At 54.3% G+C, this 57,671-nt stretch carries 48 protein-coding genes and 6 tRNA genes (1 of these 54 running past the window's edge); 36 read left to right on the forward strand and 18 right to left on the reverse strand.

Going from position 1 to position 57,671, the window contains the following annotated elements:
* Both QK300_RS07500 and QK300_RS07505 read right to left on the reverse strand, forming a co-directional pair.
* A partial coding sequence (locus QK300_RS07500; protein WP_281301084.1) for a tryptophan 7-halogenase occupies window positions 1-659 on the reverse strand: 659 nt, incomplete at its 3' end.
* 98 nt (window positions 660-757) lie between these two features.
* The gene (locus QK300_RS07505; protein ID WP_281301085.1) at window positions 758-3,547 is read right to left on the reverse strand and encodes a TonB-dependent receptor; all 2,790 of its coding nucleotides are present in this window, start codon (window positions 3,545-3,547) and stop codon (window positions 758-760) included.
* Between the two features lie 600 nt (window positions 3,548-4,147).
* On the opposite strand from QK300_RS07505, the gene QK300_RS07510 reads away from it, so the two are divergent.
* Window positions 4,148-5,314, forward strand: a complete 1,167-nt coding sequence (locus tag QK300_RS07510; RefSeq protein WP_348651851.1) for an acyl-CoA dehydrogenase — start codon at window positions 4,148-4,150, stop codon at window positions 5,312-5,314.
* Between the two features lie 24 nt (window positions 5,315-5,338).
* On the opposite strand, the gene QK300_RS07515 is transcribed toward QK300_RS07510, so the two are convergent.
* From QK300_RS07515 to QK300_RS07525, 3 genes are all read right to left on the reverse strand, one after another.
* Window positions 5,339-6,688, reverse strand: coding sequence for an alginate export family protein (locus QK300_RS07515; protein WP_281301087.1), 1,350 nt, complete (start codon window positions 6,686-6,688; stop codon window positions 5,339-5,341).
* A gap of 209 nt (window positions 6,689-6,897) precedes the next feature.
* A complete protein-coding gene (locus QK300_RS07520) occupies window positions 6,898-8,667 on the reverse strand; it encodes a methyl-accepting chemotaxis protein (protein ID WP_281301088.1) in 1,770 nt (589 codons plus the stop codon).
* 196 nt (window positions 8,668-8,863) lie between these two features.
* On the reverse strand, window positions 8,864-10,126 hold the full coding sequence (locus QK300_RS07525; protein ID WP_281301089.1) for a TIGR03862 family flavoprotein: 1,263 nt from the start codon (window positions 10,124-10,126) through the stop codon (window positions 8,864-8,866).
* A gap of 265 nt (window positions 10,127-10,391) precedes the next feature.
* On the opposite strand from QK300_RS07525, the gene deoA reads away from it, so the two are divergent.
* The 9 genes from deoA (at window position 10,392) to QK300_RS07570 (ending at window position 18,814) form a co-directional block, all read left to right on the forward strand.
* On the forward strand, window positions 10,392-11,714 hold the full coding sequence (deoA, locus tag QK300_RS07530; RefSeq protein WP_281301090.1) for a thymidine phosphorylase: 1,323 nt from the start codon (window positions 10,392-10,394) through the stop codon (window positions 11,712-11,714).
* 123 nt (window positions 11,715-11,837) lie between these two features.
* Window positions 11,838-13,067 (forward strand): NupC/NupG family nucleoside CNT transporter, encoded by a 1,230-nt coding sequence (locus QK300_RS07535; protein ID WP_281301091.1) that lies wholly within the window; start codon window positions 11,838-11,840, stop codon window positions 13,065-13,067.
* 9 nt (window positions 13,068-13,076) lie between these two features.
* On the forward strand, window positions 13,077-14,036 hold the full coding sequence (locus tag QK300_RS07540; protein WP_281301092.1) for a nucleoside hydrolase: 960 nt from the start codon (window positions 13,077-13,079) through the stop codon (window positions 14,034-14,036).
* The gene (locus QK300_RS07545; RefSeq protein ID WP_281301093.1) at window positions 14,029-14,922 is read left to right on the forward strand and encodes a ribokinase; all 894 of its coding nucleotides are present in this window, start codon (window positions 14,029-14,031) and stop codon (window positions 14,920-14,922) included. The genes QK300_RS07540 and QK300_RS07545 overlap by 8 nt, the downstream gene beginning before the upstream one ends.
* Window positions 14,923-14,974: 52 nt before the next feature.
* Window positions 14,975-15,682: a TetR family transcriptional regulator C-terminal domain-containing protein gene (locus tag QK300_RS07550; RefSeq protein ID WP_281301094.1), complete on the forward strand. Its 708-nt coding sequence runs from the start codon at window positions 14,975-14,977 to the stop codon at window positions 15,680-15,682.
* Window positions 15,683-15,754: 72 nt separating this feature from the next.
* Complete coding sequence (gene queA, locus QK300_RS07555) at window positions 15,755-16,792, forward strand: tRNA preQ1(34) S-adenosylmethionine ribosyltransferase-isomerase QueA (RefSeq protein WP_281301095.1); 1,038 nt, start codon at window positions 15,755-15,757, stop codon at window positions 16,790-16,792.
* Window positions 16,789-17,925, forward strand: a complete 1,137-nt coding sequence (tgt, locus tag QK300_RS07560; RefSeq protein WP_281301096.1) for a tRNA guanosine(34) transglycosylase Tgt — start codon at window positions 16,789-16,791, stop codon at window positions 17,923-17,925. Before queA ends, tgt begins: the two co-directional genes overlap by 4 nt.
* 28 nt (window positions 17,926-17,953) lie before the next feature.
* Entirely contained in the window at window positions 17,954-18,604 is a 651-nt protein-coding gene (locus QK300_RS07565) for a glutathione S-transferase family protein (protein ID WP_281301097.1), read from the forward strand.
* A gap of 134 nt (window positions 18,605-18,738) precedes the next feature.
* Window positions 18,739-18,814 (forward strand) — tRNA-Lys (locus QK300_RS07570).
* Window positions 18,815-19,241: 427 nt separating this feature from the next.
* Here the strand turns inward: QK300_RS07570 and QK300_RS07575 are convergent.
* Window positions 19,242-21,443 carry a DEAD/DEAH box helicase gene (locus QK300_RS07575; RefSeq protein ID WP_281301098.1) on the reverse strand — a complete coding sequence of 734 codons (2,202 nt, stop codon included), beginning with the start codon at window positions 21,441-21,443 and terminating at the stop codon, window positions 19,242-19,244.
* A gap of 283 nt (window positions 21,444-21,726) precedes the next feature.
* On the opposite strand from QK300_RS07575, the gene QK300_RS07580 reads away from it, so the two are divergent.
* Together QK300_RS07580 and QK300_RS07585 are read left to right on the forward strand one after the other, a co-directional pair.
* Window positions 21,727-22,962, forward strand: coding sequence for an MFS transporter (locus QK300_RS07580; RefSeq protein ID WP_281301099.1), 1,236 nt, complete (start codon window positions 21,727-21,729; stop codon window positions 22,960-22,962).
* 44 nt (window positions 22,963-23,006) lie between these two features.
* Window positions 23,007-24,011: a glycerophosphodiester phosphodiesterase family protein gene (locus QK300_RS07585; RefSeq protein ID WP_281301100.1), complete on the forward strand. Its 1,005-nt coding sequence runs from the start codon at window positions 23,007-23,009 to the stop codon at window positions 24,009-24,011.
* 17 nt (window positions 24,012-24,028) lie between these two features.
* Here QK300_RS07585 and QK300_RS07590 read toward each other — a convergent pair whose 3' ends face one another.
* Window positions 24,029-24,715, reverse strand: coding sequence for a S24 family peptidase (locus QK300_RS07590; RefSeq protein WP_281301101.1), 687 nt, complete (start codon window positions 24,713-24,715; stop codon window positions 24,029-24,031).
* Window positions 24,716-25,001: 286 nt separating this feature from the next.
* On the opposite strand from QK300_RS07590, the gene QK300_RS07595 reads away from it, so the two are divergent.
* Window positions 25,002-25,511 (forward strand): DUF3168 domain-containing protein, encoded by a 510-nt coding sequence (locus QK300_RS07595; RefSeq protein WP_281301102.1) that lies wholly within the window; start codon window positions 25,002-25,004, stop codon window positions 25,509-25,511.
* Window positions 25,512-25,594: 83 nt separating this feature from the next.
* Here the strand turns inward: QK300_RS07595 and QK300_RS07600 are convergent, their stop codons facing one another.
* Window positions 25,595-25,897: a DUF4389 domain-containing protein gene (locus QK300_RS07600; protein WP_281301103.1), complete on the reverse strand. Its 303-nt coding sequence runs from the start codon at window positions 25,895-25,897 to the stop codon at window positions 25,595-25,597.
* Window positions 25,898-26,120: 223 nt separating this feature from the next.
* On the opposite strand from QK300_RS07600, the gene QK300_RS07605 reads away from it, so the two are divergent.
* The gene (locus QK300_RS07605) at window positions 26,121-26,477 is read left to right on the forward strand and encodes a hypothetical protein (protein ID WP_281301104.1); all 357 of its coding nucleotides are present in this window, start codon (window positions 26,121-26,123) and stop codon (window positions 26,475-26,477) included.
* On the opposite strand, the gene QK300_RS07610 is transcribed toward QK300_RS07605, so the two are convergent.
* Complete coding sequence (locus tag QK300_RS07610) at window positions 26,467-28,242, reverse strand: bifunctional diguanylate cyclase/phosphodiesterase (protein WP_281301105.1); 1,776 nt, start codon at window positions 28,240-28,242, stop codon at window positions 26,467-26,469. The genes QK300_RS07605 and QK300_RS07610 overlap by 11 nt on opposite strands.
* A gap of 186 nt (window positions 28,243-28,428) precedes the next feature.
* Window positions 28,429-32,094: a vitamin B12-dependent ribonucleotide reductase gene (locus tag QK300_RS07615; RefSeq protein WP_281301106.1), complete on the reverse strand. Its 3,666-nt coding sequence runs from the start codon at window positions 32,092-32,094 to the stop codon at window positions 28,429-28,431.
* Window positions 32,095-32,487: 393 nt separating this feature from the next.
* Between QK300_RS07615 and QK300_RS07620 the strand changes: the two genes are divergently transcribed.
* From QK300_RS07620 to QK300_RS07630, 3 genes are all read left to right on the forward strand, one after another.
* Window positions 32,488-32,868, forward strand: coding sequence for an NADH:ubiquinone oxidoreductase subunit NDUFA12 (locus QK300_RS07620; RefSeq protein ID WP_281301107.1), 381 nt, complete (start codon window positions 32,488-32,490; stop codon window positions 32,866-32,868).
* A gap of 63 nt (window positions 32,869-32,931) precedes the next feature.
* Window positions 32,932-33,393: an outer membrane lipid asymmetry maintenance protein MlaD gene (gene mlaD / locus QK300_RS07625; RefSeq protein ID WP_281301108.1), complete on the forward strand. Its 462-nt coding sequence runs from the start codon at window positions 32,932-32,934 to the stop codon at window positions 33,391-33,393.
* 16 nt (window positions 33,394-33,409) lie between these two features.
* On the forward strand, window positions 33,410-33,889 hold the full coding sequence (locus tag QK300_RS07630) for a DUF2155 domain-containing protein (RefSeq protein WP_281301109.1): 480 nt from the start codon (window positions 33,410-33,412) through the stop codon (window positions 33,887-33,889).
* Here QK300_RS07630 and aat read toward each other — a convergent pair.
* Genes aat through aroQ form a run of 4 tightly spaced genes read right to left on the reverse strand, consistent with a single transcriptional unit; the run spans window position 33,826 to window position 36,829 of the window.
* The gene (gene aat, locus QK300_RS07635; protein WP_281301110.1) at window positions 33,826-34,476 is read right to left on the reverse strand and encodes a leucyl/phenylalanyl-tRNA--protein transferase; all 651 of its coding nucleotides are present in this window, start codon (window positions 34,474-34,476) and stop codon (window positions 33,826-33,828) included. The two genes, QK300_RS07630 and aat, sit on opposite strands and share 64 nt — an antisense overlap.
* 21 nt (window positions 34,477-34,497) lie before the next feature.
* The gene (gene accC / locus QK300_RS07640; RefSeq protein WP_281301111.1) at window positions 34,498-35,856 is read right to left on the reverse strand and encodes an acetyl-CoA carboxylase biotin carboxylase subunit; all 1,359 of its coding nucleotides are present in this window, start codon (window positions 35,854-35,856) and stop codon (window positions 34,498-34,500) included.
* A gap of 15 nt (window positions 35,857-35,871) precedes the next feature.
* Window positions 35,872-36,372, reverse strand: a complete 501-nt coding sequence (gene accB / locus QK300_RS07645) for an acetyl-CoA carboxylase biotin carboxyl carrier protein (RefSeq protein ID WP_281301112.1) — start codon at window positions 36,370-36,372, stop codon at window positions 35,872-35,874.
* A 7-nt stretch (window positions 36,373-36,379) separates the two neighbouring features.
* Window positions 36,380-36,829 carry a type II 3-dehydroquinate dehydratase gene (aroQ, locus tag QK300_RS07650; protein WP_281301113.1) on the reverse strand — a complete coding sequence of 150 codons (450 nt, stop codon included), beginning with the start codon at window positions 36,827-36,829 and terminating at the stop codon, window positions 36,380-36,382.
* Window positions 36,830-37,143: 314 nt separating this feature from the next.
* Between aroQ and thiS the strand changes: the two genes are divergently transcribed.
* Complete coding sequence (gene thiS, locus QK300_RS07655) at window positions 37,144-38,127, forward strand: sulfur carrier protein ThiS (RefSeq protein ID WP_348651852.1); 984 nt, start codon at window positions 37,144-37,146, stop codon at window positions 38,125-38,127.
* Between the two features lie 27 nt (window positions 38,128-38,154).
* On the opposite strand, the gene parE is transcribed toward thiS, so the two are convergent.
* Together parE and QK300_RS07665 are read right to left on the reverse strand one after the other, a co-directional pair.
* Window positions 38,155-40,140, reverse strand: coding sequence for a DNA topoisomerase IV subunit B (gene parE / locus QK300_RS07660; RefSeq protein WP_281301115.1), 1,986 nt, complete (start codon window positions 40,138-40,140; stop codon window positions 38,155-38,157).
* A gap of 106 nt (window positions 40,141-40,246) precedes the next feature.
* Entirely contained in the window at window positions 40,247-40,822 is a 576-nt protein-coding gene (locus tag QK300_RS07665; protein ID WP_281301116.1) for a hypothetical protein, read from the reverse strand.
* 131 nt (window positions 40,823-40,953) lie between these two features.
* On the opposite strand from QK300_RS07665, the gene QK300_RS07670 reads away from it, so the two are divergent.
* The gene (locus tag QK300_RS07670; RefSeq protein WP_281301117.1) at window positions 40,954-41,190 is read left to right on the forward strand and encodes a hypothetical protein; all 237 of its coding nucleotides are present in this window, start codon (window positions 40,954-40,956) and stop codon (window positions 41,188-41,190) included.
* 175 nt (window positions 41,191-41,365) lie between these two features.
* Here QK300_RS07670 and glnA read toward each other — a convergent pair whose 3' ends face one another.
* Window positions 41,366-42,790, reverse strand: a complete 1,425-nt coding sequence (gene glnA / locus QK300_RS07675; protein WP_348651850.1) for a type I glutamate--ammonia ligase — start codon at window positions 42,788-42,790, stop codon at window positions 41,366-41,368.
* 56 nt (window positions 42,791-42,846) lie between these two features.
* Window positions 42,847-43,185, reverse strand: a complete 339-nt coding sequence (locus tag QK300_RS07680) for a P-II family nitrogen regulator (protein ID WP_042084494.1) — start codon at window positions 43,183-43,185, stop codon at window positions 42,847-42,849.
* Between the two features lie 364 nt (window positions 43,186-43,549).
* Here QK300_RS07680 and QK300_RS07685 point away from each other — a divergent pair.
* The 17 genes from QK300_RS07685 to nuoE all read left to right on the forward strand — a co-directional run.
* Window positions 43,550-43,626 (forward strand) — tRNA-His (locus QK300_RS07685).
* A gap of 73 nt (window positions 43,627-43,699) precedes the next feature.
* A complete protein-coding gene (locus QK300_RS07690) occupies window positions 43,700-45,346 on the forward strand; it encodes an NAD(P)H-hydrate dehydratase (RefSeq protein ID WP_281301118.1) in 1,647 nt (548 codons plus the stop codon).
* Window positions 45,347-45,584: 238 nt separating this feature from the next.
* Window positions 45,585-45,671, forward strand: a tRNA-Leu gene (locus QK300_RS07695).
* A 42-nt stretch (window positions 45,672-45,713) separates the two neighbouring features.
* A complete protein-coding gene (gene tig, locus QK300_RS07700) occupies window positions 45,714-47,261 on the forward strand; it encodes a trigger factor (RefSeq protein WP_281301119.1) in 1,548 nt (515 codons plus the stop codon).
* Window positions 47,262-47,390: 129 nt separating this feature from the next.
* Complete coding sequence (gene clpP, locus QK300_RS07705; RefSeq protein WP_281301120.1) at window positions 47,391-48,017, forward strand: ATP-dependent Clp endopeptidase proteolytic subunit ClpP; 627 nt, start codon at window positions 47,391-47,393, stop codon at window positions 48,015-48,017.
* Between the two features lie 242 nt (window positions 48,018-48,259).
* Window positions 48,260-49,525 carry an ATP-dependent Clp protease ATP-binding subunit ClpX gene (clpX, locus tag QK300_RS07710; RefSeq protein WP_281301121.1) on the forward strand — a complete coding sequence of 422 codons (1,266 nt, stop codon included), beginning with the start codon at window positions 48,260-48,262 and terminating at the stop codon, window positions 49,523-49,525.
* A 152-nt stretch (window positions 49,526-49,677) separates the two neighbouring features.
* Entirely contained in the window at window positions 49,678-52,086 is a 2,409-nt protein-coding gene (gene lon / locus QK300_RS07715; protein WP_042084480.1) for an endopeptidase La, read from the forward strand.
* Window positions 52,087-52,243: 157 nt separating this feature from the next.
* Entirely contained in the window at window positions 52,244-52,516 is a 273-nt protein-coding gene (locus tag QK300_RS07720) for an HU family DNA-binding protein (RefSeq protein WP_042084475.1), read from the forward strand.
* Between the two features lie 144 nt (window positions 52,517-52,660).
* Window positions 52,661-52,736: transfer RNA gene (locus QK300_RS07725), tRNA-Val, on the forward strand.
* A 149-nt stretch (window positions 52,737-52,885) separates the two neighbouring features.
* Window positions 52,886-53,347 (forward strand): hypothetical protein, encoded by a 462-nt coding sequence (locus tag QK300_RS07730; protein WP_281301122.1) that lies wholly within the window; start codon window positions 52,886-52,888, stop codon window positions 53,345-53,347.
* 472 nt (window positions 53,348-53,819) lie between these two features.
* Window positions 53,820-53,896: transfer RNA gene (locus QK300_RS07735), tRNA-Asp, on the forward strand.
* 58 nt (window positions 53,897-53,954) lie between these two features.
* A tRNA-Asp gene (locus tag QK300_RS07740) sits at window positions 53,955-54,031 on the forward strand.
* Window positions 54,032-54,319: 288 nt separating this feature from the next.
* Window positions 54,320-54,685 carry an NADH-quinone oxidoreductase subunit A gene (locus tag QK300_RS07745; RefSeq protein ID WP_042084471.1) on the forward strand — a complete coding sequence of 122 codons (366 nt, stop codon included), beginning with the start codon at window positions 54,320-54,322 and terminating at the stop codon, window positions 54,683-54,685.
* The gene (locus QK300_RS07750) at window positions 54,676-55,227 is read left to right on the forward strand and encodes an NADH-quinone oxidoreductase subunit B (protein WP_281301123.1); all 552 of its coding nucleotides are present in this window, start codon (window positions 54,676-54,678) and stop codon (window positions 55,225-55,227) included. Before QK300_RS07745 ends, QK300_RS07750 begins: the two co-directional genes overlap by 10 nt.
* Before the next feature lie 83 nt (window positions 55,228-55,310).
* A complete protein-coding gene (locus QK300_RS07755) occupies window positions 55,311-55,934 on the forward strand; it encodes an NADH-quinone oxidoreductase subunit C (protein WP_281320833.1) in 624 nt (207 codons plus the stop codon).
* Complete coding sequence (locus tag QK300_RS07760) at window positions 55,934-57,115, forward strand: NADH-quinone oxidoreductase subunit D (RefSeq protein WP_348651853.1); 1,182 nt, start codon at window positions 55,934-55,936, stop codon at window positions 57,113-57,115. The genes QK300_RS07755 and QK300_RS07760 overlap by 1 nt, the downstream gene beginning before the upstream one ends.
* A gap of 15 nt (window positions 57,116-57,130) precedes the next feature.
* A protein-coding gene (gene nuoE, locus QK300_RS07765; RefSeq protein WP_281301126.1) for an NADH-quinone oxidoreductase subunit NuoE crosses the window boundary here: on the forward strand, window positions 57,131-57,671 show its 5' portion. It continues 71 nt past the right edge of the window; the window shows 541 of its 612 coding nt (coding positions 1-541); it begins with the start codon at window positions 57,131-57,133; its stop codon lies beyond the right edge, outside the window.

Consider the following 57,671-nt stretch of genomic DNA (forward strand, 5'->3'; position numbering starts at 1 on the left):
TTTTCCAATGAAACCGATTGAATGAAGCCATCCTCCCCACGCAGCTTCACATCCACCACACGGCCTTCAAGGCGCTCAACCCCCCGCGCCTCGCTATAGCCCCGCAGCATCGCCGCATAAAGCCCCGCATCAAAATGAAAAGCATAGCGAAGGCCGGTGAGCCGACTATCGCCGAGCCTTTCCAAGGGGCCAAAGCGGTTTTGGATGGCGGCCTGCTGGTTCAGGGAATACGCCCATAAGCTGTGCGGGTGGCCGGATTGGGCTGCCCGCAGCCAATAATGATGAAAAGGCGACAGGCCCAAGGCTTGGCCGATATCGCCAAAGGCATGCATATAGCGATCACCGATCCGGCCCCAATCGCTGAATTCGATCCCCAATTTAAAGCTGCCCTTGGTTTGGCGGATCATCTCATGCTCATCGAGCCCCAGATAGTGATTGAGATTGCGGATCTGGGGGATGGTGGCCTCACCCACGCCAATGATGCCGATGGCATCGGATTCGATGAGCCTGATGCGGATCTGTTGGCCCAAAGCTTTGGCGAGCACCGCTGCCGCGATCCATCCTGCCGTCCCCCCTCCGATAATGGCGATGGTGCGGATAGCCCGATCCGTGCCCGGATGATGAAGCGGCTGATGGGCGGGCCTATCACTGCTGTTCATAAAGGCTTGGCTCCGATTAGCTGGGCAGCAAAGGAGGGGGGCAACCGCGTGTTGGCAGCCGCTCCCCTCACATCACCCTTATAGTATAAACCCGACCGTCAGAATTTATAGGATAACCCAACCAGATAGGTGCGGCCAAATTTCTGCTGATCGATCACCCGGCGACCATCATCGCCTTCAAAGGTCACGAACGGTTCATCCGTAAGATTGCGGGCCTGGAATGTGACATTCAGGCCTTCAAGGGGGCCGGTTTCAAAGGCATAGCCAATCTGGGCATCGAAAATGGACTCGCTTTTCGATGATCGCAAAATGCGGGTGGCACTGATCCCCGAGACCTCGCCCAGAAACGAGCCGCGATAGCGATGACTGATGCGGGCGCTGAAGCCGTATTTTTCATAATAGGCGGTTGAATTCACGACCCATTTTGAAAGCCCGGGAACAGAAATGGGATCGGGATTATCGCCCAATATGACCCGGCTATCGGTCCATGATGCACTGCTGATCACGCCAAAGCCATCCAGCGCCATGCTGATGAAATCAAGGGGCAGGGACAGCGTGAATTCCACCCCGCCGATATTGCCACGGCCATTATTGGTTGGCCCGGAAATGGTCCCCAATGTGGTCCCAAGCTCGGCCACTTGTTCAGGCGAAAGGGTGCTATCGACGAAATCGGTAAAATCAAACAGAAAGGCATCATTGGGATTCACGAAATCCTGCAGATCCTTATAGAAAAAGGCTAGGGCCACATAGCCAGCCTGCGAGAAATATTTTTCAAAGGACAGATCAACCGAATTGGCAATGAAGGGTTTTAATTCCGCATTGCCGCCCGATGCGCTGAAAAAGGCCTGATTGGGATCGGTGGACCGCAATTGCGTATCATTGGTGCTGAGGGATAGGCTGGAATTCAACTGATCCATCCGCGAGCGCGCCAATGTGCGGGCGGCGCCAAAGCGCATCACCGTTTCATGGCCAAGGTCGAAGCTTAAATTCATGCTGGGCAAAAAGCGGGTATATTTGTCGCCTTCCTGAGTGGGGACCAGCATGGGTTCGCTGACACCGGAGCCCAGATCCACGGATTCGATGCGCGATCCGGTCGATTCCTGATCGGTGAAAACAATCTGCGTACCGAAATTCCCGGTCACCGGGATGGAGAGGATGTCTGTTTCGACATCGAATTTGACATAGGCAATCGCCACATCTTCGCGCACCTTCCAATCCTGCGGCACATCAAACGACGATAGGCTGGTGGGCACGCGCTCTAAAAAGCCATTGTCGATGAGAAACAGCGGATCAAGGCTTAAATGCCCATCGATGCCGATGAATTCGAGGGAGGTGCTTTTATCGAGGATCGCCTCTTGCGGCACCGGCAGGGCGGTTGCACCGCCCGCAGGCACAAGGAATGTCTGGCTGATGGCGCGTTCTTTATCGCGGCGGCTGAGATCGACACCAAAGGTGATGGCGCTGATCGGGCCAATATAACCGGCGCGTTCGGCGCTGAAGCGCAGATGGGTCAGTTCGTCCTCGGTCTTGGGGGCGTTGATGAAGCCTGCCTGCGTCAGGGGATTGGGTTGGGCCCCGGCTCCCCAGCCTTGGGGATCGGTGAGAAAGAAAAGGCTGGGATCGCTATAATCGATGGATGAGTCGAATCTAACGACGCCATTATCCTGAATACGAAAGCCCAAAGTATCGGTGATGCCTTCGCCCGCAGGGCCCGTGCCGGTGATCGTTTCAATCAGGCTGTCTTTCCTGTCGGCGCGGGAATAGCTGATATCGGATTCCACGCTCCAATGATCGGTGACCTTGGCCCGCACATTCCAACCTGCGCCAAAAAGATCGGCATTGCGATCATTGCGATCATTGCGCATCACCCCTTTCACATCGGTAAACACACCTTCGGTGATCAGGCCATCAACCTCGGTGAAGCCGGGCTGAAGCTGAGCTGCCGACCAGAAAAGCGGCAATTCGATGCCGCGCAGGGATTGGGTTTCATCAAAATGGGAATAATTGAAATCGAGCGAGGTGCTAAAGCTGTCGGATGGCTGATATTGAATGGTGCCAATGACCCCAAAGCGATTGAGATCATTGGATTGGGCAAAAGGTTTTGCCCCACCAATAACAAAGGGCGTTGTACCATTCACATCGAGATCGCCCTCAACAGTGGGGAAGCCCCATGCGTTGAAACGTTCGCTTTGGGTGGGGGTGGATTGATGGGCGATCCCAAGGGAAAAGCCCAAAGTGTTATCAAGAAATTTATCCGCATAAATTGCCGAGGCGCGAAAGCCCGCGCGCGGCTGATCGGGATTGAGCGATGAATTCTCGTTGAATTCATAAAAGCCATTGACCGATAAAATCCGCTCTTTGATATCAAGGGGGCGGATGGTGCGCAGATCAACGGTGCCGGTCAGCCCTTGTCCGATGAGGGTAGCATCGGGGGTTTTGTAAACCACGGCGGCAGATAAAAGCTCTGCCGGATATTGATCAAATTCAACCCCGCGATTATCGCTTGTTGAAACCTGTTCGCGCCCATTGAGCAGAGCGGTCGAAAAATCCGGGCCCAAGCCACGAATCGATAAAACCTGCCCACGGCCATCTACCCGCTGTGTGGTCAATCCGGGAAGGCGGGCAAGGGATTCAGCAATCGAGACATCGGGCAATTTGCCGATGTCTTCTGCCGAAATGGCCTCGACGATCGAACTGTTGCCGCGCTTGGCGGCGATGGAATTTTCAATGCTGCTGCGAAAGCCCTGGACAACGATTTCTTCAAGGGCCGTTTCGTCTTCATGATCGTCGGGATCGACCTGCTGAGCAAAAACAGGGTTGATGGCCAAAGCCAATGCCATGGCCGATGATGTGCCACACAGCATCCTGATGCGTTTGAATGTCGTCATATTCCTCCCCTTTTTCTGCATTTTTGCAGGCATTTTGCGCTGGTCTCTTGCACCTACAGCAAAGTCCGATGGCCTTTAGGCTCTTGGTTTTGGGCGAATGCGTCATCTTCCCTGTGAAGGTTTATTTGCAATTCACTTTATAAGGATGCGCAAAAAAATCATTTTTTGCAAATGTTTTTGTAACTCTCTGAGAGATAACCCCGGATTTTTTAGCTGCTATGCGATAATATCATTGATAAATAAGCGCTTATATATCAATTTAAACCATATATTTTTGCAAAGCCTGAAGGCAATAATGATGTTTTTGGGTTATGTTTGTGATCTGAATGACCCGAATCTAATAAATTTAGAGACTATCCATGCGTATCCTCAGAGTTTTTGCAAAAAATATTGCATCGCCGATAAGCTCTGAACGCTTCCAGTCGGGGAAAGCCTCTTGCCTTAAATGATGGGATGGCAGAGCATGACACATGAAAGGCCTGTTGCGTCTGATCTCTTCTAGGAAATGTTATCTCCATGTCTGATCATCCCCATCCATCTTATGAAAATGCCCATGAAAAGGCCGATCATCAAAAGCCCGGGCCCACGCGCTGGCCTGTCATGGATTGGCTCGATCCTTTGTTGATCGATGGGCTTTTGAGCGAAGAAGAACGGATGGTGCGCCAATCCGCCCGGCAATTTGCTCAATCGGCACTGATGCCCCGGATTCTGAAAGCCAATCGGGATGAAACATTTGATCAAGCAATCATGCGTGAAATGGGGGCTGCGGGGCTTTTGGGATCAACGATCACCGGCTATGGCTGCGCCGGGGTTTCGGCTGTGTCTTATGGTTTGATCGCCCGTGAAATCGAGCATGTGGATTCCGGCTATCGTTCGGCGATGAGTGTGCAATCGTCTTTGGTGATGTATCCCATCTGGGCTTATGGCACCGAGGAACAGCGCGAAAAATGGCTGCCCGGCCTTGCCAGCGGTGAATTGATCGGTTGTTTTGGCCTCACTGAACCGGATGCGGGCTCTGATCCTTCGTCGATGAAAAGCACGGCAAAGGCGGTGGCGGGGGGCTATCGGCTCAATGGTGCCAAAATGTGGATCACCAATTCACCGATTGCGGATATCTGTATCATCTGGGCGAAAAGCGATGCCCATGAAGAGCGTATCAAGGGCTTTGTGCTGGAGCGCGGCATGAAGGGGCTTTCCACCCCCAAAATCGAGGGTAAGATGAGTCTGCGCGCCTCGGTCACCGGCGAAGTGGTGATGGAGGATGTTTTTGTGCCCGAAGCCAATCTGTTGCCCCATATCAGCGGCCTTGCCGGACCTTTCGGGTGCCTGAATAATGCCCGCTATGGCATTGCCTGGGGGGCTTTGGGGGCGGCAGAATTTTGTTTTCATGCGGCACGCAGCTATGCTTTGGATCGCCAGATTTTCAAGAAACCGCTGGCCGCCACGCAGCTCGTTCAGAAAAAACTGGCCGATATGCTCACCGAAATCACACTGGGGCTGGTTTGTTGTGTGCAGGCCGGGCGATTAAAGGATCAGGGCCAGCTTTCACCCGAAGCCATTTCCCTGCTCAAACGCAATAGCTGTGGCAAGGCTTTGGATATTGCCCGCATGGCGCGCGATATTCATGGCGGTAATGGTATTTCCGATGAATATCATGTGATCCGCCATATGGTGAATTTGGAAACCGTCAATACCTATGAAGGTACCCATGATATTCATGCGCTGATTTTGGGCCGCGCCATCACCGGGCTTCAGGCTTTTTCCTGAAACCCGGGGAGGGGGATGCAATCATCAGAATTTGATGGTGGATTGCAGGAAAAAGAAATCGGCATCACCGCTGATACCTGTTCCATTGGTTTCACGGATGAAGCGCCCGGCCCAGAAACGGGCATAGCCCAGTTGCAGGCTATACCAGCGGGATGGAGAATAGCTGATCACGGCATCCAGCTCATTGCCCACATCCGATCCCGCAGCGCCTGTGGCATCCCGGCGGATAGCACCACCCCCGGCATTAAAAAGGGCATCTGTGGCATCGGCGAGATTGAAATCATGAAAGGCGAGGGATGCGGTGATGAGCCGATGGGGCTTGATGGCCAATCTGGCGGAATAGGCTTCGATATTTTGCCGCGCCACCAGATCCATCACCCCCAGATAAGCGTGGGCCAGTGGGAAAAGCTGATTGAACGTGCCGTTTTTCCCATCATTATCATCGCCATCGCCACTTGCCCGATCATAATAAAGCCACAGGCTGGGGGCGCCTGGCAGGATGTTGGCCAGATCAAGGCCTGCGCCCGCAGTCAGCATCCATGCTGAAATCTTATCTGCTCCCTGATCGCCGGTTTGATGAGCGGCTTCCAGTTCCCAGCGCACAATAGTGCGACCGCCGGCCAACCGCCCGCCGATGGTCCAAAAGGCGCTATCGGCTGACAAAAGCGCATCCTCATCCAGATTGAGCAGATAGACTTCAAGGACTTGCCCACTTTGCCCCAGAATTTTGCCAAGTCCGGTCCATTGTGCATAAACCCCGGAAAAATCGGTTCTGCTATCGCGCTGGCTGGATCGATCGCTGATGACGCGGGGATTGGTGAACCAGCCATGGATATTGAACTCATTGGTTTCATAGCTTGCCCGCACGCCATCAAAGCTGCGCCGGGTATTGCCCCAATCAAGGGGAGAGATCAATCTTTGCGCCCCAAACAACAATTCCTGCCGCCCGGCTCGGAGATAAGCCCGGCCCGAGGCAATGGGTGCGCCAAATTCGGCAAAGCCGTTTAAAACATCGCCGCGCACCACCTCGATGGATCGCGGTGGCAGGCTGCCCCCTGATTTGCGGGCATCGATCACCTCGACAAAGCCGCGAAAATAATCGCTGATGCGGATATCGGCATAGGCCCGCACGCGGGTGAGGGTGAAGCTGTCATCAAGACCCGCAAGGCGAGAGCCGCCCATTTCATCTTCACTTTGAAAGCGCAAGCGCATTTCCCCGCCCAAAGAAAGGGAGACATGGCGGGAAAGCGGGATCAGCTTTAATCGGTCGGTTGTTTTTTCAACCAATCCACGGCTATCGTCCGGGGCAAGGCAGGGGGCATTTAAATAGCTGAAATCATTGCTGTAAAAAACCCCTTTATAGGCCTGGTTCACCCCTTTTGCAGGCGCGCACTGCGCTTCATGGTTGGAATCATTGGAAGTCTGGACAGGGGAAGACTGGACAGGGGAAGACTGGGCAGAGGAAGAAACCGGGCCGAGCAGGCCAAGGGCGAGCGCCAAGGCCGAAAGATGAGAGACGCAAGAAGGCACCTTGCGCCGATAACATGGCCCAAGATGCCTTTGCTTGGCGTTCTGCATTTTAATCACGCAGATTTCACCCCACTGATGAAACTATCGATTTCCTGCTTCAGGGTCTCGGTCATTTCCGACAGGGATTTCGCCGAAGCCTTCATCTGGGTAGACGCAGAGCCGGTTTCGGCGGCGCCTTCGGCAACGCCTGAGATTTCCTCGGCGACCCGCACCGTGCCTTCGGAGGCCTGTTGCATATTCTGAGCAATTTCAATAGTCGCCCCATTTTGCTGTTCTACAGCCGAGGCAATGGTGGCATTGGCTTCGCTCACCTTGGAAATGGCCTCATTCATGCGGCCCATGGTTGTAGCGGCTTCGGACCCGGCATTTTGAATTTCGCCGACAAGGCCGCCGATTTCCTCGATCGCCTTACGGGTTTGCGAGGCGAGGGATTTCACCTCACTGGCCACAACGGCAAAACCCTTACCCGCTTCACCAGCGCGGGCGGCCTCGATGGTAGCATTGAGCGCCAGAAGATTGGTTTGTTCGGCAATATCATTAATCAGCCGAACCACCTCGCCCACACGCGATGCCGATGAGGCCAGAGCTTCAACATTTTTGGCGCTGGAATTCACTTCTTTCACGGCTTCTCTGGTGATGGAATGCGCACCCGCCACCTGACGGCTGATCTCGGATATGGCTGCGGTCAGTTCTTCGGCGGCTCCGGCGGCGGTGGTCACATTGCGCGATGCTTCCTCGCCCGCCTCGCGCACCACACCCGATTGCCGGGCTGTGCTATCGGCCACATTATCAAGGCTTTCTGCGGCGGATGAGAGCTCAAGTGAGGCCGAAGACAAGGCGCTGGTAATTTCCGTTGCCTGCTTTTCAAAGCGCTGCACCAGTTCATCCAAGGCCCTGGCGCGTTGGGCGCTGGCGCGCGCTTCTTCCCGCTCTTTTTCCTGATTGATTTTTTCCAGCCTGCGCGCTTCTTCTTCTTGGGTGCGGACATCTTCGGCAGCCTTGCGAGCTTTCTCTTCGGCGGCTTCTTTTGCAATGGCATTCTGGCGGAAAACATCGACCGTGCACGCCATCGCGCCGATTTCATCGCGCTTATCCTGAAATGGGATGTCCAGTTTGTGATTGCCGCCTGCCAGATCCTCCATGACCAATCGCAGATGATCCAGGGGTTTTGTAACACTGCGTCCGGCAATGATGGCGATGATGACGGCGAGAATGACCGAGATCAGCAAAATAATACCTATAGCCCATAAGACAAATATGCGGGTTTTATTGGCTTCTATAATGAATTCATCACCCTTTCCTGATGCAAAGGCAATCAGTTCATCGATTTGTTTGAATAAAAGGTCGACATGTTGCTTTCCGCGTTCGGATGTGATGGCCGCGGCGCTCGCCCGATCGCCCGCTTCAATGAGGGCGATCATATCATTGCGAATAGGGTGCCAATCCTGAAAGCTTTTATAAGCCTGACGAATCAGGGCCTGATCCCCCAGAAAGCGCTCTTCCACGAGCCTGAATTCCGCTTCCACTTCTTTTTCGAAAGCCCCGATGGATAGAATGCCCGCATTGACTGCGCCCTGATCATCAGTCAGGGCGATATCTTTCATATCCCGATGAATGGCAAGAATATTGCCACGAATATCCCGCACTGCATTTGATACGGTATAAGGATGGCGGTGTAAGCGGCTGGTCAGATCAGACAGAATGAACGACTGCCAGATCGAAAGCAGGCCGGTGATGATCAGCAAAAGACAAAGAATTCCGTAACCGATGGCAATGCGATTGCCGATTTTCTGATCCTGCCACAGTTTTTGTATTGCGCTCACAGCAAACAACCCTTGATTGTTTATACAAGAAAAGTTATCGTTAGAATTGAATGCACAATCTTATTCTAAAAAAAATTAACAAAATATTTATAGTAGCTAAAAGTTTGTCACTATCACGAAATATTTATTAAAAATACGATTTTTAATGTATTTCCGGAATGAATGGCCCACGTATAATTATTAATTTAATCATATTTTATTCAATATTTATCAATATCTTATTCGCGGCCCACTGGGCGCTGGAAAAACAGGCCTGCAAAAGATAGCCCCCCGTTGGGGCCTCCCAATCCAGCATTTCACCGGCGCAGATCACCCCTTGGGGGGCGGCTGAGATAAAGCCATTTTCGTTGAAATTCATAAATTGAACGCCACCATATGTTGAAATAGCTTTATCGATGGGGCGCGGGCGATCAAGGGGCAAGGTCAGGTTTTTAAGGAAGGTTGCAAGGGCATGGGGATCATTTTTAAAAGTATCTGACCATGCAGGGCTTTCCCGCAGCAAAGATAGAGCCTGGGGCGAAAGGCTGGCGGCCTTGCGCAGGCGATTCGACAGGCTGTTGGATCGCCTTGTGCGGCGGATTTTCTGATAGAGGTCTTCCAATTCCAGATCGGGGCAAAGATCGAGTTTTAAAAGCGCGGTGCCTTTTTCCGCGATCATCTGTCGAAGTGCGGGCCCCAAGCCATAGATGGCCCCGCCCTCAAGCCCCTGTACGGTGATCATCGCTTCGCCCTTAATGCTGTGATCCCCGATGCTGAAAAGGCAGGGTTTTAAGGGATGGCCCGCAAATTTATCACGAAAAAATGGGCTCCAATCCCGTTCGAATCCGCAATTGGCAGGGCCAAGCGGGCTAAGCGTGATCTGCTGCTTTTCTATCCATGTGGCCCAGGCCCCATCCGATCCTAATCTTGGCCAGCTTGCCCCGCCCATCGCCAAAAGGGTGGCCCGGGGCCTGTGGGCATGGATGGCCGCAGGGGTGGATGCGGTTAAATCCTCGATTAAAAGAGCCCCCGTTTCATCCCATCCCAAACAGCGGTGCCGGGTTTTGATCGCCACCCCCTGCTGCGACAGCCGCACCAACCACGCCCGTAATAGCGGTGAGGCCTTCATGGCCTTGGGAAACACCCGCCCGCTGCTGCCGATAAAGGTTTCAGCCCCCAAATCATCGGCCCAGGCCCGCAGATCATCGGGGGTAAAGGCGCGGATCATCGGCTCGATAAAGGGCCGTGCCGGGCCATAATGGCGCAGGAAATCGTCAAGCGGCTCGCTATGGGTCAGATTAAGCCCACCCCGACCGGCCATCAGAAATTTGCGCCCCACTGTGGGCATCTGCTCATAAAGGGTGACGGCGCAGCCCGCCGCACTCAGCCTTTCTGCGGCCATCAGCCCCGCCGGGCCGCCGCCGATGATGATGATCTGATCGGCATCTTTTGCGTCATTGGCTTTTCGGGGATTGATCATGGGGGGCTTTCAGATGGGATAAAATATGAGAGGGGGCTTTTGCAAGGGCACATCTTTAACGAACAAGCCGATCAGATGCGAGCCAAAGCGCCTTTTGTTGGGCCGTGAATTGCTGCGGGCTTGCGTAAAGCTGCTTTCAGCTTTTAGACTTTGATATAAAATTTGACGATTTGATAAAAAATATGGTTTGTTTGGTCACATAACAAGATCATCTGCGCTTTTTTGCAAACAGATGAGACCCTTTGGTGCTGAGGAGGAGGCAAGAATGCTGTTTAAGGATATTATCCGTAAAAAGCGCGATGGCGGCGAGCTTTCGGCTGCTGAGATCGATCTGTTCGTATCCGGTCTTGCTGATGGAAGCTTGCCATCGGAGCAGGCATCGGCTTTGGCGATGGCGATTTTTCTGCGCTCCATGACGTTTGACGAGGCGGGGACGCTGACCCTGGCCATGGCCCATTCGGGGCGGATGCTCGATTGGCAAAAAGAAGGGCTGGATGGCCCCGTGGTGGATAAACATTCCACCGGCGGCGTGGGTGATAAGGTGAGCTTCATGCTGGCCCCCATCGTTGCTGCCTGCGGCTGCTATGTGCCGATGATTTCCGGCCGTGGGCTGGGCCATACCGGGGGCACATTGGATAAGATTTCCAGCATTCCCGGCTATGATCCCACCCCGGGTCTTGATATTTTCCGTAAAGTGACCCGCGAGGTGGGCTGCGCGATCATCGGCCAGACCAGCGATCTGGCCCCGGCTGACCGACGGCTTTATGCGATTCGCGATGTTACCGGCACGGTGGAATCCATCCCCCTCATCACAGCTTCGATCCTGTCGAAGAAAATCGCGGCGGGCAATCGCTCGTTGGTCATGGATGTAAAGGTGGGCACCGGGGCGTTCATGCAAAGCATTGATGAAGCTCGGGCTTTGGCCAAAAGCATTATCGGCACCGCCTTGGCGGCAGATCTGAAAACCCATGCCCTGATCACCGATATGAATGCGGTTTTGGGCGATAGTGCGGGCAATGCCTTGGAGATCGAAGAAACGGTGCTGTATCTGACGAATAGCCGGCGCGAGCCGCGTTTGGATGAAGTGGTGATGGCTTTGGCCGCTGAAATGCTGATCGCGTCCGGGATCACCGCTGATCATGAGGATGCTTTGGCCCGGGCCAATCAAGCGCTGGTATCGGGCCGGGCGGCAGAGATTTTTGGCCGGATGGTCTCGGCCCTGGGCGGACCGGCCGATTTCATGGAACGCTATGCCCATTATCTGCCCAAAGCGCCGGTGGTGCTGCCGGTTCATGCTGAAAGGCAAGGCTATCTGGCGGCGGTGGATGCCCGCGCTATTGGCAATGCCATCATCGAATTGGGCGGGGGGCGCCGATCGGTTGAGGATCGGCTCGATCTGAGCGTAGGGTTCGGGGCCGTGGCCCCGGTGGGCAGCAGGATGGATGGATCGCAGCCATTGGCCATGGTTCATGCCGCTGATCAAGACGCGGCGGAAAAAGCCGCTTTGGCCTTGCGCCGGGCTTGTGTGATCGCCGATGCTGCGCCAAAAGCGGGGCCGGTGATCCATGAACGATTGACCAAGGCATAGGCCTTCGTTGCAATGCCGGTAACCTACGCGTTTTTCCGGCCATCCGAACCAGGCCATGACAAGCCATGAAGGCCATGACCGCCGCGCCCGGCAGCAAAAGGGCAACATAAAGGGAGAGAGATTTTGGGGAACTTTGTGAGCCTGATCGGGATTGCGGTCATTTTATCGATTGCTATCGCCCTCTCCACCAATCGACGGGCGATCAAGCCCCGAATCGTTCTCAGCGCCTTTGCCCTGCAGGCGGCGATTGCGGCCTTCGTTTTGTATTTTCCGGCCGGAAAGGCGATGATCGGCGGGCTTTCGGCAGGGGTGCAATCGATCCTCGATTTTTCCAATGTCGGCATCAATATGGTGTTTGGCGGCTTGGCCACACAGGAAGGGTTGTTCAGCTTCGCGATCAATGTTTTGCCGATCATCATCTTTTTTTCTGCATTGATGTCGGTGCTTTATCATCTTCATATCATGCAATGGGTGGTGAAGATTCTGGGCACGATCCTGCATAAGCTGATCGGCACGCAAAATGTTGAATCCCTTAATGCCGCAGCGAATATGTTTGTGGGCCAAACCGAAGCGCCTTTGGTCATTCGTCCTTATCTGGGCAAGCTTACCGATGCACAGCTTTTTACGGTGATGGTGTCGGGTTTGGCATCGGTTGCGGGCACGGTTCTGGCGGCCTATGCCCAGATGGGGATCAGGCTTGATTATCTGTTGGCAGCCAGCTTCATGGCGGCCCCCGGCGGCTTGCTGATGGCCAAGCTTTTGATGCCCGATGATGAAAAAAACGGGCAGGAACCGCATGAAATCGAACCCATCGCGGAAGCTGAGGAAAAACCCCATGCCAATGTGATTCTGGCAGCGGCCGTGGGGGCGCAGGATGGGGTGAAGCTGGCGGTGAATATCGGCGCCATGCTTTTGGCCTTTGTGGCGCTGATCGCCATGTTCAACGGCATTGTGGGCTGGGTGGGAGGCTGGTTTGGGCTGGAATCCCTGACCTTGGAACAGATTCTTGGCTATCTTTTTGCGCCGGTGATGTATTTGCTGTCTATCCCCTGGTCCGAAGCGCAGATTGCCGGGGCGCTTTTTGGGGAAAAGCTGATCCTGAATGAATTCGTTGCCTTTTTGCATCTGGGTGAAATTCTGGGCGAGATCAGCCCCCGCACCGAAGCGGTGATCACATTTTCTCTGTGCGGATTTGCCAATGTCTCCTCGATTGCCATTCTGCTCGGCGGTTTGGGCAGCCTCATCCCGTCAAAGCGCGATCTGATTGCCAAATATGGCCTGCGGGCGGTGGCAGCGGGATCGCTTTCCAATCTGATGAGCGCGGCCATGGCCAGTATGCTGTTGCAATTCTAGGGGATTTTCATGCTGAAGACGATCATCGATTGCGATCCCGGGCAGGATGATGCGGTCAATCTTCTGATGGCGATGGCCTCACGCGATGTGTTCGATATTCTGGGGATCACCACGGTTGCGGGGAATGTGCCCTTGGCGCTGACCCAGCGGAATTGCCGGATGATCTGTGATCTGGCGGGTTGTTTTGACATCGGGGTTTATGCGGGCTGTGATCGCCCGATCCTGCGCGATCTGGTTTCGGCGGAAATCGTTCATGGGCAAACGGGGATTGATGGCATCACGGTTTTTGAGCCGAAAACCCCTTTGCAAACGCGCCATGGCGTTGATTTTATTGTTGAAACCCTGCTGGCGGCAGAAGATGACAGCATCACCCTGGTGCCCACCGGGCCTTTGACCAATATCGCCATGGCCATAGCCCGGGCCCCCGCCATCATCGGGAAAATTCATCAGATCGTGATGATGGGTGGGGCCATGCGGGAAGGGGGCAATTTTTCCCCTTCGGCTGAGTTCAATATTCTGGTGGATCCCGAAGCCGCGCATATCGTGCTGGGATGCGGGCGGCCCGTGGTGATGGCCGGGCTGGATGTAAGCCATAAGCTTTTGGCGAGCCCCGATCGTTTGGCAAGGATTGCCGCCATGTCTGGCGCGGTGCCCGAAGCGGTTTATCATATGCTCAATTTCTTCAATCGCTTTGATACGGAAAAATATGGCACCGAGGGGGCCCCCCTCCATGATCCCTGCACCATTGCGTGGCTTTTGCAGCCTGAATTGTTCCAAAGCAAATTGTGCAATGTTTCGGTGGAAACAGCCTCGCCCCTGACTTTAGGCCATACGGCTGTGGATTTTTGGCATGTCACGGATAAACCAAAATCGGTGCACTGGCTTTATGATGTGGATGTGGAAGGCTTTTTTGACCTTTTAACGCGCAAGATCGCGTTTTTTGCCACAAGGGATGGATGCCATGGCTGAAAATGGGGGTTCGGTAGGGGTTGGCTCTTTGAGCCAAAAACGGCTGGTGGTTTTAGGGTCGGTCAATCTTGATATCGTGGCCCATGCCCCGCATTTGCCGCGCCCGGGGGAAACGGTTTCCGGTGCTGCATTAAGCCGCTATCCCGGCGGCAAGGGGGCCAATCAGGCCTTGGCGGCCAAGCGGCTGGGGGCCGATGTTTCGCTATGCGCCCGCACCGGGCAGGATGCCGATGCCGATGCTGCCCTCGCGCTTTTAAAGGCCGATGGGGTCGATCTCAGCCAATGTCTTGCTTTGCCCAATGCCCAAACCGGGGTGGCCCTGATCATTGTGGATGAAAAGGGTGAAAACCAGATCACCGTGGCATCGGGGGCCAATCATTCTTTTCAAGCCGATCCGCTCCATCTGCCGCCCCATGATGCGCTTTTATGCCAATTGGAAGTGCCCATCGCGGTGATCAGACAAGCCTCAACCAAGGCTTCGGGGCTATTTTGCCTCAATGCCGCGCCGGTGAAGCCGGTACCGCCGGATATTTTGTCGCGGACCGATCTTTTGATCGTCAATGAAAGCGAGGCCGAGGCTTTAGAGGAAAATCTGCGCGATTATCACGGCATTTTGGCGATCACCCTGGGGGCGCGAGGGGCGATTTTGATGCAGGATGGCACGATCCTTGCACGCGCGGCCCCGCCATCCGTTGAGGCGATTGATACCGTGGGGGCGGGCGATGCCTTTTGCGCGGCACTGGTGATTGCCTTTTTAGAGGGTAAAGGCTATCAGGAAGCAGTGGAATTTGCCTGTAGGGTGGGGGCCTTTGCCACCACCCGCAAAGGGGCGCAACCGGCTATGCCTTATCGCGCAGATCTTGACAGTCTGTTCAATCTCCAATGATATGGGGGAATAAGAAATAGCCGTGATCAAGAAACGATAGGATCTCAGCTTTATGGGGAAGGGGGGCTTTGCCCCGAAATGCCATATGGAATACGCCGCCCGGATCAATAAAATCGGCCAACCGAAAACGGATGATGGCCGAAAAACCCGCATCCAGACCCGGAATGAAAAGCGTATTCTTGATGCAGCACAAGAAGTGTTTGCGGCTTATGGCTTTCATGGGGCCACAATCGACAAAGTGGCGGAAAAAGCCGAAATGTCGAAGCCCAATCTGCATTATTATTTCAAACGTAAGCCTGATCTGTACATCGCTGTTTTGCGCCGCACCCTTGAAACATGGCTCGCGCCCCTGAGCCATCTGGACCCTGAAGGCGATCCTGCGGCGGAATTGAGCAGATATATCCGCGAGAAAGTGGAAATGTCGCGGCGCTCGCCGGTGTCATCGCGGGTTTTTGCCAATGAGATTTTGCAGGGCGCGCCTTTTTTGCAGGATTATCTGGAAAGCGATCTGCGCAATCTGGTGGAACGCAAAACTGCGGTGATCCGGGGCTGGATCGATGAAGGGCGGTTGCGCCCGATTGATCCCTATCATCTGCTGTTTCTGATCTGGGCGGCGACCCAGCATTATGCTGATTTCCAGCCCCAGATCAAAGCCGTGATGGATACGCCGCGTTTGACCAAGGATTATTTCGCCGATGTGTCGGAAAGCCTGTGCCAGATCATTTTGCACGGCATTTTGCCCGATCCTGCCGGGCATTGATCATAGCGCTTATTAAACAGATGACGAATAAGCATTGCAGCCCCTTTGCCTGCTGCATTAAAAGCCTGTGCCATGGATATTTCATTGTTCGATTTCAATCTGCCCAAAGAGCAGATCGCCCTGAGGCCTGCCAATCCGCGCGATAGTGCGCGCTTGCTGCGGGTGGATGATGCGGGCCTTTTTGATCATCGGGTTTTTGAGCTTGATCAATTGCTGCGGCCCGGTGATGTGCTGGTCAGCAATGATACAAGGGTGATCCCGGCGCGGCTTTTCGGGCGGAAAGGCGAAGCTAAAATCGAGGTCACCCTTCATCGTCGGTTGGATGAGCAAAGCTGGATCGCCTTTGCGCGCCCGGCCAAAAAATGCAAAATCGGCGATCAGATCGATTTCGATGGCCTGATCGCCGAGGTGCAAGCCCGTGATGGGGCGGAAGTGACCTTGCATTTTCCTGTTGATGATCTGGATGCGGCGCTCGAACGCCATGGGGTGATGCCCTTGCCCCCCTATATTGCGGCGCAGCGCCCCGTGGATGCCCGCGATCTGGATGATTATCAAACGATTTTTAATCGCAAGGCGGGAGCGGTGGCGGCCCCCACGGCAGGGCTGCATTTCACCCCCGGCCTTTTGGCCGCTCTGGAGGCACGCGGGATTTTGGCGGAAACCATCACCCTTCATGTGGGGGCGGGTACCTTTCTGCCGGTAAAGGTAGAGGATAGCGATGATCACAAGATGCATTCCGAATGGGGCGAAATCACCGCCGAAACGGCGCAAAAGCTGAATGCGGCGCGGGCTGCCGGGGGGCGCATCATTGCGGTGGGCACCACATCCTTGCGGCTATTGGAAAGCGCTGCGGATAGGGCGGGGATCATCCATCCCTATTGTTCGGATACGGATATTTTCATCACCCCGGGCTATCGCTTTCGTGCCGTGGATGTTTTGCTGACCAATTTTCATCTGCCCAAATCAACTTTGTTCATGCTGGTTTCGGCCTTCAGCGGGCTGGATCGCATGAAAGCCGCCTATGATCATGCCATCCGTTCGGGCTATCGCTTTTATTCCTATGGCGATGCCTGCCTGCTTTTCCCCCAAACAATGAATGCGCCTCAATGACCCGTTTTACTTTTGAACGCATCGCCCATGATGGCAAGGCGCGCCGGGGCACCATCCACATGCAGCGGGGTGAAATCCGCACCCCGGCCTTCATGCCGGTGGGAACGGCCGCCACCGTGAAGGCCATGCTGCCCGAAAATGTGCGCGCCACCGGCGCCGATATCATTTTGGGCAATACCTATCATCTGATGCTGCGCCCCGGAGCCGAGCGGATCGCGGCTTTGGGCGGATTGCATCGCTTCATGAACTGGGATCGCCCGATTCTCACCGACTCAGGGGGGTTTCAGGTGATGTCGCTGGCGAAATTGCGCAAGCTCAGCGAGGAGGGGGTCGCCTTTCAATCGCATATCGATGGCAGCCGTCATCTGCTCAGCCCCGAACGATCCATCGAAATTCAACGCGATCTGGGTTCGGATATCGTGATGTGTTTTGATGAATGCACCCCTTATCCGGCGAGCCACGAGGTGGCGCAAAATTCGATGGAGCTTTCCATGCGCTGGGCCCGGCGTTCGCGCACGGCTTTTGATGGCCATGATGCGCAGGCACAGAATGCCGCGCTTTTTGGCATTCAGCAGGGCAGCATTTATGAAGATTTGCGGGCGCAATCCTCAAAAGCGCTCATTGATATCGGCTTTGATGGCTATGCCGTGGGGGGCTTGGCCGTGGGCGAGGGGCAGGAGGCGATGTTTTCCACCCTTGATTTTTGCACCGATATGCTGCCCCAAAATAAGCCGCGCTATCTGATGGGGGTGGGGAAACCCGATGATATTGTGGGGGCCGTGCTGCGCGGCATCGATATGTTTGATTGCGTGATGCCCACCCGTTCGGGGCGCACCGCGCAGGCCTTTACATGGCGGGGGCCGATCAATCTGCGCAATGCCCGGCACAAGGATGATCCGCGCCCCCTTGATCCCGCAATCCAAAGCCCGGCGGCCCAATATTCCCGCGCCTATCTGCATCATCTGGTGCGCTGTGAAGAAATTTTGGCCCCGATGCTGATCACCTGGCATAATATTGCTTTCTACCAAGCCTTGATGCAGGCTTTGCGCGATGCCATCGAGGCCGGAAGATGCGCCGCCTTTGCCGCAGACTTTCTGGAAAATTATCGCCGGGGCGATATCGATCCATTATGATGATTTGCTTTGATAGGGGATGAGGGTGATGGCTGACCTGACATTGGTGATCGGCAATAAAAACTATTCAAGCTGGTCTTTGCGTCCCTGGCTTGCGATGAAGGCGAATGGGCTTGATTTCGATGAAAAGCTGATCGTTCTCGATACCGAGTATTTCAAGGATGAACTGGCGCGCTTTGGCGGTGCCGGGCGGGTGCCTTTGCTGGTGGATGGCGATCTGGTGATCTGGGATAGTTTGGCGATCTGCGATCATCTGGCCGAGCGCTTTCCCAAAGGCCGGCATTGGTGGCCCCGGGCGGAATTCTTACGTGCCCATGCCCGCTCGGCGGTGGCGGAAATGCATTCCGGTTTTCCAGCTGTCAGGTCTGAAATGCCGATGAACCTGAAGCGCCCGCCAAAAGCTGTTGCTTTAAGCGATCAGGCGCAAAAGGAAGTGGCCCGAATTTCCACCCTTTGGCGCGATGCCCTCACCTTATCGGGCGGGCCCTTTCTCTATGGCGATTTCAGCATTGCCGATGCTTTTTTCGCCCCGGTGGCCACCCGGCTGCGATCTTATGATGTGACGGTGGAGCCATTGGTGGCCAGCTATATCAACCATATCCATGATTGGCCGGATTTCCAGCTTTGGCATAAGGATGCCGTGCAAGAAATCTGGGTTCATAAAAGCGATCAACTGTAAAAAAATCAGGCAAATGCATCTTTGTGCGACATTTTTTCATGAAGGTGCGTCAAAGGCTTGACCGGGGCGGCTCCGCCACTTATGGTCCGCCGCACTTCATCAGGGCGCAGCCTTCAATTTGCGCCGCTTCATGGGGGCCCATAGCTCAGCTGGTAGAGCAACTGACTTTTAATCAGTAGGTCACAGGTTCGAATCCTGTTGGGCTCACCAAGAAGAATGAACCAGCCAAAGAATTTCCAATCAGACTGGCTCTGATCTTGTGGCAAGCCTATTGGCCCGATTGCATTGCACCGGGCTGGAAAGGCCGTGATGCGCCGTTGCAGGCTCATTGAGATAGGGATTGGAAGGGGGCAGGATTGATCCTGTCGCGATCCATCAGCTTCGGGTAAGACATATCATTTCGGCCGCGGCTGATTTCACGATGAACACCGTCTTTGCCAGATCCGCAAAATGAAACCCTCCGCGAGCGTTTCCTCCCATACGGATCACACGATCACAGATATATAGGTTTTCGTGATCTTTATGCAATGCCAAAAAATCTGTGGGACGCAGATGCGAGCGGCGGGCATCAAGCCGAAATGGCATCGGCAAGAGGCATGATGAGGCCCCTTGCCGATCATGGAGAACTTTTCTTCGATCAGCTTTTTTGCGGGCCTTTATAAGGGGCATTGCCCCCCGGACGGGCTTTTTTGAAGCCTTTGCTGGCGGCCTTGCGCGCAGCAACGGCCGGTCGTTTGCCGCCTGCCTTTTGGCCTGCTTTTTCGCCTGCCTTTTTGGGGCCTTTACTTGCTATCTTGCGCCCGGGCCTGCCATCCGTTGCGGCGAAATCCTTGTCAAAGGATTTGGAGAAGGGCCGTTTGGTCGCGAGCTCGCCCGGTCCATCGCCGGTCGCGCGATTGGGCATCCCACCCGATAAGCCGAGAGATTTGCGCGGCGCTTTCGGGGCGGGCGCGTCTTCTTTCGGACGCTCTGGTCTATAGTCGGATCTCGGCTCGGCCCGCTTCTCATAGCGCTTCTCGTAGGGCTTTTCAGGCCGCTTTTCATAAGATTTTTCAGAAGACTTTTCAGAAGATTTTTCTGGGCGATCTTCGGCCCGCTTTTGAAAGCGTGGGGCAGGGTGATCAGCAGCCCGGCCCTCTGATCTGGCCGCAGGGCGGCTTTCCGGTCTTGCCGCAACGCGCCCTTCTGATCTTGCATTATTGCGCGGCCCGCGCGGCTTTCCGCCGCGTTCGCTGTCGCTGGGGGCGTCAATCTCGGTGATCGTGATACCTTTTTCGCTGATCCCTTTGGCTATGGCTTCCCGGAAGCGATCGGCGGCTTCGGCCGAGATTTCAAAGCGCGTATCCCGTTCCAATATACGGATCGCCCCCACATCCCCTTTGGTGACATGACCGGCGCGGCAGATCAAAGGCAGAATCCAGCGCGGGTCCGCATTATCCTTGCGCCCGGTGCTCAGCCGGAACCATGCCCCGGTCTTGAAGCTGCCCCGGTTGGCCCGGCTTTCAGCGCGCTCGGGCTCGGGCGATTGTTCAAGCAATTCTTCGGGCGCGGGAAAGCGGGCTTTTTGCATCCGCAGATAGGCCGCAGCCACTTTTTCAGCCCCGTGCATTTCCAGAAGTTCGGTGACCAGATCCATTTCGCTTTCATCGGGTGCAGCGGCAAGGGCCGGATCATGCAACATCCGTTCATGATCACGGGCAATGATATCATTGGCCGAGGGCGGCGGACCCCATTGGGCATCGACCTTTGCCGACATCAGCAATCGTTCAGCGGCGCGGCGTCGATTATAGGCAATGATCAGGGCACAAGCACCCTTGCGTCCGGCGCGGCCGGTGCGCCCCGAACGATGGAGAAAGGTATCGGCGGCCTTCGGAAGATCGGCATGGATCACCAGATCAAGGCTGGGCAGATCGATACCGCGCGCCGCCACATCGGTGGCGATGCACAGCCGCGCCCGGCCATCGCGCATGGATTGCAGGGCATGGCTGCGCTCTCTTTGGCTCAATTCTCCCGAAAGGGTGACGACCGAAAGGCCGCGATTGGCCAGCCGCGCCGATAAATGGCTGACTTCGGCGCGCGTGGAGCAGAAAATCAAAGTGCTGGGTGCATCATGATAACGCAAAAGATTGATGATCGCATTTTCCCGGTCATTGGGGGCCACGGGATGGGCAAAATAGCTGATATCGCTATGCTGCTTTTTCTCGCCCGCCGTGGAAATGCGGATGGCATCACGCTGATATTGCTTGGCCAGCGCGGCAATGGGCTTTGGCACAGTGGCTGAAAACATCAAGGTGCGGCGTGATCGCGGGGCGGCATCGAGAATAAATTCCAGGTCCTCGCGAAAGCCCATATCAAGCATTTCATCGGCTTCATCCAGAACCACTGCCCGGATCTGGGTGAGATCCAATGAGCCCCGTTCGATATGATCGCGCAGGCGGCCCGGCGTGCCCACGATGATATGCGGGCCTTTCTCAAGCCCGCGCCGTTCGCTGCGGATATCCATGCCGCCAACGCAAGACAAGGTAACGCCGCCCGCCGGGGCATAAAGCCAATCCAATTCGCGGGAAACCTGCTGGGCCAATTCCCGCGTGGGGGCCACGATCAGGGCCATGGGCGCTAAAACCATGGCGGGCAGGCGTTCGGCCTCACCCAATAAGGTGGGGGCAATGGCGAGGCCAAAGGCAATGGTTTTGCCCGAACCCGTTTGCGCCGAAACCAGAAGATCCTGGCCATCGCGCGCAATGGTCAGAACCTGTTCCTGAACCGGCGTGAGATCGGTATAGCCTCGCTTTTCCAGCGCGCTCAAAAGCGCCGGGGCAATCATATCGTTCAGTGTCATCAAGGCGTGCTTTCAGAGATTGATAAACCCTTCCCAAACTGCTTATCAAACACGACAAGCGCAGGCGACCATCATGATCACATGCCGGAAGGACGGCATTGGGCCGCTTTGCGCCCTTACATACGCCCCTTGAGGCAGCGAGAAAAGCAGAAAGTCATCTTCTTGTCTTTATCCATTGAAAGGTGGGTTTTTCAGTCTTGCCTGTCTTGCCTAATAAGTCTGTGAGGGGCATGGTGCAATGCATCATCACCACGGCCCTGCGCCATTGGATATCCTGCCTGCCATGACATATCTGAGGTTTATCAAAAATCACCCCCGCCGCCTGCTGATGGGCTTCAGCCTCACCCTTTTTGCGTCTTTTGGGCAAACCTATTTCATCGCATTGTTCAGTGGTGAATTGCGCGAGGCCTTTGATTTGTCGGTAGCCGGTTTTGGCACGGTTTATTCCATGGCAACACTGCTCAGCGGCTTTTCTGTGCTGTATTTTGGCGGTTTGATCGATCGTATTGCGCTGCCTCTTTATCTTTTTGTCATCGTTTCGGTTCTGGCGCTGGCTAGCCTTGCTTTGGCCTTGCTGCCTTTTCAATCGGTTGCGTTTTTATTCGTCATCATCTATTTGTTCCGTTTGTGCGGACAGGGGTTGATGGGCCATGCCGCATCCACCACAATGGCGCGCGATTTCATTGAAAATCGGGGGAAAGCGATTTCCTTTGCCTCCATGGGCCATGCTGCGGGGGAGGCGGTTTTTCCCATTCTGGCAGTGGCGATCATGGCCAGTTTTGGCTGGCAGATGACCTGGCTCAGCATTGCTGTTCTCTTGTTTTTATATCTGCCGGTGCTGGTTTGGCTGGCCAGCACCCGCAAAAGCGCTGGGGCAAAGCCCGATGAGTCGGTGGCGAAAAGCGATCTCGGCACAAGCTGGACACGGGGTGAAGCCATCCGGGATCGGGCTTTTTATCTGCTTTTGGTGGCGATGATTGCCCCACCTTTCATCAATACCGGCGTTTTCTTTCTGCAAATTCCGCTGATCGAGGCGAAAGGCTGGAGTCTGCCGCTTTTTGCTGCGGCCTTCAGCCTTTATGCCCTCACCACCGTTTTCGGTATTCTGCTGGCGGGCAGATTAGTGGATCGCACCAGTGCTTTTGATGTGCTGGTTTATGCCATGCTGCCTTATGGATTGGGGCTGTTTGTGATTGCCCTATCCGATCATATGAGTGTGATTTATATCTTCATGGCCATGGCCGGCTTGACCACGGGCCTGTTTTATCCCTGTGCCACTGCTGTGTGGGCAGAGCTTTATGGCCTGGGGCATCTGGGCTCCATTCGGGCGCTGACCAGCAGCCTGATGGTTTTTTCCACCTCATTGTCGCCAGCTTTAATGGGGTTTTTGCTCGATCTCGGGATAAGCTTTTCTCTGTTGTTTTTGGGATGCGCAGTGTGGGCACTGATCAGTGTTCCCGCTGTTTTAAAAGCACGGCAGATCAATCGTGAAAGACATCGGATAGAGTTGGGATCATAGTTGGATTGCACCCGGTTTCCTGATCGGGGCATAAGGAGAGATTGATGTTCAGGCTTATTGTCATGGGGATTTTTCTGATGAGCGCATCGCCCGCTTTATCCTGGCCCTATCCCACCTTATCGGGGGAACGCCCGGTCGTCATCGCCCATCGCGGCGCTTCGGGCTATTTGCCTGAACATACGCTGGAAGGCTATAAGCTGGCGATGGAGATGGGGGCCGATTTCATCGAGCCGGATCTGGTTTTGACCAAAGATGGCGTTTTGATCGCCCGCCATGATTATTATCTCTCTGGCTCCACCGATATTGCCGATCACCCCGAATTTGCCGACCGGCGGAAAACCCTTGATGGCCGCGCGGATTGGTATGTTGAGGATTTTACCCTCGCCGAGATCAAGACCTTGCGGGCGCGACAGGCTTTTCCGGGGCGATCAAAGGCATTTGATGATCGGTTTGAAATCCCCACCTTTGATGAAATCCTCACCCTTGTGGCGGATCATGAAGCGGCAGGGGGCAAGCAGATCGGGGTATATCCTGAAACCAAGCACCCGGAGCATTTCAAATCCATCGGCCTTGATTTCATTGCGCCCCTTTTGCAAAGCCTGACACGGCACGGCTATGTGGATGAAAGCGCGCCGGTGTTCATCCAATCCTTTGAGCCGGGCATTTTACGCGATTTGAAAAACCAAAGCACCCTGCGCCGGATCATGCTGGTGTTCCCGAAATCCGAGATCGACCCAGAAGCCGATAGCCTGACACCGTCTGTTTCTTTGGCCCAAGCGGCGGACTTTGCCCATGGAGTGGGGCCATCCAAGACTTTGCTGATCGATGCTGATGGCAAGGATACAGGCTTTGTGCAGCGCGCCCATCAATTGGGGCTGTTGGTGCATCCATGGACCCTGCGCGATGATCAGCTTTTGCCGCTTTTTGAAAGCCCGGCGCAGGAATATGAAGCGATTCTAGGGCTGGGGGTGGATGGGTTTTTCACCGATTTTGCCAATCGAGGGGTTTTGATGCGGGGTTTATTGGGGTTGGAAAAAACTCAGCCCTGAAGGGGCAGGCAGATGGTTTATAGCCTGCGCCCAACCCAAACCACCCGACCCAGAATATCGGTGCGGCGGGGATCGCAATCGGGCCAGCTTTCATAAAGCGGATTATCGCTTTTGATGGTCAGCCGCCCGGTGATGGGATTGACCGAAACCCGCTTCACCTGAAGCGCATCTTCAAGCCGCAGCACATAAATGGCATCGCGATGGGGATGCCGTTCATCCTGATCCACCAGAATATCATCGCCATCGGCCAAGGTGGGATACATTGAATCCCCCTTCACCGACAGGACCGACAGGCGATCATGGGGGGTTGGGGTGAGGGTTTTGAGATGATCGGCCTGAAAAGGCACCTCGCCATTGGATAATTCCTGATCCACCAAAGACCCATGCCCGGCGCTGGCCCGCACATCATAGCGGCGGACAAAAATCAGATTTGAGGGCTCGGCCTCGAAAAACCCGGGGGGGTGATCGCGTTCTTCGCGCGGGCCACCCAATTCATATTCTGCAACATTGAAATGATCGGCGATTTTGCGGCGATCGGCTTCCTGCAATCGCCGAGGCTGGGCGCGCCGGATATATTGCTGGATATAGGAATGATTGCGACCGATCAGCGCCGAAACCGAGGCATAGCTTTCCCCCGGTGCCTGAGCGATCAGGGCATCCAGCCTTTGTCGGGCGGTGAGGTCTTCATAATCATCATTTATCATGGAGGAAGCCTATAGGTTGGTCTGTGTCTTGGCAATAGGAAAAATCCTTTTTTATGACGGATTATTCCGCTTTATCATATGACCCATATATTGGCTGGTTTCTTTACAGCTTTCGGATCATTGGCGGTATAACCTAAATCTCGATGTGAACATAAAAGATTAACTTATTATAATATAAAGATTTTATTTTGATATCATGCTTAATGTGACCACAGGAATAAAGCATTTCCGTTTAGCAACTGAAGGCTGTATGGCGTATTTATTGCGAATTGAATAATCCAAAAGCTTGACAACTAACAGAATAAATGTACCAATATGGATAAATCCGGATAGTGGATTTCCGCCGATGCGACACTGCATCGGCTTTTTTTATGTGCATAAGCAAGGAGCAGGCTGGATGAAAGCGGACGCATCATGGGGACTCCATCGTGCATTAGTGAAAGCACTGGAGGGGGATCAGAAGATCAAAACACTGGCAGATATCATAGGCCCGGACAGGGGCGCGACAAAGTCCGCCTCGATTGCTATGGGGGCTGGCACGTCGCATGCCTGGCATTCCGCCACATTTGATGGAGAAGAACACAGGCTGGTTTTAGAGCTTGAGGCGGATGAGCAGCAGCTATCAATACGGGCGCTTGCGGCTTTGGTGATCGAAAGGCTGCATGATGCAGATTTTCCCATTCCGGGACATGCATTGATCGAATTGCAATTTGAATGTTCGGAAACTTATGCCGCTGATAAAAACGGGATCACCCGCTGCCGTATGTTTTTCAAGGCGCTGACCGTGAGCGATTGAGGACGCATCAGCGCATGAAACGGGAGGCTATAGTACCTCTCGTCATGGCTGGCTTTTCATGCCTTATTCTGGACTGAAAGGTTTTAACCTTGAGATTGATCGCTATCAGCCTCGGATTTCATGGGCAAATCGCTGAACGGGAAAGGCAGATCAGTGGCCTTGGTGTCGCCGCCAAGATAGCCCAGGATTTGGGACAGATAGGCATTGAGATGCTGCATCAGATTTGAAAGCGGCTGATTTTTCTCGCCTCTGATGATGATGACCCCATATTGCACGGCGGCCAGAACCCAGGCCAAAACCAGCAGAATATAGGATATGAACCCAAAAGAGAGCACGGCCAAAGCCCGCCACAGCCAATCGAGATGAAAGGTCTTTTCATGATCCATATGAGGCTGGCTGTGCCTTTGCTCGTCATTTTGGGGGCTATCTGCGGCCGCAGGGCCATGATTGGCTGCCCCATGATTGGCTGCCCCATCATTGGCTGTCTGAGGATTGGCGGTTTTTGGCGGGCTTTGGGTTTGAACTGCTGCGGTTTTCGGAGCCGCTTTTGCAGCAGATGCCGATTTTGCTGCGGGTTTCTTTGTTGTGGTGGAGCGGGACGCCGGCTTTTTGGGCGTTTTCGCCTTGGTGGATGGTTTAGCCTTTGAGCTTGCAGTTTTGGCCGGACGTGTCGGGCTCGTCGTTTTTTTCGCGGGCGAAGCGGGGGCTGACGCCGTTTCTTTAGCTTGTGCCGTCGGCGTTGGCTCGCCAGATGTCTCAGACGTCTCAGATGTCTTTGGGGCGGGGCCGGAGGCGGGCTTTGGCGCGTTGGGATCTTCTGTCGCTGATGAGATATCTTTTGGATTTTGGTCCTGGGCCACGGCACATCTCCTTGAGACTATCGGCGGTCAACTCAAGGTCCATTATGTCGGTCATCGCGGCAAGGGTTCAAGCCCTTGCCACAACAAATTGTTTCTTATGGTTTGAATTGCTTTCGCAAATGAGCTGTCGCGTCCTTCTTGGGCAGAGGGCGTGAAAACAGATAGCCCTGGCCATAGCGGCACCCCAAAGAGCGCATCATCATATGCTGTTCGCTGGTTTCTATGCCTTCGGCAACCACCGACATGCGCAGGGTATCGGCCAGCATGGTGATGATGCGAATGATTTTCGATGATTGTTCATCGCGATCAACCTGACCCACGAAAGATCGATCGATCTTGATACAATCAATTGGAAAGCTATTGAGATAATTGAGCGATGAATATCCCGTACCAAAATCATCCAGGGCAAGGGTGGGGCCGAGTTCCTTGATTTCATGAAGGCATCGAGCCGCAAATTCGGGATTGGCCACAAGGGCGCTTTCGGTGATTTCAAGGCGTAAATTCCGACCTTCCAAGCCAGATTGCGCTAAGCAATGCGCCACGGTGCGGGAAATCTCATCTTCCAAAAGCTGGACCGCAGACATATTCACATTAACATAGATATTCTGCGTATTCTTGATGCTTTTTTGCCATGTAGCCAATTGCTGGCAGGCTTCCATCATAGCCCAGCGGCCCAGGGGCAGGATAAGCCCGCTATCTTCGGCGATCGGAATGAACCGAGCCGGAGACACAGGGCCGTGGATGGGATGATGCCAGCGGGTGAGGGCCTCAAAAGCGATGCTATTGCCATTTTCCAGATCGATGATCGGCTGATAATAAAGCTCGAGATCGCCATTTTCGATCGCATGGCGCAGGTCTGTTTCAAGCTGAATCTGGCCGGTCCGAACGGTATTGCTCTCAGCAGCAAAGACAAATGTTCTGGAAGGCCCGCGTTTTTTCGCCCGATGCATGGAGATATCCGCATCCCGGATCATATCTTCGGCATGTTTATGGCTGATTTCGCTGGTTGTCACCCCGATACCCACCGACATATAGGCATCGACACCGGCAATCTTGCGCGGCGCTTTCATCATCTCGTGAATGCGTTTTGCAAGGCCGGTCGCATCCTCAAGGCCTTCGATATCATCGATGAGAATAGCAAATTCATCGCCATTGAAGCGGGCCAAAAGATCGGAATTGCGTAGGCAGGCCCTAAGGGAATTGGCCATTTCGATCAGAAATTCATCCCCGATGGGGTGCCCAAATCCTTCATTGATGAGTTGAAAGCGATCCACATTGAGCATGAGCACGGCACAGGCACGACCTTCCTCATTTTTACAACGCGCCACTTCATCCTCAAGACGATTGAGAAAGTGGCTGCGATTGGGCAGGCCGGTGAGATGATCATGCAAGGCGTGATGGAGAAGATTGGCCTGTGCTCTTTTTTCCGTGGTTTTGTCGGTGAGGGTGCATAAAATTCTGGGCTTAACCGCACCGCCTTGATCCAAAGGGGTGATAGTGCAGCTATAGACCTTGGTGCTTTCAACCGATTCGATCTTCCACTCATAATGAACGGGTCGCTGAAGACGCAGGGCGCGATGAAATTCGCTCAAGAGCGGCTCGCCAAATTCCAGAACCGGAATATCATCAAGAGTCATTTTTTCCGCAAGCACCGCAGACCCGGCATCGCCTCGGTTCACAAGGCGTGGATCGATCAGGATCAGATCCTGCGCGCTTTTATTGGCGGTCAGGATGAGGCAGCCATGGTCGGCATCAATCTCGCAAACCAAAACCCCAAGGTTCAGATGATCGAGAAGGGCGAGTGGGTCGATCTCTATGGCTTCTGCCGTTTTCAGGCGGTCGCTTTCGATCCCCAGCATATGTCCATCCATTATTTGCAGATCCCGTTTTCTGGGCTGGCCCTCAAATATTTTCTTCATGAGGCGAGCGGGGATCAGCTTCCATCTTCGCCCCTAAAGATTTCTTAAAGATAGGAATTAATTTTTCCCAAATCAGATCAAAAAAAAGAGAGACCCGAAGATCTCTCCTTGTTTTGTTTCAGATTGAAACAATTGGGGTCAGGAACAGCCGCTGGTGCCGCCGCAGGTATTACATTTCAGGCAGGTGCCATTGCGCACAAGGGTGAAATTGCCACATTCCCCGCAGGCATCGCCTTCATAGCCCTTCATCCGGGCTTCGGCGCGGCGAGTATAGGTTGTCGTTTCCGTTTTCACTTCCCTTGAAATGTCTTCCGTTACCGCCATCAGTCCAACAGATGAAGGCTGCGTTGGGCTTTTAGCCGGGGCTGTGCTGCTGTTTTTAGGTGTATTCAGCACATAAAGATTAGAGCGCACATAGCCGTTTGAAGCCAGCCCCAGCACTTTATCAAGAGCTTCGGAAGCCTGATAGGCAGCCAAAGTGCCAGCTTCGGGGAGCTTTTCATTGATGCCATCGCCCAGGGTATCATGGCGCATATCATCAGGCTCCACATGGGCCAGATCATTGCGGCCAAGATAGGAAACGGCGAGTTCGCGGAAGATATAATCAAGGATCGATGTTGACATCTTGATGGCATCATTGCCTTCCACGCGGCCGAAAGGCTCGAATCGCGTGAAGGTGAAGGCATCGACGAATTCTTCCAAAGGCACGCCATATTGCAGGCCAATGGAAATAGCGATGGCAAAATTATTCATCAAAGAGCGGAAGGCTGCCCCTTCCTTGTGCATATCGATGAAAATTTCGCCAACTTCGCCATCATCATATTCGCCGGTCCGCAAATAAACCTTATGGCCACCCACAACAGCTTTTTGGGTATAGCCCTTGCGGCGATGCGGCAGCTTGCGGCGGGTTTTCGGCGCTTCACGTTCAATAATCCGCTCCACGATGCGTTCCGCCACCTTATGGGCTTTTTCGCCTAAGGGCACCTGATCATCGAGCAGATCCTCCAGATCCTCTTCATTGAGGAGGGAACCCGACAAAGGCTGGGACAATTTCGAGCCATCGCGATAAAGGGCATTGGCTTTGAGGCCCAAAGACCAGCTCAACTCATAGGCTCGCTTGCAATCTTCGACCGAGGCGAGATTGGGCATATTGATGGTTTTGGAAATCGCCCCCGAAACAAAAGGCTGGGCCACGGCCATCATGCGGATATGGCTTTCCCATGATAAGGAACGCTTGCCAATCCGTCCGCAGGGGCTTGCGCAATCGAAAACCGGCAGATGTTCCTTGCGCAGATGTGGGGCGCCTTCAAGGGTCATGGCGCCGCAAACATAAAGATTGCACTCATCCACCTCTGCCCGGCTGAACCCCAGTTCGCGGAGCATATCAAAGCTGATATCGGCAAGCTGTGCATCGCTAAAGCCCAGCACGTCCTTGCAAAAGGCATCGCCCAAAGTCCAGCGATTAAAGACGAAGCGGATATCGAAACAGCTTTTCAGCCCCTCTTCGATGGCATCGATCTGCACTTGCGCGAAATGCCGCTCTTTCAGGCGGTCATGATTGATATGCGGGGCCTGGGCGAGGGTGCCATGGCCCACCGCATAATTGATGATGTCGCGAACTTCATCGGCTTCATAACCCAAAACATCAAGTGCCTGGGGTACGATCCGGTTGATGATCTTGAAATAGCCGCCGCCCGCCAGCTTTTTGAATTTGACGAGGGCAAAATCCGGCTCGATCCCGGTGGTATCGCAATCCATCACCAGTCCGATGGTGCCGGTAGGGGCGATCACCGTTGATTGGGCGTTGCGATAGCCATGCATTTCGCCCAGTTCCAGCGCCCGATCCCAGGCCGCCCCGGCAGCCACCGCCAAAGCCTGATCCTGGCAGCATTCGATATCCAAAGGCACCGGACGTGTTTTCAGGCCTTCATAGCCATCATCTTCGCCCCAGGCCGCCCGCCGATGATTGCGGATCACCCGCAGCATATGATCGGCATTATCCGCATAGCCGGGGAAGGGGCCAAGCTCGGAGGCGATTTCCGCCGAGGTGGCGTAAGATGTGCCGGTCATCAGAGCGGTGATGGCACCGCATAAGGCGCGGCCTTCATCGCTGTCATAAGGCAGGCCCAATGACATCAAAAGCCCGCCGATATTGGCATAGCCCAGCCCAAGGGTGCGATAGCGATAGCTGAGCTCGGCGATTTTTTCCGATGGGAATTGAGCCATCAGCACCGAGATTTCGAGCACCAATGTCCACATGCGAACAGCATGTTCAAAATTCTCGACATCGAAATCGCCGCCTTCGAGACGGAATTGCATGAGATTGAGCGAGGCCAGATTGCACGCCGTATCATCAAGGAACATATATTCCGAACAGGGATTGGACGCCCGGATATCCCCCGATGCGGGGCAGGTGTGCCAATCATTGATCGTGCTGTGAAATTGAATGCCGGGATCAGCGCAAGACCATGCAGCATAGGCCACCTGATCCCATAAGTCTGCGGCATTGAGGGTTTTGGCCACCGATCCATCGGTGCGTTTGATCAGATCCCAATCGCTGCCCGCTTTCACGGCTCGCATGAAGGCATCGGTAACACGGATGGAATTATTGGAATTCTGGCCCGATACGGTCACATAGGCTTCGGAATCCCAATCGGTATTATAGGTGTGGAAATCAAGGCGGCGATAGCCCTGGCGTGCAAACTGAATCACCCGCTGCACATAGTTTTCCGGGATCATGGCCTTGCGACTGGCGAGGATTTCGCGCTTCAGGTCCTGATTCTTCTTGGGCTCGAAGGCTTCATCGCCCAAGGCATCGCGAGCCGCATGGCAGGCCTCGATGATCCGGTTGAGATGCATCTCACATAATTTAGAGCCGGAAACCAGCGCCGCAACCTTTTGTTCTTCAATCACTTTCCAGCTAATGAAGGCTTCGATATCGGGGTGATCGGCATCCACCACCACCATTTTCGCCGCCCGGCGGGTGGTGCCGCCCGATTTGATTGCTCCTGCGGCCCGATCGCCGATTTTCAAAAAGCTCATCAAACCTGAGGATTGGCCGCCGCCCGAAAGCGATTCCTTCTCACCGCGAATATGGGAAAAATTCGATCCGGTCCCGGAACCATATTTGAAAAGCCTGGCTTCCCGCGTCCATAAATCCATGATGCCGCCTTCATTGACGAGATCATCAGACACGCTTTGGATGAAACAGGCATGGGGTTGGGGATGCTCATAGGCGCTTTTTGAGCGCACCAGCGTTTCGGTTTCGGGGTCGATATAAAAATGGCCCTGGCTGGGGCCATCGATTCCATAGGCCCAATGCAGGCCGGTATTGAACCATTGCGGGGAATTGGGGGCGGCCATCTGGCGAGCAAGCATCAGGCGCATTTCATCATAAAAGACCCGCGCATCGTCCTCGGCGTGGAAATAGCCGCCTTTCCAGCCCCAATAGGTCCAGGCACCGGCCATCCGATCAAAAACCTGCCGGGCACTGGTTTCCGCACCATAGCGCTTGTCTTTGGGCAGAGCTTTGAGGGCCTCTTCATCCGCCACGCGTCGCCATAGCCATGAGGGGACGGCTTTTTCTTCAACCGGCTTTAAAACCGCCGGAATCCCGGCCTTGCGGAAATATTTCTGCGCAATGATGTCGGTGGCCACCTGCGACCATGCCGCTGGCACATCCACCGCATTCATCTGAAAAACGATGGTCCCATCGGGATTGCGAATCTCACTCACGGCCTGACGAAATACGAGCCCATCATAAGGCGATTGCCCATCTTTCGTGAATCGACGCTCAAAACGCATGTCTTCCCCCTGGCCTTATTGTAACGTTTATAAAATCTGTGCTTTTGGTCCTGTCCGACATGCAAAAACATGCGGCTATCAGCAAGCCGATGACCATAGATATGGGCATGTCCATCCAAGCAGACACCAAGTTTAGTCTGAATCATGGGAGTCGCAAGCGATCTTTCTGCAAAAGTTTTATTGACAGGGGTGCGTAGAAGCCCCCCATTTTGCCGACTCCCAAACCCACTCGCGCAGCTTTGATCGCCATTCATGAGGAATGGGATTATGCTGCATGGCCAAGGATGATCTATCGCTGGACCTTTTGGCCTGAACTTGCCATAGTCCCGGCGTTTTTCGGGTCGATGCTTTGCAGCCGATCCATAGCGATGACACAAGGGACGAGATCGCAAGATGACTGTGTTTCAAAAGCTATTCACCTGGTGGAATGGGGCAACCATCGGCACCGCGCTTTTTACCGCCCGCAAAGGCGAGCGTGTGGGCGAAGATCAGGATGGCAATATCTATTACAAGGCGCGGCAAGGGGATCGCCGCTGGGTCATTTATAAAGGTGAGGTCGAAGCCTCGCGCGTGCCGCCGGAATGGCACCGCTGGCTGCACCGCACCACCAATGATCTGCCCGATCAAAGCCACTATGTGCCAAAGCCCTGGGAAAAGCCCCATCGTCCCAATCTCACGGGATCGGATGCGGCTTATGCGCCCCCGGGCAGCCTGAAAAAAAGCACCGGACGTGATCGGGCCACGGGCGATTATGAGCCTTGGCGGCCCAATTGATGCTTCATGCGAGAATGAAGCAGACTATGGTTTTTACGGCTGAATATGGGATGGGAGACTGGCGTGGGTGGTAATCTCGTTGAATCCATGATTGGGGCTGTGGTTCTGGCGGTTGCCGGGGCGTTTTTATATATTGCCTATACCACAACGAATGTGGGCAGTGCCTCGGGCTATGAACTGCAGGCCCGTTTTGATCGGGTCGGTGGTTTGACGCTGGGGGCGGATGTGCGGATTTCCGGGATCAAGATCGGCACCGTGACCGGGCAGCGCCTTGATCCTCAAAGCTATCAGGCCGTGGTGCGCTTCACGGTTGATAAATCTCTTGAAATTTCGACCGACAGCTTTGCCAAAATCACCTCTGATGGGCTTTTGGGCGATACCTATGTTGAATTGCAGCCGGGCGGCCTTGATGAATATCTGTCTGCAGGCGAAGAAGTCTATGATACTCAAGGGCCGATTGATCTGTTTGGCCTGATTTCCAAGGCGGTTTATAGTGGCGATCCGGCAAGCAGCAGCGAGGAATAAAGGGCTTGGTTCCCTGATGATGAGTGGCCGCATCTTGCCCGTATCCCTTGTGGTTTTGGGTGGTATTTTGTTGATCCCGCCATTATCGGCGCAGGCCATAGTGGGGCAGGGCGCGATAGGGCAAAGCCATCAGCCCTTATCTGGGCAGGATAGAGATCAGCCAGAGGACGGGGTGAAAACCATCACTATTGCCCGCGCCATGGATAAGGTGACCGCGCGCATCACCGAGCTTGAGCTTCCCAAAAATCAGCCGGTGGAATTTGGCAGCCTGATTATTACATCCCGCCATTGCCAATCCCGACCACCTGAAGAACAGCCTGAAACCTTTGCCTTTCTGGAAATCGATGAAATGATCGACGACAGCAGGAATCGCCTGTTCACCGGATGGATGATGGCCTCAAGCCCCGGCCTTCATGCGCTGGAGCATCCGGTTTATGATGTGTGGGTGATGGCGTGCAAAACCCTTTCACCCGATAATCCTTCTGGTAGTGAATAAAAATCCCCTTGAACGCGCAAGGCTGATTTGAGCAGCTCGTGATAGGCATCCCGGTTGATTTCCCGGGCCCCGAATTGTTGCAGATGCTCGGTCACAAATTGGGTATCAAGCAATTGATAGCCGCCATATTTAAGCCGGGCAACCAGATGCACCATGGCAACCTTGCTGGCATCTGTCACCCGGTGAAACATGCTTTCACCAAAAAAGGCCCCCGCCAGATCCACCCCATAAAGGCCGCCCACCAAGCGGCCATCCTGCCAGCATTCCACACTGTGGGCGGCACCCATTTCATGAAGACGGCAATAATGGGCAAGGATCTGATCATTGATCCAGGTATCGGCCCGATCAGGGGCCGGGCTGGCGCAGCCGATCATCACATCGCGAAAGGCGGTATTGATCCGCACATCAAACAGATCCTTGCGCACCACCCGTTTCAGGCTGCGCGATATATGAAAGGATGAGAGCGGCAAAATTCCGCGATTTTCAGGATCAACCCAGAAAATATCGCTGGCTGTCTGGCTTTCTGCCATAGGGAAAAGCCCGCAGGCATAAGCGCGTAGCAATAATTCCGGGGTTAGCCGCGCCATGGGTTTATCATCCGATGCCTTTTATGAAAGCCCCTGATCCGCCCGTGATTTCAGAAATTTTTCCAGCCAGTGGATATTATAGTCTCCACTTTGAAAATCCGGATTATCAACCAGCAATTTATGCAGCGGGATCGATGTTTTAACCCCGGCGATCACATATTCCTCGAGGGCGCGGCGCAGGCGCATCAGGCAATCTTCACGATTTTCCCCGCGCACAATCAGCTTGGCGATCAGGCTATCATAATAAGGGGGGATGCGATAACCCGCATAAAGGGCCGAATCCACCCGAACATCCAAACCGCCAGGGGCATGATAATCGGTAACGGTGCCGGGGGAAGGTGCAAAATTGGCGGGGTCCTCGGCATTGATCCGGCATTCGATGGCATGGCCGCGCAGGGTGATGTCTTTCTGGGCAAAGCGCAGATCTTCGCCCGCTGCCACCCGGATCTGTTCGCGGACCAGATCGATCCCGGTGACCATTTCCGTGACCGGGTGTTCGACCTGCAGGCGCGTATTCATTTCGATGAAAAAGAATTCGCCATCTTCATAGAGAAATTCGATGGTCCCGGCACCGCGATATTTGATATCCGCAAGGGCTTTGGCGCAGCGCTCTCCAATGGCATTTCTTTGGGCAAGGCTGATCACGGGCGAGGGGGATTCTTCGAGAATTTTTTGATGACGGCGCTGCAAAGAACAATCGCGCTCGCCTAAATGCAGCACCTGTCCGCGCCCATCGCCTAAAACCTGAATTTCGATATGGCGCGGATGGCCAAGATATTTTTCGATATAAACGGCATCATCGCCAAAAGCCGCCCGGGCTTCGGTGCGCGCAGCGGTCAGGGCACCCGACAGGGCTGATCGTGATTGCGCGACCTTCATCCCGCGTCCGCCACCGCCCGCAGCAGCCTTGACGATGACCGGATAGCCGATGCTATCGGAAATTCTAAAGGCGGTTTCATCATCGGTGATCCCCCCATCCGAGCCGGGAACCACAGGAACCCCCAAGCGCTTCATGGTCTCCTTGGCGGCGATCTTGTCGCCCATGGTGCGGATATGCTCGGCAGTGGGGCCGATGAAGGTGAGATTATGCTCTTCAACGATATCGGCAAAACGGGCATTTTCCGATAAAAACCCATAGCCCGGATGAATGGCGTCCGCCCCCGTGATCTCGGCAGCGGCAATGATGGCCGGAATATTGAGATAGCTATCCGTTGAGGATGGCGGGCCGATACACACGGATTCGTCGGCCAGGCGCACATGCATGGCGCTGGCATCAGCGGTGGAATGAATGGCCACCGTTTTGATGCCCATTTCCTGACAGGCGCGATGGATGCGAAGGGCGATTTCGCCGCGATTGGCGATCAGAATTTTTTGGAACATTGCAAATGCCACCCTTTATTCGAGAATCAAAAGTGGCTCGCCATATTCAACCGGTTGGGAATCAGAGACCAGAATATGGAGAATTTTTCCCGAACGCGGAGCCGAGATGGGGTTCATCACCTTCATTGCTTCCACGATCAGCAGGGTATCCCCTTCATTAACGCTATCGCCAACCTTGAAAAAGGCAGGTGCCCCCGGTTCGGGCGACAGATAAACCGTGCCAACCATGGGCGAAGGCACCATGCCCGGGTGAGTTTCTAGGCTCGGTGCGGCGGCTGCAGATCCTGATCCAGACCCTTGTGCAGATGCAGCGGATGCGGGTTCGGATGTTGCCGGGGCCTGAGACAGGCTATAAGAGGGCGGAACGGCCGCCTGCATCACAGTTTGGGTTGGCAATTGACGCCCCACCCGGATGCGGATGTCTTCGTCTTCCACCTCGATTTCACTTAGGTTTGATGACTGAAGGAGATCCGCCAATTCCCGGATCAAATCCCTGGCATCTTTCAGCTTTGACATGAATGTCTCATCCTTTTTCAGTGCGGGATAAAAGGGCGGCAAGCGCATGGGCTGCCATCAGATAGCCTGTGGTGCCAAAGCCGGTCAAGATGCCGGTGGCAACGGCACTGATCGTGGAATGGGCGCGAAAGCTTTCACGGGCGAAGATATTGCTTAAATGAACCTCGACCACCGGGATGGCAATCGCTGCCACGGCATCGGCCAGAGAAATCGAACTATGGGTCAGGCCCCCGGGATTGATGATAACCCCATCGGCTTTCGTGCGGGCTTCATGCAGCCAATCGATCAATTGGCCTTCATGATTGCTTTGCCGCAGGGTGAAGCTGATATCATGCTCTTTGCCGTAGGCGGCCAGCTTTTGTTCAACATCATCCAGCGTTTCCGCCCCATAGATATGCGGTTCGCGTGTGCCGAGAAGATTGAGATTAGGGCCGTTTAAAACATGGATATGGAGCATGGAAGGGCAATTCCGGTCTTTGGTTCGCAGGTCTTTCATACGACGTGATGGGCGGTGGCATTCTGAGGCAAGGCGTGAGCCTCAATATAAGGCATCCTATCTTATCCCCTTTGTTTTAGGCGTATAAACCGACAAAAGCATGCAGAAAAGCGCTTTGGGCTTCTTTTCCTTATGATTAGCCTTTGAAATAGAGCGGGCCTTGCATTATTTCAGGGATAAGGGTTGAAGCGTTGTTCATTTCGGTTTGCTCGCGTGTTTAATTCAGAGCCACCAGGATGAACCGGCGCGTTTTTTCAAATACGGGTGTATCTGTGATTATTGTTTCGATCAATGGCGAAGAGCGGTCTTTTGAAGGGCCGATGACGGCGCAAACACTTTTGCAAAGCTTATCTTTAGACCCTCAGAAAGTGGCTTTGGAACGCAACCGCCAGATCGTGCCCCGATCCACCTATGGCGCAGTTGATATTGCCCATGGCGACAGGCTTGAAATCGTGCATTTCGTAGGTGGCGGGGAGGATCAGAGCGTCATTGATGAGCCGCTGGTCATTGCCGGTGTGCGTTATCGCTCGCGGCTGATCGTGGGCACCGGAAAATATCGTGATTTTGCCCAAACGGCTGAGGCGGTAAAGGCATCGGGGGCGGAAATCGTCACTGTGGCCGTGCGCCGGGTCAATCTGTCGGATCCCTCGCAACCGATGCTGACCGATTATCTCGATCCCAAAAGCATCACCTATCTGCCCAATACCGCAGGCTGTTTTACGGCGGATGATGCGGTGCGCACCTTGCGGCTGGCGCGTGAAGCCGGGGGCTGGGATCTGGTGAAGCTCGAGGTTTTAGGCGATAAAGCCACCCTTTATCCCGATATGCGTGAAACCCTTGCAGCAGCAAGGGTGCTGATCGATGAGGGTTTCAAGGTGATGGTTTATACCAGCGATGATCCCCTTTTTGCGCGCGAACTGGATGCCATGGGCTGTGTGGCGATCATGCCATTGGGGGCGCCCATCGGCTCGGGTTTGGGCATCCAGAACCCGGTCAATATCCGCCTGATTGTTGAGCAATCCCGCGTGCCGGTTCTGGTGGATGCGGGGGTGGGCACGGCATCGGATGCGGCCATTGCCATGGAATTGGGCTGTGATGGGGTTTTGATGAATACTGCCATCGCCGAAGCCAAAGATCCGATCCGCATGGCGCGGGCCATGCGCCATGCCGTGATAGCCGGGCGCGATGCCTATCTGGCCGGGCGAATGCCGAAAAAACGCTATGCCGATCCCTCAAGCCCTTTATCCGGCCTGATCTGATCGCGAGCGGGTTTGCAGCGCCGGATGTCACACATCCAGCGCATTTTTATCCACAAATTCAGCATGATCCTGAATGAAGGCAAAGCGATCTTCGGGCCGTTTGCCCATCAATCGGCCCACCAGATCGGCAATCACCCGATAGCCTTCGCCCGGCTGGGGCAAAGTGACCCGCAAAAGCGTGCGACTGGCACGCGCCATCGTGGTATCGCGCAATTGGGCGGGGGGCATTTCGCCCAAGCCCTTGAATCGCGACACCTCGACCTTCGTTTTTCCGGCGAAAACCGAGGCCATCAGCGCATCTTTATGGGCATCATCGCGGGCATAATGCACGATCCCGCCTTTCGCCAGCCGATAAAGCGGCGGCTGGGCCAGATAAAGCCTGCCATCCCGCACCAATTGCGGCATTTCCTGAAAGAAGAAGGTCATCAACAGGGTGGCGATATGGGCCCCATCCACATCGGCATCGCACATGATGATGACCTTTTCATAGCGCAGGGCATCGCCATTATAATGATCGCGCACCCCACAACCCAAGGCCAGGGTCAGGTCCTGCACTTCCTGATTCGCGGCGATTTTCTGGGCGGTGGCACTGGCCACATTCAGGATTTTCCCCCGGATGGGCAAAACGGCCTGAGTTTTACGATCCCGGGCCTGCTTTGCCGAGCCTCCGGCGCTATCGCCTTCAACGATATAGATTTCTGTGCCCTCGGCTTTATCCTGCGAACAATCTGTCAGCTTGCCGGGCAGGCGCAGGCGGCGTTTGGAGGTATAAGACGCGCGCTTCACTTCGCGTTCAGCACGGCGGCGCAGGCGTTCATCCATGCGTTCGATGGACCAGCTCAAAAGCGCCTGACCGCGCTCGGGCTGTTCGGCCAGCCAGTGATCGAAACTGTCGCGCACGGCATTATCCACCAATCGCGTGGCTTCGGGGCTTGAGAGCTTTTCCTTGGTCTGGCCCTGGAATTGCGGATTTTTGATGAAAACCGACAGCATCGCCGCAGCATTCGTAAAAACATCATCGGCCACAAGCTGGGCGGCACGTTTATTGCCGGTCATCTCGCCATAGGCGCGCACGGATTTTAGCACCGCCATCCGCAGCCCGGCTTCATGGGATCCACCCTGGGGGGTGGGCACGGTATTGCAATAGGTGGAAAGCTGACCATCGCCAAATTCCGGCCAGCCTATCGCCCATTCCACTTTGCCGGCCTGATCGGGAAATTGCGCGATCCCGGCAAAAAGCGTTTCTGTGGCCATTGTCCGGCCTTTCAGGCTTTCGCCCAGAAAATCGGCCAGCCCACCGGGGAAATGCAAAGTATCTTCGCGCGGCGTGGCATCGCCTTTTTCGATCAGGGCTTCAGTGCAGCGCCAGCGGATTTCCACACCACGAAACAGATAAGCTTTCGAGCGCACCAGCTTATAAACACGGGCGGCCTTGAGCGCGGCTTTTTCACCAAAAATATCGGGATCGGGGATGAAGCACACCCGCGTGCCCCGGCGATTTTGCACCGGGCCAAGGCATTCCAGCGGACCAAGGGCCTTTCCCCGGGCATAGCTCTGGCGATAAAGGGTGCGTTCGCGGGCCACTTCGATCTCAAGATGCGCAGACAGGGCATTCACCACCGAAATGCCCACGCCATGCAGCCCGCCCGATGTGGCATAGGCCCCTTCCTTGAACTTGCCGCCGGAATGCAAGGTGGTGAGAATCACTTCTAAAGCCGATTTGGGGGCAAATTTCGGATGTTCATCCACCGGGATGCCCCGCCCATTATCGCCAATGATGATGCTGCCATCGTCTTTCATCTCGACATCGATGCGATTGGCATGACCGGCCACCGCTTCATCCATCGAATTATCGATGACTTCTGCCACCAGATGGTGCAGGGCGCGTTCATCGGTTCCGCCGATATACATCCCCGGGCGCTGGCGCACCGGCTCCAGACCTTCAAGAACTTCGATATCCTGAGCCGAATAATTGGAAGAGGTTTGCGATACGTCTTGAAACAGATCAGCCATGGGGCCGTTTACTCTCAACTGAAAACGCGAATGATGAAGCCCACTATATAGGCGGGATCAGGGGGGGGATGGCAACCACATCTTATGAACGCGTGGAAATTCGCGCCTAATCGAACAGGGCATCGATATCCGCCTGGCTGGCGGCGGTGCTTTCGATTGGATCGCCTTCATCCTCTTGTGCAGGGCTGCAACTGGGCTGTTCGGTCTTGCCGTGGATCACCCCATTGAGAGCGGATAACAGCTCCTGCGCCTCTTTCAAGGGTTCTTCCAGATGGCGGGCAATGGCCTGTGCATCATCACCCAGCATCACCACATCACCCACCGTTTGCAGCAAAAGGGCATCGAGCTTCAGGCGCAGCGTATCGAAAAGCAGACGGCAGGCGCCGGGCGCATGGTCATAGGCTTCGATCGCCAAAGCCTTGTCGGCAAAACCGCTATCGGCGAAATGCTGCTGGTAGCTTTTGGGGGTCCAATCGGCGGCATCTTCGAGCATGTCCGGCATATCAGGTGCCATCTCAAGAAGCATCACCACCTCATTGTAATGATTAAGATAATCCGTTGCCAAAAAAGATCGCTCATCAATATTGGCCGCCGCCAGATGCGGCTTTAAGGCCGCTTGCTGGGCGGTCAGCGGCGCAGGCTGGGATGCAGCCGGATTGATTGATGAAATGGGGCTGGGCATGCTGTGGTCTTCATGGGTCATTCTAAGCATGATTTTAGGCTTTGCGCCTTTCGCATTTCTTAATATTGGATGTCCTCGATGGCTTTTTATGCGCCTGCAACATATTGGGTTTAAAAAGGCGAATGTGCTGAGTGGATCGAGGCAAAGGGCGTGGTTTTTCAACCATGATTCAGGCCAAAAAGCACGTTTTTGAAATGCATATCATGATGCCGCTTTGGGAAATTTTCTTATTTATAAACAGTCTATTAAATCTGGTAGGAAAATTATTTTTTGATCAACTGCATTTTTGCGTTGCAAAAGTGATTATTGCGATGCAATATAACTTCAGCCTCTTCGTGAGGCGATCCTCCCCAAAGGATCCGACTTGAGCCGGGGGTCTTTATAGACTTCCGGCTTTTTTTTATCCTTTTTTTGCTGATGGCTCGCGTGAATTTTCCAGCCAATTCCTGGCCAGCTTTATAAGCAGGCCAGATCCCAAAAAAAACCCTGCGGCAAGGGGTCTGAGCCCAGCCGCAGGGTGCTTTTCAGGGTCAGAACCCTTAATCAGGCGCTGTAATACATATCGAATTCGATGGGATGCGGCGCCAATTCAAAGCGCGTGACCTCTTCAAATTTCAGATGGATATAGGCATCGATCTGATCCTGAGTAAACACATCGCCCTTTCGCAGGAAATCGCTATCCGATTGCAGGGATTCCAGTGCTTCACGCAAAGAACGGGCCACGGTGGGCACATTGGTCAGCTCTTCGGGGGGCAGGGCATAAAGATCCTTGTCCATGGCATCGCCGGGATGGATTTTGTTTTCGATTCCATCGATCCCCGCCATCAGCATGGCTGAAAAGGCGAGATAGGGATTGGCCGTGGGATCGGGGAAGCGCACTTCCACACGCTTTGCCTTGGGGCTTGATCCAAAGGGAATACGGCAGGATGCTGATCGGTTGCGCGCCGAATAGGCAAGCAGAACCGGCGCTTCAAAGCCGGGTGTCAGGCGCTTGTAGCTATTGGTCGATGGATTGGTGAAGGCATTGATGGCCTTGGCATGTTTGATGATGCCGCCAATATAATAAAGGGCCATATCCGAAAGATCGGCATAGCCGGAACCGGCAAAAAGCGGCTTGCCATCTTTCCAGATCGATTGATGGGTATGCATCCCCGAGCCATTATCATCTTTCACCGGCTTGGGCATGAAGGTGGCGGTTTTGCCATAAGAATGCGCGACCTGACGCACAACATATTTATAAAGCTGAATTTTATCGGCAATTTCGGTGAGCTTGCCAAAGGTCATGCCCAGTTCATGCTGGCTGGCGGCCACTTCATGATGGTGTTTATCCATGCTCACGCCCAGTTCGCGCAGGATGGTAACCATTTCGCCACGCATATCAAAGGCAGAATCGACCGGACCAGCGGGGAAATAGCCGCCTTTCACCCGGGGGCGATGGCCCTGATTGCCTTCAGGATAGACCTTGGCGGAATTATAGGGGCCTTCGATATCATCAAGCTGATACATGGCGCCGGAATAATCGACCTTGAACCGCACATCATCGAACACGAAGAATTCCGGCTCGGGGCCGATGAAAACGGTATCGCCAATGCCGGTGAATTTCAGATATTCCTCTGCACGTTTGGCGGTGGAGCGGGGATCGCGTTCATAAGATTGGCCGGTGCCGGGTTCTAAAATGTCGCAATAAACGATGGCGGTGCCCTGCGCGGTGAAGGGATCGGTGGTCACATGGCTTAGATCGGGCTTTAAAACCATGTCGGATTCATTGATCGCTTTCCAGCCGGCAATGGATGAGCCATCAAACATCAGGCCTTCTTCCAGGGTTTCTTCATCCATGAAAGAGGAATCCATGGTCAGATGATGCCAGGTTCCGCGCGGATCGGTAAAGCGCAGGTCGATCCAGGTGAGATCTTCATCCTTGCACAGCTTCAAAAGGTCGGCTGCGGTCATATTCAGATATTTTGGCATGATATGTCTCTGCTTCTTCTCAAAAGGGTGGAATGGAAAGGGGCGCGGGGGATGGATCAAATGGCATCGCTGCCGGTTTCGCCGGTGCGGATGCGGATGGCATCCTCGATGGCGGTAACAAAAATCTTGCCATCCCCGATTCTGCCGGTGTGGGCGGCATTTTGGATGGCTTCAACGGCGGCTTCGAGCTTGGCATCGTCGATCACGATCTCAAGCTTCACCTTGGGCACGAAATCAACCACATATTCCGCCCCGCGATAAAGTTCGGTATGGCCTTTCTGGCGGCCAAAGCCACGGGCTTCCAGCACGGTGATGCCCGAAACACCAACTTCATGAAGGGCTTCCTTCACTTCATCGAGCTTGAAGGGCTTGATGATCGCCTCGATTTTTTTCATATCCGCATCCGTTCACACGAGCTTTATCTGGTTGATCAATCGGGTTGGTTCAGGTTCGAACACATGAGTGTCCCCGTTTTTGGCACTATGCGTAACCTAGCAATGATCATGCCATTTTATTGGTCCCGGGAAATACATGATTTTGGGCGGTTCAGCGCCATGCCCCAAGGGTTTCATGCCTTTTATTAAAGCACATGCCTATCTTTTAATCAGTTTTGCCATATGGTGAGTCCTGCGTGCTGATAGGATTTGAAGCCCGGCAGGGCGATCCCAATTTGAAAAATGCATTCTCATGCAATTAGCCGCTCCGGGCTTCTTGACTGGCGGCATATTCCCCGGTATGACGAGCGCCTTCCCAATGATGGCGGGCGTAGCTCAATTGGTTAGAGCGCCTGGTTGTGGTCCAGGAGGTTGCGGGTTCAAGTCCCGTCGTTCGCCCCACCATCTGCCCTTTTCCGGCTTGAGCCTTTGTATCATACTCAACCCTGTGAAACAAAGCATGGGGGCAGGGCCTTTGATCCATAATCAAAAATCCAGCGGCCGCATTGTGGATGCTGCGCGTTCCAATCCACAGGATAAAAGCCTGCGGATACTATTGAGCTGTGCGCAAATGGCCAAAGCCGATCAGGCGGCGATCCGCCTCGGCACATCGGGCCTTAGCTTGATGGAAGCGGCGGGGCGGGGCATTGCCGAAGAAGCACTGACCCATATGAAGGGCAACCGGGTGAAGGGCCGCCGGGCTTTGATTTTGGCCGGACCGGGGAATAATGGCGGTGATGGCTGGGTGGCGGCGCGTCATCTCATGAAGGCGGGGATTGTTGTGTTGGTGATGTCTTTGGTCGATCCCCATGAATTGCGGGGGGATGCTGCTGCGATGGCCGCCCTTTATAAAGGCGCATGGGCGGTTTTTGATCCTGATCTGGTCGATCCCGATATTTTGGGGGATTATGACCTCATCATTGATGCCCTTTTCGGGGCGGGGCTTAGCCGCCCGGTGGATGGGGCTGCCGCCGATCTGATTGCCGCAGCCAACAGGTCGGGGGCCTATCATGTGGCGGTGGATGTGCCTTCGGGGCTATCGGGCGATAGCGGGCAGCCTTTGGGGCTGGTTTTCGATGCCGATCTTACGGTCAGTTTTTTTCGCAAGAAACCGGGCCATCTGCTGATGCCGGGGCGACAAAAATGCGGGCAACTTGTGGTTCGCCAGATCGGTATTCCGGACAGCGTGCTCGATGATATTCAGCCCATGGTTTATGAGAATCACCCGGCTTTATGGGCCGATCATTGGCCGCAGCTTGCCCCTGATGGCCATAAATATCAGCGTGGCCATGCCCTTGTGATGAGTGGGGGCCCGCCTTTTACCGGGGCGGCAAGGCTGACCGCCAGCGCCGCCCTTCGCGCTGGTGCCGGTGCTGTCACCCTGATCACCCCCGAGGAAAGCTATCCCATTCAGGCCGCCAGCCTGATGGAAGTGATGGTGGCCCCGTTCAAGGATCGCGCTGGCTATCGCGCCTTTATGGATGATCCCCGGCGCACGGTTCTGGCTTTGGGGCCGGGGCTGGGGCTGCATCCTGATACACGGGAAAAGGTGGCGGATGCCCTGGCCACCGCAAAGCCATGTGTGCTCGATGCTGATGGTCTTTCATGCTTTGCTGATGATCCCGAAGCCCTTTTTGCGATGATCGGCAGCCGGGCCGAAGATGTGGTGATGACCCCCCATGGTGGGGAATTTGCCCGACTTTTTGGAACGACCCCGGCACCTGATTCTGCGGATCAGGCGGATCAGGCGGATCAGAAAGGGGGGGCGGAGTCGAAATTAGAGCGCAGCCTCATGGCGGCCCAGAAAAGCGGGGCGGTGATCGTGCATAAAGGTGCTGATAGCGTGATCGCGGCCCCCGATGGCCGGGCAGCGATCAATTCCAATGCCCCGCCCTGGCTTGCCACTGCAGGCTCGGGCGATGTTTTGACCGGGCTCGTCGCGGGCCTGATGGCGCAGGGCATGCCTGCTTTTGAAGCCGCCTGCTCGGCTGTGTGGCTGCATGGGGCGGCGGCTTTGCCCGCGGGCCGGGGCCTCATTGCCGGGGATCTGATCGCCGCACTGCCCCAAGTGATGCGGGATCTGGATGCGCAATTTTCAAGGCCAGGCGGGGCGCGCTCATAGCTTTTCCAGCGCTGAACGAGGGGATGCCCGCAATCAGTTTATCGCGTTTATGGAATCGGGCTGGTTTTTCCTGAACAGCCTGTGCTAAGGAAGCGCCAATCTGCCGCACCGGCCAGTGCGTTTGATGTGAAAGCTTTCCAAGGGCGCATGCGTTTAAGGAACGCAAATGCGCCGGTCGGGATGCGAAAGCGTTTTGTGCTCCGGGATTTAACGGGTATGAAGCGATGAGTTTTCACCAGCGGGCGTGGCGGAACTGGTAGACGCGCCAGATTTAGGTTCTGGTGTCCGAGAGGACGTGGGGGTTCAAGTCCCTTCGCCCGCACCATTAGACAAGTGAGATGGTCACCCATAGGCCACGAGTGAGCGCATGCAAATCGATGAAATAAAGACTGAAGGACTATCGCGGGAATATAAGATCACGGTTGAAAAGACCGATCTCGACCAGCGGGTTCAGAAAATATTGGATGATCTGCGCACCAAAGTGCGGATGAAGGGCTTTCGCCCCGGCAAAACACCCTTGGCGCTTTTGAAAAAGCTGCATGGGGAGGCCGCCCGTGGGCAGGCGATCGAGGAAACGGTGCGGGAAAGCACCGATGCCTTGTTCCGTGAGCGCAAGATCAGGCCAGCCCTTCAACCCAGCATCAAGGTGGGTGATGTGGAAGCGGATGCGGGCTTTGATTTTACCGTTTCGGCGGAAATTCTGCCCGATGTCGATACCTCGGATTTCAAGGCACCTGCCTTGGATCGTCTGGTGGCAAGCCCATCCGATGCCGATATCGATGCCGCTCTCCAAACCCTGGCCGGGCAATCGAAAAGCTTTGAAGCCGCCGCCAAAACCTACAAGGCAAAAACCGGTGATGCTGTGATCATCGATTTTGTCGGCTCGGTTGAGGGCACGGAATTTGAAGGCGGGAAGGGCGATGATGTGCAGCTTGAGCTTGGCTCTGGCCAGTTCATTCCCGGCTTTGAAGATCAGCTTGCGGGCGCGAAAGCCGGTGATGATCTGACGGTCGATGTCACCTTCCCAGAGAATTATGGCCGCGATGATCTGTCGGGTAAACCGGCGCAGTTCAAGGTTTCGGTCAAAGAGGTGAAAAAGCCTGCCGAGGCCAAAATCGACGATGATTTTGCCAAAAATTTCGGTCTTGAAGGGCTTGATGCCTTGAAAGACGCCTTGAAAACCCAGCTTGAGCAGGAAGCAAAGGCCCTGAGCCGGGCGAAGGTCAAGCGGGCTTTGCTCGATAAGCTTGCCGATGCTTATGATTTTGCCGTGCCGCAGGGCATGGTCGATCTGGAATATCGCGATATCTGGGGCCAGATCAAACGCGATGCCATCATGAGCGGCGAAGCAACCGAAGAAGAGCTGGCCGGCCAGGATGAGCCGGAAAGCGAAGAGGATCGCAAGGATTATCGCGATATTGCCGAACGTCGGGTGCGCTTGGGCTTGTTGCTTTCCGAATTGGGGATGGCCAATAAGATCGAGATCAATCGGGATGAGCTGATGCGCCGCGTGGCGGAAGAAGCCCGTCGTTATCCCGGCCAAGAACGCGAAGTTTTTGAATTCTATACCAAGAATGAGCAGGCTTTAGCGCAGCTTCGGGCCCCTTTATACGAAGATAAAGTGGTTGATTTCATTCTCGAAATGGCTGATCTCAATGATATTGAAATGAGCCTTGAAGAGCTGCGTAAAGCGGTTCGCGAGGAAGAAGAGGCCGAAGCCGAAGAAGCCGATAGCGGTAAAAAGGCGGCTGGCAAAAAGGCTTCCGATAAAAAAGCCGGGTCAAAGAAATCGGCGGCGAAATCCGCTGATGACGAGGAAAAGACCGAAGGCAAGAAAGCACCAGCCAAAAAAGCAGCGGCAAAGAAAGCAGCCCCAAAAAAGGCGGCTTCGGCAAAGGATGATGCAGGCGCCTGAGCCTTGCCATCTGCTTTTTGATGCAGAATGAAGGCCGCGGGAGCACATGGGCTTGCCGCGGCCTTTTTAACTCGCAATACTGCGTGATATTTAGTTTTTGATGATCAGGACGACGGGAGTTTAGCGCATATGGTCGATATCGTGGATCAGTTCACAAGTCAGCTCGTGCCGATGGTGGTGGAGCAGACGAATCGTGGCGAACGGGCTTTTGATATTTATTCCCGTCTGTTAAAAGAACGGATTATTTTTCTTACCGGGCAGGTTGAAGATAATATTTCCAGCCTGATCGTTGCCCAGCTTCTCTATCTGGAAGCGGATAATCCGAAAAAAGATATCTCATTTTACATCAATTCCCCCGGTGGTGTGGTCAGTTCCGGCCTCGCCATTTATGATACGATGCAGTATATTCGTCCAAAGGTTGCAACCTTGTGCATTGGACAGGCGGCCTCCATGGGTTCGCTTTTGATGTGTGCCGGTGAAAAAGGCATGCGCTATTGTTTGCCCAATGCCCGGGTGATGGTGCATCAGCCATCCGGCGGCTTTCGGGGGCAGGCCACGGATATTGAAATTCAAGCCCGCGAAATCCTCAAATTGCGCGAGCGTTTGAATAATATCTATGTGACCCATACCGGTCAGACCCTCGATGAAGTGGAAAAAGCCCTTGATCGTGATCGCTGGATGAGCGCGGAAGAAGCCAAGGATTGGGGCATCGTTGACGAAGTCTTGCTCAAACGGCCCGATGATCCGGATAAATGATACGGTTTTTATCTTCAGGATCGGCCGTTGATGTCATTTTAAGCCTACAGCAAGAAATGTTCGTTTAGAATGCGTTGGTATGAGGCCCGTTTTTTGCTGTTGCGTATCAGGTTGCGTACCAGGTTGCGTGCCAGAGTGAGAACCTAAGAGGGCAGTGATGGTTGATTGAGCAGAAAAGCTGTTGCTGCACGGTCACGGGCTGTTCTACGATGATGGTTCAAATGGAGACTTAAGGAAGTCTGATGACGAAATTGAGTGGCGGAGATTCCAAAAATACCTTGTACTGTTCTTTCTGTGGGAAGAGCCAGCATGAGGTACGTAAGCTGATCGCAGGACCAACGGTTTTTATCTGTGATGAATGCGTTGAGTTGTGTACGGACATCATCCGTGAAGAAAGTAAATCGGGCATTGCCAAGTCCAGCGACGGGGTGCCAACCCCGCAGGAAATTCTGGATGTGCTCAATGATTATGTGATTGGCCAGCCCAAGGCCAAGCGCGTTCTATCTGTAGCTGTGCATAATCATTATAAGCGCCTGAACCATGCCGCCAAAAGTTCGGATGTGGAATTGTCGAAATCCAATATCCTGCTGGTGGGGCCCACGGGTTGTGGCAAAACCCTGCTGGCCCAGACTTTGGCGCGTATTCTGGATGTGCCCTTTACCATGGCCGATGCCACCACGCTGACGGAAGCGGGCTATGTGGGTGAGGATGTTGAAAATATCATCCTGAAACTTTTGCAATCCGCCGATTATAATGTGGAGCGGGCGCAGCGCGGCATCGTTTATATCGATGAAGTGGATAAGATCAGCCGCAAATCCGATAATCCATCCATCACCCGCGATGTTTCGGGGGAAGGGGTGCAGCAGGCGCTGTTGAAGATCATGGAAGGCACGGTTGCCAGCGTGCCACCCCAAGGGGGCAGGAAGCATCCGCAGCAGGAATTCCTGCAGGTGGATACCACCAATATCCTGTTCATCTGCGGCGGCGCTTTCGCCGGTCTTGATCGGATCGTTTCATCCCGGATGCAGGGCAAATCGATGGGCTTTGGGGCTAAGGTTTCCTCCCCTGAAGATCGCTCGGTCGGTGAATTGCTGATGCATGCTGAGCCGGAAGATCTGTTGAAATTCGGTTTGATTCCTGAATTCGTTGGCCGTGTTCCCGTGATTGCCACCCTTGAGGATCTGGATGAGAATGCCCTCATCGAAATCCTCTCCACACCGAAAAACGCGCTTTTAAAGCAGTATCAGCGTTTGTTTGAAATGGAAGATGTGGCCCTCACCTTTACCGATGATGCCTGCCGCAGCGTGGCAAAGCGGGCTATCGCCCGGAAAACGGGGGCACGCGGTTTGCGCTCGATCATGGAAGATATCCTGCTCGAGACGATGTTTGATCTTCCCTCGCTCGAAGGGGTGGAGGAAGTGGTGATCAATGGCGATGTGGTGACATCTGGTGCCAAGCCGTTATTCATTTATGCCGAGCGTCGTGACGAAGCGGGGACGTCTGCCTGATCCCCAAACCTTCAAAGACACTGAAAAGTCTTGAAAGGTTGGGCAAGATCGCCATTTCAAAGAGAAGTCCTTTGGCTGCCCTGTGTTCGTCCTTGATTTCGAGACGCAGGCAGTCATTGAAATCAAGTTTTTAACAAGATCGGAACCCCTGCATGGACAAGACCTATCCTGTCCTGCCTTTGCGAGACATCGTTGTTTTTCCGCACATGATCGTGCCTTTGTTTGTGGGCCGCGAGAAAAGCGTTCGCGCCCTTGAAGAGGTCATGAAGGATGACAGGCCCATTTTGCTTGTCTCCCAGAAAAATGCCGGAGAAGATGATCCATCGGCAGATGATATCTATGAAATGGGCACATTGGCGAATGTGCTGCAATTGCTGCGCCTGCCCGATGGCACGGTGAAGGTGCTGGTTGAAGGCTCGGGCCGGGCCAGGATCACGCGCTTTGTCGATAATGAAGAGTTTTTTGAAGCCAGCATCGAAGATGTGGAAGAGGTGCCCGGCAATGAAAAAGAATTGCAGGCGCTCAAGCGGTCGGTGATTTCGCAATTTGAACATTATGTCAAATTGAACAAAAAAATTGCCCCCGAAGTTCTGGTGTCCGCCAATCAGATCGATGATCCCTCAAAGCTTGCCGATACGGTGGCATCGCATCTGGCTTTGAAGATTGCCGATAAGCAGGATCTTTTATCCACCCATGCGATCACAGATCGGCTGGAAAAGGTTTATGCCTTCATGGAAGGTGAAATCGGTGTCTTGCAGGTCGAGAAGAAAATCCGTGGCCGGGTCAAGCGGCAGATGGAAAAGACCCAGCGCGAATATTATCTCAATGAACAATTGAAGGCGATCCAGAAAGAACTGGGTGAAACCGATGAAAGCCGCGAGGAAACGGCCGATCTGGAAAAGCGGATCGCTGAAACGAAGCTGAGCAAGGAAGCGCGGGAAAAGTGCATTTCCGAACTGAAAAAGCTCAAATCCATGAGCCCCATGTCGGCGGAAGCGACCGTGGTGCGCAATTATCTCGATTGGGTTCTGGGCATGCCCTGGGGCAAGCGCACACGGGTGAAGAAGGATATCGGCTGGTCTGAACAGATCCTCGATGCAGATCATTATGGTCTGGATAAGGTGAAGGAACGGATCGTTGAATATCTGGCCGTTTTGCAGCGCGCCAATAAGATCAAGGGGCCGATTCTGTGCCTTGTGGGGCCGCCGGGCGTGGGCAAAACGTCCCTTGGCCGGTCCATCGCCAAAGCCACGGGGCGGAATTTCATTCGCTTCAGCCTGGGCGGTGTGCGGGATGAGGCCGAAATTCGCGGTCATCGCCGCACCTATATCGGGTCCATGCCCGGTAAGGTGATGCAGAATATGAAAAAGGCCGGCTCGGCCAATCCGCTGTTCCTCCTCGATGAAATCGACAAGATGGGGCAGGATTTCCGGGGCGATCCGGCGTCAGCTTTGCTTGAAGTGCTTGATCCCGAACAGAATTCGCATTTCAATGATCATTATCTGGAAGTGGATTATGATCTGTCGGATGTGATGTTCGTGACCACGGCCAATAGCCTGAGCATGCCGCAACCCTTGCTTGATCGCATGGAAATCATTCATCTTTCGGGCTATACCGAAGATGAAAAGCTCGAAATCGCCAAGCGACATCTGATCCCTAAACAAGTGAAGGATCATGGTCTGAGGCGGGCGGAATGGTCGATTTCCGATGGCGCTTTGCGGGATCTGATCCGCTATTATACCCGTGAAGCCGGGGTGCGGAGTTTGGAACGCATGCTGGCCCGCTTGATGCGCAAGGCGGTGAAGGAAATCGTTGAAGGCAAGCGCAAGCGGGTTCAGGTGACGGCGCAAAATGTTGGCAATTATGCCGGGATCAAGCGCTATCGCTATGGCCAGGCGGAAGTTGAAGATCAGGTCGGCTTGACCACGGGCCTTGCCTGGACCGAGGTGGGGGGCGAAATCCTCTCTATCGAGGCCGTAACCACACGGGGCAAGGGTCGGATACTCACCACGGGCAAGCTTGGCTCGGTGATGCAGGAATCGATTCAGGCGGCGCGGTCTTTTGTGCATAGCCGGGCGGCCAGCTATGGCGTGAAGCCAACGGTTTTTGAAAAAAGCGACATCCATGTGCATGTGCCCGAAGGGGCCACGCCCAAGGACGGGCCATCGGCCGGTGTGGCGATGGTGACATCGATCGTATCGGTGTTGACCGGCATTGCCGTGCGTCGTGATATCGCTATGACCGGCGAAGTGACCTTGCGGGGCCGGGTGTTGCCGATTGGCGGCCTGAAGGAAAAGCTGTTGGCGGCTTTGCGGGCAGGGATCAAGACTGTGCTGATTCCGGCTGAAAATGAAAAAGACCTGGCGGAAATCCCGGATAACGTCAAAAAAGGGTTGAAAATCATGCCGGTGTCGCATGTGGATGAAGTTTTGCGTGCGGCGCTCATTCGTCCCCTCGTTCCCATTGAGTGGACCGATGAGGATGAAGAAAAAGCCAATGCGATCAAAGCCGTAGCTTCTGATGATGCAGAGCAGCATCCGGAAGCCACCGTGACCCATTAAGACAGAAATGAGGTGTGACCACGCCTCTTTCTTTATTTAACTTGTGGAAAACCGCAGACTCCTGCGGTTTTCTTTTTGACAGGCCTTCAAAGGCCGCATTAAACTCCGTCTCGCTGACTCACGGAGGAACCTCACAACAGCAACGAGGGGGTAAACCTTGAATAAGAACGAACTGATCGCGAATGTCGCTGAGGCGGCCGATATTTCGAAAGCGGATGCGACGAAAGCCGTCGACGCCGTTTTTTCCAGCATCTCCGGTGCCCTGTCCAAGGGTGACGAAGTCCGTCTGGTCGGATTCGGTACCTTCTCGATTGCACATCGCGCTGCGTCGCAGGGCCGTAACCCACGTACGGGTGAACCGATTGCCATTGCTGCGTCCAAACAACCCAAATTCAAAGCTGGTAAACAGCTGAAGGATGCGGTGAACTGATCGGATCCCGTTCAAAGGGGATTTGAATCCGAAAACGGCCGTTTGCAGCAATGTGAGCGGCCGTTTTTTTATGTGCATCAGCTCTTGTCTTATGGATCATCCGGCGCTATGCACGTCACCAGCGATGAACTGATCCATGGATCGGGGCGGTTAGCTCAGTTGGTAGAGCATCTCGTTTACACCGAGAGGGTCGGCAGTTCGAGACTGTCACCGCCCACCATCGCTTTCAACCAGCAGCCTGCATGAAATCCTGACCCTGTTGGCTTTGGGCTCTCCTCACCTTTCTGTGTCTTTGCCGTGGGCGGCCCATCCCTATAGTAGGGACGTGCGCCATTCGGCCAAAAATCACAGATGACGAGGGGATATTTTATGGATGCAACACAAAAAATGCGCGACACCGCCAAAGGCGCTTCGATGATGCGCTTGGGCCTGTTCAGCCTATTGATCATTCTGGCGGTCAATGGCATCGGCTTTTGGCTGGGGATGATTTATGGCAATCAGGTGCCATTGGGAACGGCCGTGCGGCAATCCATGGATATTATCGTTTTCATGGTGCAAACGCCGCAATATGTGGCGGCCTGGTTCGAGCAGAGCTGGGGCTTCCTATGGCTTGTGGCGGCGCTGGTGGAATTGCTGTTGCCCTTCGCCGTCTTTCGCCTGATGCGCCACCAGCCTGCCATCCTGGTGGGGGTCGTGGCAGCCCTGGCCGCCAGCCTGCCGGATTTGCTGCCCATGGCCCTTGATAAAATGACCGGCCTGCTGATATCGGGGATGCTGATCTCGGCGCTGATCTTTGCTCTTGCCTTCAGTTTTTTAAAGGCACGCGCTTAAAAAATAAGGCGGAGACATGCCCCTGCATCCCTCCGCCTTTTTGAGCAACCTTTGTCCGGTCATATTTGAGACCATCTTGCCCTTCATCCGGCCATTATCGGCTCATGAAGAAGGAAATGGTATCTGAAGCCAGATGCTTCAGTGATTGTTCTCAAAGCCTCAGCCGCTTTAAGACCGGATCGTGAAAAGGTGCTCCTCCCCAACCAAGAAACTGAAGACTTGTTAAGCTTTTCTTGCAGTCAATGCAAGATTTGCCCATGCTTGGCTGGGTAAATATGATGGATTGTTGTTTTTTTGACACTAAATTTACGATTTGATCGAGTGTTTTTGGGATTGGGGCAGGGCTGGCTTATTTGTAAGAGGATAAACTAGGCTCTAGCCTCTGGTTCATAGTTTATTTGGAAAAAGAAGGCGATATTTGCGTTGACAGAGATCAATTCCCCGCCTATTTCAACGGCCACGACGCGATTGCGGGGGTGTAGCTCAGTTGGTTAGAGCGCTGGCCTGTCACGCCAGAGGCCGCGGGTTCAAGTCCCGTCACTCCCGCCAGTCGTCGTTGATGCTGTTTGTCTGTCCAGATAAACAGGGCGCGGACTTTCGCGATTGCGGGGGTGTAGCTCAGTTGGTTAGAGCGCTGGCCTGTCACGCCAGAGGCCGCGGGTTCAAGTCCCGTCACTCCCGCCACTTTTTCCATTTATATTATGTCCATTCCATTCAATATTAGCATTATAGTTGCGAATTGTTCGCAGAATTATCTGTTCACAATGATGCGACAAATGGCCCAAAGCCTGTCGATTGTTCTTTTTATGATCCTCACATGCCTTTATGCATATGCCGGGCTTTGAAATCGGCCTCATCTTTGCTATAGCGCAACCGTCGCGTCTGTCTTGATGCGGCCTTGTCTTCAAACCAAAGGGCCTTGGGCATCTGGATAAAGCCTGAAGCGATTTGGATCTCTTTACGGAGCGTTCCGTGGAAACCTATTTGTTGAACTATCTGCCAATCCTCATCTTTTTGGGTGTGGCCATCGCTTTTTCGGTTATTTTCGTTGGCGCTGCATGGTTCCTTGCGGAACAGCATCCCGATGGCGAAAAGCTTTCGGCCTATGAATCGGGCTTTGCCCCTTTTTCGGATTCGCGCTCACAATTTGACGTGCGTTTTTATCTCGTTGCGATCCTCTTCATCATTTTCGATCTGGAAGTGGCCTTTTTGTTCCCTTGGGCGGTGGCGCTTGGGGATATCGGCCTTTATGGCTTCTGGTCGATGATGGGATTCTTAGGGATATTGACCGTTGGGTTCATCTATGAATGGAAGAAAGGGGCTTTGGAATGGGAGTAGAGAACCAAGGATCGGTTGCGCCTGCACAAGGTCTTGCCGCCCCCGCAGATGATGCCTTTTTCAAGGATGTTCGGTCGGAACTGACGGACAAGGGTTTTCTGGTCGCCAAAGCCGATGATCTGATCAATTGGGCCCGCACCGGCAGCCTTTGGTGGATGACCTTTGGGCTTGCCTGTTGCGCCGTCGAGATGATGCACACCAATATGCCGCGCTATGATCTGGAGCGTTTTGGCGCGGCGCCGCGTGCCTCTCCCCGGCAATCCGATGTGATGATCGTGGCGGGCACCTTGTGCAATAAAATGGCACCGGCCATGCGCAAGGTTTATGATCAGATGTCTGAGCCGCGCTATGTCATTTCCATGGGGTCTTGTGCCAATGGCGGGGGCTATTATCACTATAGCTATTCCGTGGTGCGGGGCTGTGATCGCATCGTTCCGGTGGATATCTATGTGCCGGGATGTCCGCCAACGGCGGAAGCGCTGCTTTATGGAATCCTTCAGCTTCAACGGAAAATTCGTCGCACCGGCACCTTGCACCGCTAGGCTTTGATGGGGCATAGGGTGCCCTCGATCAAGGCTTTGGCGGCGCAGATGATGAACGCGATATCAATGAACGGATGATGATCATGACGGCCACGGCGCTCGAACAGCTTGGCAAACATATCGAGACAGCGCTCGAAAATGAGGTGACGGGTTATACCATCGCCAATGACGAGCTGACAGTGACGGCAAGAACGGATCAGATCGTCAAGGTTCTGACCTATCTGCGCGATGATACCGACTGTAAATTCCGCATTCTGGTCGATATTTGCGGGGTGGATTGGCCCCAGCGTGCCATGCGCTTTGATGTGGTTTATCATTTGCTGTCGATGCATCTCAATCAGCGGGTTCGGATCAAGGTCGAGGCCGATGAACGGACGCCTGTGCCTTCGGTGGTTTCGGTTTTCTCGGCTGCCAATTGGTTTGAACGGGAATTGTGGGATATGTATGGCGTTATGGTTTCGGGCCATCCCGATTTGCGGCGCATCCTCACCGATTATGGATTCCAGGGGCATCCTTTGCGCAAGGATTTCCCCCTCAGCGGCTATGTTGAACTGCGCTATGACGAAGATCAAAAGCGTGTTGTGTATGAGCCCGTGAAGCTTGCCCAGGAATTTCGCAATTTCGATTTTCTCAGCCCATGGGAAGGCGCGCGCGCAGTGCTTCCCGGCGATGAGAAGGCGGATGGCGCTGAAAAGGGAGGCGCATGATGCAAAATGATCGCCAGATCAAGAACTATCACCTTAATTTCGGGCCGCAACATCCTGCGGCGCATGGGGTTTTGCGTCTGATTCTTGAGCTTGACGGTGAGGTTGTGGCGCGGACCGATCCCCATATCGGCCTGCTGCACCGGGGTACCGAAAAGCTGATCGAGCATAAAACCTATCTGCAGGCCATTGGCTATTTCGACCGCCTTGATTATGCCGCGCCGATGAACCAGGAACATGCTTATGCGCTGGCCATTGAAAAAGCGCTGCGGATCGATGTGCCGATCCGGGGCCAATATATCCGCGTGCTTTATGCGGAATTGACCCGGATCATGAACCATATCCTCAATCTCACCACCCATGCCATGGATGTGGGGGCCCTGACGCCGATCCTGTGGGGCTTTGAGGAGCGCGAGACCTTATGCGAATTTTATGAGCGGGCTTCGGGATCGCGGATGCATGCCAAATATTTCCGCCCCGGCGGGGTGCATCAGGATCTGCCGCCCGATCTGATCGATGATATCTGGAAATGGACCGAAAGCTTTCCCAGGGTTATCGCCGATATGGAAACGCTACTGGTGGATAACCGGATTTTCAAGCAGCGCAATGTGGATATCGGTGTTGTGAGCCAGGAGCAGGCCCTTGATTGGGGGATGTCTGGACCGATGCTGCGCTCAACCGGATTGGCTTGGGATCTGCGCAAATCGCAGCCCTATGATGTTTATGATCGCATGGATTTCGATATTCCCGTGGGCAAGCATGGCGATTGTTATGATCGCTTCATCTTGCGGGTCGAAGAAATGCGGCAATCCTTGAAAATCATGCGTCAGTGCATTCACGAGATGCCTGCCGGTGAGGTTTTGACCGAGGATCGCAAGATTGCGCCGCCGCGTCGGGCCGAGATGAAACAATCGATGGAAGCCCTGATTCACCATTTCAAGCTTTATACCGAAGGCTATAAAATCCCCGCTGGTGAGGTTTATGCCGCAGTGGAGGCGCCGAAGGGGGAATTTGGGGTCTATCTGGTGTCCGATGGTACGAACAAGCCCTATCGCTGCAAGATCCGGGCGCCCGGTTTCGCTCATTTGCAGGCCATGGACATGATGCTTGAAGGTCATATGCTGGCGGATGTGCCAGCGGTTCTGGGCTCGATCGATATCGTGTTCGGTGAAGTTGACCGCTGAGGAAGGGTAGACGAGATGCTAAACGTCATTGAAAGCGGTGGAGCGTTCAATTTTTCCGATGAGAATCAGGAAAAAATCAAGACCATTCTGGCGAAATATCCTGATGGTCGTCAAAGATCGGCTGTGATGCCCTTGCTCTATCTGGCGCAGGCACAGAATGGCGGCTGGGTGAGCAGTGAAGCGGTTGAGAAAATCGCGGAAATCCTGTCCTTGCCCAGAATTCAAGTGATTGAGGTGGCCACTTTTTACACCATGTTCAACCTAAAGCCCATTGGCCGTTATCATGTGCAGCTATGCGGCACCACGCCCTGCTGGCTGCGGGGATCGGATGAGGTGATGCGGGCCTGCAAGGATATGGGCCTGCAAAAGGGCAAAAGCACGGATGACATGCTGTTTCATCTCACCGAGGTGGAATGTTTGGGGGCCTGCTGCAATGCCCCGATGGTCCAGATCAATGATGATTTTTATGAAGATCTCGACTATGACCGCATGACCGCGATTTTAAAGGCTCTGAAGCGGGGCGAAGTGCCGCCGCCGGGTCCGCAAAATGGGCGTC

This window comes from Iodidimonas sp. MBR-22 (genome assembly GCF_029946565.1).
Classification (GTDB): Bacteria; Pseudomonadota; Alphaproteobacteria; order Sphingomonadales; family Rhodothalassiaceae; genus Iodidimonas; species Iodidimonas nitroreducens.

Bases quoted from the DNA above. Each gene is read 5' to 3' on its own strand.
- QK300_RS07505 (WP_281301085.1), bottom strand. From the start codon at position 3,547: ATGACGACATTCAAACGCATCAGGATGCTGTGTGGCACATCATCGGCC.
- lon (WP_042084480.1), top strand. From the start codon at position 49,678: ATGGACAAGACCTATCCTGTCCTGCCTTTGCGAGACATCGTTGTTTTT.
- QK300_RS07585 (WP_281301100.1), top strand. From the start codon at position 23,007: ATGTTCAGGCTTATTGTCATGGGGATTTTTCTGATGAGCGCATCGCCC.
- accB (WP_281301112.1), bottom strand. From the start codon at position 36,372: ATGTCAAAGCTGAAAGATGCCAGGGATTTGATCCGGGAATTGGCGGAT.
- QK300_RS07680 (WP_042084494.1), bottom strand. From the start codon at position 43,185: ATGAAAAAAATCGAGGCGATCATCAAGCCCTTCAAGCTCGATGAAGTG.
- QK300_RS07755 (WP_281320833.1), top strand. From the start codon at position 55,311: ATGACGGCCACGGCGCTCGAACAGCTTGGCAAACATATCGAGACAGCG.
- QK300_RS07590 (WP_281301101.1), bottom strand. From the start codon at position 24,715: ATGATAAATGATGATTATGAAGACCTCACCGCCCGACAAAGGCTGGAT.
- QK300_RS07580 (WP_281301099.1), top strand. From the start codon at position 21,727: ATGACATATCTGAGGTTTATCAAAAATCACCCCCGCCGCCTGCTGATG.
- QK300_RS07565 (WP_281301097.1), top strand. From the start codon at position 17,954: ATGGCTGACCTGACATTGGTGATCGGCAATAAAAACTATTCAAGCTGG.
- accC (WP_281301111.1), bottom strand. From the start codon at position 35,856: ATGTTCCAAAAAATTCTGATCGCCAATCGCGGCGAAATCGCCCTTCGC.
- clpP (WP_281301120.1), top strand. From the start codon at position 47,391: ATGGTCGATATCGTGGATCAGTTCACAAGTCAGCTCGTGCCGATGGTG.
- QK300_RS07750 (WP_281301123.1), top strand. From the start codon at position 54,676: ATGGGAGTAGAGAACCAAGGATCGGTTGCGCCTGCACAAGGTCTTGCC.
- aat (WP_281301110.1), bottom strand. From the start codon at position 34,476: ATGGCGCGGCTAACCCCGGAATTATTGCTACGCGCTTATGCCTGCGGG.
- QK300_RS07545 (WP_281301093.1), top strand. From the start codon at position 14,029: ATGGCTGAAAATGGGGGTTCGGTAGGGGTTGGCTCTTTGAGCCAAAAA.
- queA (WP_281301095.1), top strand. From the start codon at position 15,755: ATGGATATTTCATTGTTCGATTTCAATCTGCCCAAAGAGCAGATCGCC.
- QK300_RS07600 (WP_281301103.1), bottom strand. From the start codon at position 25,897: ATGGATCATGAAAAGACCTTTCATCTCGATTGGCTGTGGCGGGCTTTG.
- QK300_RS07730 (WP_281301122.1), top strand. From the start codon at position 52,886: ATGGATGCAACACAAAAAATGCGCGACACCGCCAAAGGCGCTTCGATG.
- aroQ (WP_281301113.1), bottom strand. From the start codon at position 36,829: ATGCTCCATATCCATGTTTTAAACGGCCCTAATCTCAATCTTCTCGGC.
- deoA (WP_281301090.1), top strand. From the start codon at position 10,392: ATGCTGTTTAAGGATATTATCCGTAAAAAGCGCGATGGCGGCGAGCTT.
- tig (WP_281301119.1), top strand. From the start codon at position 45,714: ATGCAAATCGATGAAATAAAGACTGAAGGACTATCGCGGGAATATAAG.
- QK300_RS07665 (WP_281301116.1), bottom strand. From the start codon at position 40,822: ATGCCCAGCCCCATTTCATCAATCAATCCGGCTGCATCCCAGCCTGCG.
- QK300_RS07550 (WP_281301094.1), top strand. From the start codon at position 14,975: ATGGGGAAGGGGGGCTTTGCCCCGAAATGCCATATGGAATACGCCGCC.
- QK300_RS07575 (WP_281301098.1), bottom strand. From the start codon at position 21,443: ATGACACTGAACGATATGATTGCCCCGGCGCTTTTGAGCGCGCTGGAA.
- QK300_RS07760 (WP_348651853.1), top strand. From the start codon at position 55,934: ATGCAAAATGATCGCCAGATCAAGAACTATCACCTTAATTTCGGGCCG.
- QK300_RS07630 (WP_281301109.1), top strand. From the start codon at position 33,410: ATGATGAGTGGCCGCATCTTGCCCGTATCCCTTGTGGTTTTGGGTGGT.
- glnA (WP_348651850.1), bottom strand. From the start codon at position 42,790: ATGCCAAAATATCTGAATATGACCGCAGCCGACCTTTTGAAGCTGTGC.
- QK300_RS07540 (WP_281301092.1), top strand. From the start codon at position 13,077: ATGCTGAAGACGATCATCGATTGCGATCCCGGGCAGGATGATGCGGTC.
- QK300_RS07610 (WP_281301105.1), bottom strand. From the start codon at position 28,242: ATGGATGGACATATGCTGGGGATCGAAAGCGACCGCCTGAAAACGGCA.
- QK300_RS07620 (WP_281301107.1), top strand. From the start codon at position 32,488: ATGACTGTGTTTCAAAAGCTATTCACCTGGTGGAATGGGGCAACCATC.
- QK300_RS07615 (WP_281301106.1), bottom strand. From the start codon at position 32,094: ATGCGTTTTGAGCGTCGATTCACGAAAGATGGGCAATCGCCTTATGAT.
- tgt (WP_281301096.1), top strand. From the start codon at position 16,789: ATGACCCGTTTTACTTTTGAACGCATCGCCCATGATGGCAAGGCGCGC.
- QK300_RS07510 (WP_348651851.1), top strand. From the start codon at position 4,148: ATGGATTGGCTCGATCCTTTGTTGATCGATGGGCTTTTGAGCGAAGAA.
- clpX (WP_281301121.1), top strand. From the start codon at position 48,260: ATGACGAAATTGAGTGGCGGAGATTCCAAAAATACCTTGTACTGTTCT.
- QK300_RS07525 (WP_281301089.1), bottom strand. From the start codon at position 10,126: ATGATCAATCCCCGAAAAGCCAATGACGCAAAAGATGCCGATCAGATC.
- parE (WP_281301115.1), bottom strand. From the start codon at position 40,140: ATGGCTGATCTGTTTCAAGACGTATCGCAAACCTCTTCCAATTATTCG.